This window comes from Microbispora sp. H10830 (genome assembly GCF_014161375.1).
GTDB classification, from domain to species: domain Bacteria; phylum Actinomycetota; class Actinomycetes; order Streptosporangiales; family Streptosporangiaceae; genus Microbispora; species Microbispora catharanthi.
The window spans coordinates 171,272-227,562 of sequence record NZ_JABBWX010000008.1; the positions used below are offsets into that span (position 1 = coordinate 171,272).

55 protein-coding genes (1 of these 55 cut by a window edge) are annotated in these 56,291 nt (G+C 69.7%); 30 read left to right on the plus strand and 25 right to left on the minus strand.

The annotated features are described in order from the left end of the window. Positions 1-83: 83 nt before the first annotated feature. Positions 84-224 (minus strand): hypothetical protein, encoded by a 141-nt coding sequence (locus HHX35_RS21430; protein ID WP_182900520.1) that lies wholly within the window; start codon positions 222-224, stop codon positions 84-86. A gap of 210 nt (positions 225-434) precedes the next feature. On the opposite strand from HHX35_RS21430, the gene HHX35_RS21435 reads away from it, so the two are divergent. The 3 genes from HHX35_RS21435 (at position 435) to HHX35_RS43630 (ending at position 2,645) form a co-directional block, all read left to right on the plus strand. After that, complete coding sequence (locus HHX35_RS21435) at positions 435-1,358, plus strand: HAMP domain-containing sensor histidine kinase (protein ID WP_182900521.1); 924 nt, start codon at positions 435-437, stop codon at positions 1,356-1,358. Positions 1,359-1,905: 547 nt separating this feature from the next. Continuing rightward, entirely contained in the window at positions 1,906-2,160 is a 255-nt protein-coding gene (locus tag HHX35_RS45155) for a DUF5994 family protein (protein ID WP_396780534.1), read from the plus strand. Positions 2,161-2,384: 224 nt separating this feature from the next. Then, on the plus strand, positions 2,385-2,645 hold the full coding sequence (locus tag HHX35_RS43630; RefSeq protein ID WP_259405258.1) for an STAS domain-containing protein: 261 nt from the start codon (positions 2,385-2,387) through the stop codon (positions 2,643-2,645). Between the two features lie 142 nt (positions 2,646-2,787). Here the strand turns inward: HHX35_RS43630 and HHX35_RS21445 are convergent, their stop codons facing one another. Beyond that, positions 2,788-3,039, minus strand: coding sequence for a hypothetical protein (locus HHX35_RS21445; RefSeq protein WP_182900523.1), 252 nt, complete (start codon positions 3,037-3,039; stop codon positions 2,788-2,790). Between the two features lie 282 nt (positions 3,040-3,321). Next, positions 3,322-4,035, minus strand: a complete 714-nt coding sequence (locus HHX35_RS21450; RefSeq protein WP_310739207.1) for a LysR family substrate-binding domain-containing protein — start codon at positions 4,033-4,035, stop codon at positions 3,322-3,324. A 54-nt stretch (positions 4,036-4,089) separates the two neighbouring features. Between HHX35_RS21450 and HHX35_RS21455 the strand changes: the two genes are divergently transcribed. Both HHX35_RS21455 and HHX35_RS21460 read left to right on the plus strand, forming a co-directional pair. After that, on the plus strand, positions 4,090-4,455 hold the full coding sequence (locus HHX35_RS21455; RefSeq protein WP_182900524.1) for a DUF5997 family protein: 366 nt from the start codon (positions 4,090-4,092) through the stop codon (positions 4,453-4,455). A gap of 812 nt (positions 4,456-5,267) precedes the next feature. Then, entirely contained in the window at positions 5,268-8,153 is a 2,886-nt protein-coding gene (locus HHX35_RS21460; RefSeq protein ID WP_182900525.1) for a ricin-type beta-trefoil lectin domain protein, read from the plus strand. Between the two features lie 487 nt (positions 8,154-8,640). Here the strand turns inward: HHX35_RS21460 and HHX35_RS21465 are convergent, their stop codons facing one another. Further along, the gene (locus HHX35_RS21465; protein WP_182900526.1) at positions 8,641-8,784 is read right to left on the minus strand and encodes a hypothetical protein; all 144 of its coding nucleotides are present in this window, start codon (positions 8,782-8,784) and stop codon (positions 8,641-8,643) included. Positions 8,785-8,959: 175 nt separating this feature from the next. Between HHX35_RS21465 and HHX35_RS21470 the strand changes: the two genes are divergently transcribed. The 7 genes from HHX35_RS21470 to sigJ all read left to right on the plus strand — a co-directional run bounded on the left by HHX35_RS21470 (position 8,960) and on the right by sigJ (position 14,846). Further along, a complete protein-coding gene (locus HHX35_RS21470; protein WP_259405259.1) occupies positions 8,960-10,186 on the plus strand; it encodes a sensor histidine kinase in 1,227 nt (408 codons plus the stop codon). Next, positions 10,177-10,818, plus strand: a complete 642-nt coding sequence (locus HHX35_RS21475) for a response regulator transcription factor (RefSeq protein ID WP_182900528.1) — start codon at positions 10,177-10,179, stop codon at positions 10,816-10,818. Before HHX35_RS21470 ends, HHX35_RS21475 begins: the two co-directional genes overlap by 10 nt. 23 nt (positions 10,819-10,841) lie before the next feature. Then, on the plus strand, positions 10,842-11,357 hold the full coding sequence (locus HHX35_RS21480; RefSeq protein WP_182900529.1) for a hypothetical protein: 516 nt from the start codon (positions 10,842-10,844) through the stop codon (positions 11,355-11,357). Between the two features lie 384 nt (positions 11,358-11,741). Next, positions 11,742-12,626 (plus strand): SDR family oxidoreductase, encoded by an 885-nt coding sequence (locus HHX35_RS21485; protein ID WP_182900530.1) that lies wholly within the window; start codon positions 11,742-11,744, stop codon positions 12,624-12,626. A gap of 19 nt (positions 12,627-12,645) precedes the next feature. After that, positions 12,646-13,506: an NAD(P)H-binding protein gene (locus tag HHX35_RS21490; RefSeq protein WP_182900531.1), complete on the plus strand. Its 861-nt coding sequence runs from the start codon at positions 12,646-12,648 to the stop codon at positions 13,504-13,506. Between the two features lie 7 nt (positions 13,507-13,513). Next, on the plus strand, positions 13,514-13,900 hold the full coding sequence (locus tag HHX35_RS21495; protein WP_182900532.1) for a DoxX family protein: 387 nt from the start codon (positions 13,514-13,516) through the stop codon (positions 13,898-13,900). Between the two features lie 28 nt (positions 13,901-13,928). Continuing rightward, complete coding sequence (sigJ, locus tag HHX35_RS21500; RefSeq protein WP_259405260.1) at positions 13,929-14,846, plus strand: RNA polymerase sigma factor SigJ; 918 nt, start codon at positions 13,929-13,931, stop codon at positions 14,844-14,846. Between the two features lie 62 nt (positions 14,847-14,908). On the opposite strand, the gene HHX35_RS21505 is transcribed toward sigJ, so the two are convergent. The 6 genes from HHX35_RS21505 to HHX35_RS21530 all read right to left on the minus strand — a co-directional run bounded on the left by HHX35_RS21505 (position 14,909) and on the right by HHX35_RS21530 (position 25,300). Continuing rightward, positions 14,909-17,956, minus strand: a complete 3,048-nt coding sequence (locus HHX35_RS21505; RefSeq protein ID WP_182900533.1) for a LamG-like jellyroll fold domain-containing protein — start codon at positions 17,954-17,956, stop codon at positions 14,909-14,911. Between the two features lie 288 nt (positions 17,957-18,244). Continuing rightward, on the minus strand, positions 18,245-19,066 hold the full coding sequence (locus tag HHX35_RS21510; RefSeq protein WP_182900534.1) for a carbohydrate ABC transporter permease: 822 nt from the start codon (positions 19,064-19,066) through the stop codon (positions 18,245-18,247). Further along, positions 19,063-20,043: a carbohydrate ABC transporter permease gene (locus HHX35_RS21515; RefSeq protein ID WP_182900535.1), complete on the minus strand. Its 981-nt coding sequence runs from the start codon at positions 20,041-20,043 to the stop codon at positions 19,063-19,065. The genes HHX35_RS21510 and HHX35_RS21515 overlap by 4 nt, the downstream gene beginning before the upstream one ends. A gap of 59 nt (positions 20,044-20,102) precedes the next feature. Beyond that, complete coding sequence (locus HHX35_RS21520; protein WP_182900536.1) at positions 20,103-21,383, minus strand: extracellular solute-binding protein; 1,281 nt, start codon at positions 21,381-21,383, stop codon at positions 20,103-20,105. Between the two features lie 103 nt (positions 21,384-21,486). Further along, positions 21,487-23,205 carry a hypothetical protein gene (locus HHX35_RS21525; RefSeq protein WP_220505710.1) on the minus strand — a complete coding sequence of 573 codons (1,719 nt, stop codon included), beginning with the start codon at positions 23,203-23,205 and terminating at the stop codon, positions 21,487-21,489. A gap of 136 nt (positions 23,206-23,341) precedes the next feature. Continuing rightward, positions 23,342-25,300: a glycoside hydrolase family 127 protein gene (locus HHX35_RS21530; RefSeq protein WP_182900537.1), complete on the minus strand. Its 1,959-nt coding sequence runs from the start codon at positions 25,298-25,300 to the stop codon at positions 23,342-23,344. Positions 25,301-25,640: 340 nt separating this feature from the next. On the opposite strand from HHX35_RS21530, the gene HHX35_RS21535 reads away from it, so the two are divergent. Further along, positions 25,641-26,657 (plus strand): LacI family DNA-binding transcriptional regulator, encoded by a 1,017-nt coding sequence (locus HHX35_RS21535; protein WP_285784118.1) that lies wholly within the window; start codon positions 25,641-25,643, stop codon positions 26,655-26,657. 81 nt (positions 26,658-26,738) lie between these two features. Here HHX35_RS21535 and HHX35_RS21540 read toward each other — a convergent pair whose 3' ends face one another. Beyond that, positions 26,739-28,568, minus strand: coding sequence for an ABC transporter ATP-binding protein (locus HHX35_RS21540; protein ID WP_182900538.1), 1,830 nt, complete (start codon positions 28,566-28,568; stop codon positions 26,739-26,741). A 101-nt stretch (positions 28,569-28,669) separates the two neighbouring features. Here HHX35_RS21540 and HHX35_RS21545 point away from each other — a divergent pair, with 101 nt between their 5' ends. Then, positions 28,670-28,855 carry a hypothetical protein gene (locus HHX35_RS21545; RefSeq protein ID WP_182900539.1) on the plus strand — a complete coding sequence of 62 codons (186 nt, stop codon included), beginning with the start codon at positions 28,670-28,672 and terminating at the stop codon, positions 28,853-28,855. Between the two features lie 15 nt (positions 28,856-28,870). Then, positions 28,871-29,749: a polysaccharide deacetylase gene (locus tag HHX35_RS21550; RefSeq protein ID WP_182900540.1), complete on the plus strand. Its 879-nt coding sequence runs from the start codon at positions 28,871-28,873 to the stop codon at positions 29,747-29,749. Between the two features lie 7 nt (positions 29,750-29,756). On the opposite strand, the gene HHX35_RS21555 is transcribed toward HHX35_RS21550, so the two are convergent. The 4 genes from HHX35_RS21555 to HHX35_RS21570 all read right to left on the minus strand — a co-directional run bounded on the left by HHX35_RS21555 (position 29,757) and on the right by HHX35_RS21570 (position 34,117). After that, a complete protein-coding gene (locus HHX35_RS21555; protein WP_182900541.1) occupies positions 29,757-30,626 on the minus strand; it encodes a carbohydrate ABC transporter permease in 870 nt (289 codons plus the stop codon). Between the two features lie 52 nt (positions 30,627-30,678). Further along, positions 30,679-31,626 (minus strand): sugar ABC transporter permease, encoded by a 948-nt coding sequence (locus tag HHX35_RS21560; RefSeq protein WP_310739209.1) that lies wholly within the window; start codon positions 31,624-31,626, stop codon positions 30,679-30,681. Position 31,627: 1 nt separating this feature from the next. Beyond that, on the minus strand, positions 31,628-32,881 hold the full coding sequence (locus HHX35_RS21565) for a sugar ABC transporter substrate-binding protein (protein ID WP_182900542.1): 1,254 nt from the start codon (positions 32,879-32,881) through the stop codon (positions 31,628-31,630). 108 nt (positions 32,882-32,989) lie between these two features. Next, the gene (locus HHX35_RS21570; RefSeq protein WP_182900543.1) at positions 32,990-34,117 is read right to left on the minus strand and encodes an ROK family transcriptional regulator; all 1,128 of its coding nucleotides are present in this window, start codon (positions 34,115-34,117) and stop codon (positions 32,990-32,992) included. Positions 34,118-34,191: 74 nt separating this feature from the next. On the opposite strand from HHX35_RS21570, the gene HHX35_RS21575 reads away from it, so the two are divergent. Next, on the plus strand, positions 34,192-35,457 hold the full coding sequence (locus HHX35_RS21575) for a Gfo/Idh/MocA family protein (protein WP_182900544.1): 1,266 nt from the start codon (positions 34,192-34,194) through the stop codon (positions 35,455-35,457). A 166-nt stretch (positions 35,458-35,623) separates the two neighbouring features. After that, on the plus strand, positions 35,624-36,433 hold the full coding sequence (locus tag HHX35_RS21580; RefSeq protein WP_220505711.1) for a collagen-like protein: 810 nt from the start codon (positions 35,624-35,626) through the stop codon (positions 36,431-36,433). Between the two features lie 136 nt (positions 36,434-36,569). Here HHX35_RS21580 and HHX35_RS21585 read toward each other — a convergent pair whose 3' ends face one another. After that, positions 36,570-37,334: an SDR family NAD(P)-dependent oxidoreductase gene (locus tag HHX35_RS21585; protein ID WP_182900546.1), complete on the minus strand. Its 765-nt coding sequence runs from the start codon at positions 37,332-37,334 to the stop codon at positions 36,570-36,572. A 34-nt stretch (positions 37,335-37,368) separates the two neighbouring features. Next, entirely contained in the window at positions 37,369-37,929 is a 561-nt protein-coding gene (locus HHX35_RS21590) for an NADPH-dependent FMN reductase (protein ID WP_182900547.1), read from the minus strand. A gap of 85 nt (positions 37,930-38,014) precedes the next feature. Between HHX35_RS21590 and HHX35_RS21595 the strand changes: the two genes are divergently transcribed. From HHX35_RS21595 to HHX35_RS21605, 3 genes are all read left to right on the plus strand, one after another. Beyond that, on the plus strand, positions 38,015-38,482 hold the full coding sequence (locus HHX35_RS21595; RefSeq protein ID WP_182900548.1) for a MarR family winged helix-turn-helix transcriptional regulator: 468 nt from the start codon (positions 38,015-38,017) through the stop codon (positions 38,480-38,482). A 44-nt stretch (positions 38,483-38,526) separates the two neighbouring features. Continuing rightward, positions 38,527-39,057 (plus strand): ATP-binding protein, encoded by a 531-nt coding sequence (locus tag HHX35_RS21600; protein WP_182900549.1) that lies wholly within the window; start codon positions 38,527-38,529, stop codon positions 39,055-39,057. A 72-nt stretch (positions 39,058-39,129) separates the two neighbouring features. Further along, positions 39,130-39,645 (plus strand): NUDIX domain-containing protein, encoded by a 516-nt coding sequence (locus HHX35_RS21605; protein ID WP_310739210.1) that lies wholly within the window; start codon positions 39,130-39,132, stop codon positions 39,643-39,645. Between the two features lie 33 nt (positions 39,646-39,678). Here the strand turns inward: HHX35_RS21605 and HHX35_RS21610 are convergent, their stop codons facing one another. Beyond that, the gene (locus HHX35_RS21610; RefSeq protein ID WP_182900551.1) at positions 39,679-40,146 is read right to left on the minus strand and encodes a MarR family winged helix-turn-helix transcriptional regulator; all 468 of its coding nucleotides are present in this window, start codon (positions 40,144-40,146) and stop codon (positions 39,679-39,681) included. Between the two features lie 80 nt (positions 40,147-40,226). Here HHX35_RS21610 and HHX35_RS21615 point away from each other — a divergent pair, with 80 nt between their 5' ends. Continuing rightward, complete coding sequence (locus HHX35_RS21615) at positions 40,227-40,406, plus strand: hypothetical protein (RefSeq protein ID WP_139577483.1); 180 nt, start codon at positions 40,227-40,229, stop codon at positions 40,404-40,406. A gap of 148 nt (positions 40,407-40,554) precedes the next feature. Here HHX35_RS21615 and HHX35_RS45160 read toward each other — a convergent pair whose 3' ends face one another. Further along, positions 40,555-41,088, minus strand: a complete 534-nt coding sequence (locus tag HHX35_RS45160; RefSeq protein ID WP_182900552.1) for a cellulose binding domain-containing protein — start codon at positions 41,086-41,088, stop codon at positions 40,555-40,557. Positions 41,089-41,094: 6 nt separating this feature from the next. Here HHX35_RS45160 and HHX35_RS21625 point away from each other — a divergent pair, with 6 nt between their 5' ends. Then, on the plus strand, positions 41,095-41,718 hold the full coding sequence (locus HHX35_RS21625) for a DUF6461 domain-containing protein (protein ID WP_182900553.1): 624 nt from the start codon (positions 41,095-41,097) through the stop codon (positions 41,716-41,718). Between the two features lie 133 nt (positions 41,719-41,851). Here the strand turns inward: HHX35_RS21625 and HHX35_RS21630 are convergent, their stop codons facing one another. Together HHX35_RS21630 and HHX35_RS21635 are read right to left on the minus strand one after the other, a co-directional pair. Further along, positions 41,852-42,721 (minus strand): hypothetical protein, encoded by an 870-nt coding sequence (locus HHX35_RS21630; protein ID WP_220505713.1) that lies wholly within the window; start codon positions 42,719-42,721, stop codon positions 41,852-41,854. Positions 42,722-43,050: 329 nt separating this feature from the next. Further along, complete coding sequence (locus tag HHX35_RS21635) at positions 43,051-43,284, minus strand: hypothetical protein (protein WP_182900554.1); 234 nt, start codon at positions 43,282-43,284, stop codon at positions 43,051-43,053. Positions 43,285-43,738: 454 nt separating this feature from the next. Between HHX35_RS21635 and HHX35_RS21640 the strand changes: the two genes are divergently transcribed. Continuing rightward, positions 43,739-45,559 carry an RICIN domain-containing protein gene (locus HHX35_RS21640; protein WP_182900555.1) on the plus strand — a complete coding sequence of 607 codons (1,821 nt, stop codon included), beginning with the start codon at positions 43,739-43,741 and terminating at the stop codon, positions 45,557-45,559. 57 nt (positions 45,560-45,616) lie between these two features. Here the strand turns inward: HHX35_RS21640 and HHX35_RS21645 are convergent, their stop codons facing one another. The 4 genes from HHX35_RS21645 to HHX35_RS21660 form a co-directional block, all read right to left on the minus strand. Beyond that, positions 45,617-46,504 (minus strand): class I SAM-dependent methyltransferase, encoded by an 888-nt coding sequence (locus tag HHX35_RS21645; protein WP_182900556.1) that lies wholly within the window; start codon positions 46,502-46,504, stop codon positions 45,617-45,619. 134 nt (positions 46,505-46,638) lie between these two features. Next, on the minus strand, positions 46,639-47,553 hold the full coding sequence (locus HHX35_RS21650) for a DUF72 domain-containing protein (protein ID WP_182900710.1): 915 nt from the start codon (positions 47,551-47,553) through the stop codon (positions 46,639-46,641). A 167-nt stretch (positions 47,554-47,720) separates the two neighbouring features. Continuing rightward, complete coding sequence (locus HHX35_RS21655; protein WP_225898822.1) at positions 47,721-48,401, minus strand: response regulator transcription factor; 681 nt, start codon at positions 48,399-48,401, stop codon at positions 47,721-47,723. Next, a complete protein-coding gene (locus HHX35_RS21660) occupies positions 48,398-50,431 on the minus strand; it encodes a sensor histidine kinase (protein ID WP_182900557.1) in 2,034 nt (677 codons plus the stop codon). The genes HHX35_RS21655 and HHX35_RS21660 overlap by 4 nt, the downstream gene beginning before the upstream one ends. A 212-nt stretch (positions 50,432-50,643) precedes the next feature. Here HHX35_RS21660 and HHX35_RS21665 point away from each other — a divergent pair, with 212 nt between their 5' ends. From HHX35_RS21665 to HHX35_RS21695, 7 genes are all read left to right on the plus strand, one after another. Next, a complete protein-coding gene (locus tag HHX35_RS21665) occupies positions 50,644-51,267 on the plus strand; it encodes a hypothetical protein (RefSeq protein ID WP_182900558.1) in 624 nt (207 codons plus the stop codon). Positions 51,268-51,346: 79 nt separating this feature from the next. Further along, on the plus strand, positions 51,347-51,634 hold the full coding sequence (gene tatA, locus HHX35_RS21670; RefSeq protein WP_182900559.1) for a Sec-independent protein translocase subunit TatA: 288 nt from the start codon (positions 51,347-51,349) through the stop codon (positions 51,632-51,634). Positions 51,635-51,799: 165 nt separating this feature from the next. Continuing rightward, entirely contained in the window at positions 51,800-52,315 is a 516-nt protein-coding gene (locus HHX35_RS21675) for a hypothetical protein (RefSeq protein ID WP_182900560.1), read from the plus strand. A 198-nt stretch (positions 52,316-52,513) separates the two neighbouring features. Continuing rightward, a complete protein-coding gene (locus HHX35_RS21680) occupies positions 52,514-53,833 on the plus strand; it encodes an MFS transporter (RefSeq protein ID WP_182900561.1) in 1,320 nt (439 codons plus the stop codon). Beyond that, the gene (locus HHX35_RS21685; protein WP_182900562.1) at positions 53,830-55,173 is read left to right on the plus strand and encodes a carotenoid oxygenase family protein; all 1,344 of its coding nucleotides are present in this window, start codon (positions 53,830-53,832) and stop codon (positions 55,171-55,173) included. The genes HHX35_RS21680 and HHX35_RS21685 overlap by 4 nt, the downstream gene beginning before the upstream one ends. Positions 55,174-55,209: 36 nt before the next feature. Further along, positions 55,210-55,650 (plus strand): SRPBCC family protein, encoded by a 441-nt coding sequence (locus HHX35_RS21690; protein ID WP_182900563.1) that lies wholly within the window; start codon positions 55,210-55,212, stop codon positions 55,648-55,650. Positions 55,651-55,720: 70 nt separating this feature from the next. Next, positions 55,721-56,291 carry the 5' portion of a TetR/AcrR family transcriptional regulator gene (locus HHX35_RS21695; RefSeq protein ID WP_220505715.1) on the plus strand. 122 nt of this gene lie beyond the right edge of the window, so only the first 571 of its 693 coding nucleotides appear in the window; the start codon lies at positions 55,721-55,723; its stop codon lies off the right edge, out of view.

Consider the following 56,291-nt stretch of genomic DNA (forward strand, 5'->3'; position numbering starts at 1 on the left):
GCGCCCTCACGGCCGTCACCCGCACCTGCCGCGCATCGCCGGTGCCGAGGCCGCCCAGGCGGGGCTCGCCAGGACGGGGTGCGCTACCTGCCGATCCGGATCGACGTCTCGGCCAGCAGGTGGTCGATGTAGGTCTCGACATGGGTGCCATCCGCGGCGACCGTGGTCCCCGTCTCCCCGTACCTTGACCACGTCCTCGGCGGCTCGCGCCGCCCGCCGCGCACCAGCCCGCTGTGCCCCAGCGCCCCCCAACGTCTCGTGCACCTCGAACAACTGGATCAGGCCGCGCGGGCGGCGGTCAGGTCGCGCGCCGAGCTCGACGTACGCGACGAGGTCGACGACGTATCGACCCGCTTGCCGGCGATCGATCGAGGTAAATGGTTGGTCGGAGGGTAGGGAACCTACGCGGCGGGATGGTTCTTGGGGAGTATCTGATGGGCAGATCAATCCTGAGCGAGCGGCTGGAGCGTGCAGGTCCAGGGCGAGACGCCGATTCTCACAAGCGGTGGTGGAATCTCGTCATGGTACTGGCCGCCGTGGTTGCGGGCCGGATGCTGGTCCGCCGGCTGCTGCGACGCGTGCGTGCTATCTCCGGTGACCTCGCCGAGATCAACGTCAGCGACGAACACGCCCAGATCGCTCAGCAGCATGACCCGCAGGAGGTGACGCAGCTGGTCGACAACATCAACGCGAGTTTGGACATGCTGGATCGTGAGCGGCAGTTCGCCTCCAACATCGCCCACGAGATCCGCTCCCCATTGGCCGGGATACGCGTCACGGTGGAAGAAGCGACTACCCGTCCTAGCGAAGCGGACTACCCCCGCGTCCTGGAGGCGGTGCTACGTGGAGTGGATCGACTGGATGCGCTGGCCACCGCACTTCTTCTGGTCGCCCGTTCCCGCGCTGTCAAAGCCGACTGGGAACGGCTCGACCTGTGCGAACTGGTCAGGCAGGAGGTCGCCGATCGGAACGACCCCATCCCGATCGAAATCATCTGCACTCCCGGTGTCGAGGTCACAGCCATGCGCACGCGGATCTGCCAGATCATCGCCAATCTGCTGGACAACGCTCAGCACCACGCCACCCACCAGGTGCAGGTCCACGTCAGCCGCAGCGACGGCAATGCCCGACTGGCGGTATCCGACGATGGCCCCGGCGTGCCGGAGAAGGACAGGGAACGCATATTCGACCGGATGTACCAGCTCAAAACCATTTCCCAGCGGGGCGGGCCCGGCGCCGGCCTCGGCTTGGCCATCACCCGCGATATAGCGAAAGCCCACCACGGAACCGTCTGGGTTGAGCCCTCCCCGCTCGGCGGCGCCTGCTTCATCCTCCAATTGCCCATCACCGCCCCCTAAGCCACCACCGGTCTCCGCTTCTCGGCTGTACGCGCACGCGACTACGGCATAGGTATCGATTGCGGCAGCCTAATCAGAAAAGTGGCTACTTCCGGCATTCATTTGGTGCAGCCACAACGTCCCGAACACCATCGGCGGGTACGCGCGTAAAGGGCAATGGCATCCAAACTGGAAACTGTTCTGATCCATCGACCTCGGACCGAACGTCTGACGTCACGGCTACGCGAGGAGTTGAGACTCGGCCCGAAAATCGCTGGCCGCTGAACATATGAGCGGTCTCGGACAGGCGGGGTGCCGGACAGCGGCCCGATTCACATGAAATTCCGGACGCGACAGCGGTCCCCGCCCCACGCACCCGCGCCTGTGTGTCTCTGAGAATCGGGGACATATTACTTCCGGAACGGCGCCATTCCTGAAACCAGGAGGTAGTGTTTAGGCACCGAGGACTTTTCGTGCGTTGGCACTCAGGTCGGCGTCGCCCGCGGCGATATATCAGGACGCGGTCCTTCCAAGGGCCAAGACAGGCCAGGCGATCATGACACCAACGATGCTCTCTCTTTCCACACCGTCCGGCGCCCCTGCCGGCACAGCCCCCGTCATCGGCTCCGAGGTTCGGCTGCGGTTGGCTCCCGTCCTTGGGCCGCGGGGCACCGTGGACGGGGCGTGGTGGCCCCATTTCCGTGATGCCACGGTGGAGCTGCCGGGTCTCATCGCCGCCATCGACCAGCGGCTGGGCCTGCCGGGGCTGCGCTCATGCTCGCCAGTGAGGGCACGGTCGACCTGCTCCCAGGCGACCTCCTGACCACCGCAGCCCACCAAGCCAAAGCGGACGGGGAGAACGAGGGAGTGCACGTCAGCACGCTACCGGCGGACCTGCTCGACGGGTGCCGACATCGCCGATCGCACGCCAGTCTGCCCAGCCTGCCGCCAGAGACCCCGCCTCGTTGCCGACCGGAGCATTCCGCTTCCATCCGTGACACCGCGCCACTTGGCAAAGCCGACCCGTCGGCCCCGACTACCATCCGGTTGTCCGGTGAGATCGACATTTTCACCAGTCCCGCCCTGCGCGAGGATCTGCTCGGCGTCCTGCGCTACAGCAGAAGCCTGCTCATTCTCGACCTGTCGGGTGTGGCGGCATGCAACGCCTGCGGGCTGGGAGTCCTGGTCGGCGTCCAGCGCCGCGCCAAGACGATGGGAATCACTGTCGTCCTGACAGCACCCCGCCCGTACATGTCTCGGCTCCTGCACAGCACCGGCCTGGACCGCAGCATCTCGATGATGGCCTAGCCAAAGACCCAGATCCTGCCCCACGACGCTGGCATCAAGCTCTCGCCTGGGAAAGGCGGGGGCTGCGAGCGATCCGACGGCCAGCAGGCACGGGCGAAGACCCACGGACGGGTCGTGGCCGTACATGGCCCTTCGCGATGGCTCAGAAGCTGCTGATCCGTGTCGTGGTGTACGGGGCGAGCCGAGCCGCCACCACATGCCTGAAGTTGACCACGTAGGTGAATGGGCTCGGCTCTCCCTCGTGGGAAATTTGGAGGGACACCACAGTGCCCTGTTGCATCCAGCTGACGAGTTTCTCGGCTGTGGGCATCGTGCCGTGCACGCGGAGGATCAATTCCTTTTCCTTGCCAACGCTGAGTAAGTAGAGCAGCCCCGAGGGGGCGTCCGTGGCCATACAGTTCTCCTTGACTCAGGGACGGCGGCCCGGTCCACATCGGTATCCCCGCGATCCTCGGGCGTAGCCGCATCTCAGCGGTGATGTCTACGGCGGGAATCCGCCTCGCCGCTCCCGAGGCTTTTGGAGCCGTGCCGTCACAGGTTCGGGCACCGGGACCCGGCCTTCTGGACGTCGCCGCTGCTTCCCGAGGACTACTTCGGGTTGATCAATGCCAGTACCGCCGCATCAGGTCGGTCCACAGGTCAAGCACCCTACGACGATTTTCAACGGGTGCACGGTTCAGCGGGGACGGTGGCCCTTCCTGCTCCGGCCGGTTTGCGCGCCCCGGCGACCCGACCCGCCAGGAGCGGGACTCCGCGGCTGCTTCCGCGCCTTCTCCGGGGCAGGCGCGGGGGTACGGCCCCGCGAGCTGTTCACCGTACGCCCACGGACGATGCCGATGAAGTCCTCCACCAGTTCGGTCGTCGCCTTCGTGGGCCAGGCCAGCGCGATCTGCGACTGCGGCGTCTCCACGACTGGCCGGTAGGTCAGATCCTTGCGGTGATACAGGCGCGCCAGCGACTGCGGGACCAGCAGCAGCCCGGCCCCCGCCGCCACCAGCTGGATCGCCTCCGCCGTCGTGTCCGGGCGCGTGAAAGCCGGCAGCCCCGGCAGGGCCGTCCACTCAAGGGTGTCGTCCATCGGATGGAACACCTCGTCGTCGGCGAGATCGGCGACAGTCACCTCGTCGGCGGCGGCCACCAGGTGATCCTTCGGCACCACGACCACGGTGGTCTCGACATAGAGAGGAATCACGCTGAGCCCATCACGGTCCACGGGCAACCGCACGAACGCGGCGTCGGCGCCGCCGTCGTGCAGGAACTTCACCGCCTCGGCGGCGGCAACGGACACCAGGGTGAGTGGCACGTCGGGCACGCGCTCGGCCCAGACGTTGACCCATTTGGCGGGCGTCACCCCAGGCACATAAGCCAGCCGGAACTCCCTGTCGGTCACCTCCTCAGGGTACCGATGTCAGGGGAAGCGGCTTCGCGCCATACCCTTGACACCATGACCAAGCTCAAGGCCACTCAGACGATGAAGCCCGCGACCGCGGCCAAGAAGCTGGGTGTGCTCCTCTCGGCCACTCCCGCCGAGTTCCAGGAGGGAGTCGTCTCCAGGGATGAGCTGAACGCGCTGCAGGCCAATCCGCCGGCATGGCTGGCCGATCTGCGGCGCAACGGGCCGCACCCCAGGCAGGTCGTCGCCGTGAAGCTGGGCATCTCCAACTCGGGCCTGGCCAGGGGCGGCATCACCGGGCCGCTCACCACCGCCGAGATCGACGCCCTCAAGGCCGAGGAGCCCGAGTGGCTGAAGCGCGAGCGGTCGGTTCAGGCCGAGGTGCGCAAGGAAGCGCAGCGCCTCAAGCAGCGCTAGCCAGCCGATGGGAGTGGCGGTCTGGTCCGGTTCGGTCCGCCGCCGTCTACGACTTCGGCGACCATGCTGTCAAGGTCGCCTGAACCGTCCCCGGACATGGAAGGCTTCCGTGGGCCGGCAGCAGGTATCCCCTTCAGCGCTCTTCGGGTGGGGCACCGTTCAGTTCACGCGCGTCGACGCGGCCTGACCCTTCGGCTGCTTGTCCCCTGCGTCGGCGGGCCCTCGTTCACCTCAAACTCGCTCTGAGTGAGACCTCCCAGCGCCCTTTCGAGCTTGTCGAGTGCGCACGATCGTGCTGTGGTGCCTGAGGTCATGCATCCGTACCCGCCGGATGCCTGCCGCGTCGCAGACGGCCCGGAAGTGCCGGTAGAGGGCCGCCGGACCTGATCACGTCGGCGTCACGATGGCTTGCGGCGTCCGGCTAGGCCACCAACCGGTGCGTCCTGCCTTCAGACCGACTGTCGGCTGAAACTTTCCGCCTGTTCACCCAATGTTTTCTGCCTGCCGACGCGCTATCGGCGCCTTGTATTCAACCGCGACCTCGGGATTCAGCTGTAGGTTTCGGTATTTGCGCAGTGGCGATGGCAGAGCCTTCACAGGTACATAGATCGGGTCTATTGACGAAGATGGCCGCGCTGGTTAGCTTCCCGATCAGGAAACGATCTGCCTCGACATCGGTAACGTTCCGAAAGCCGGGGTGAGCGCCTGAGACGGGGCCCACCCCGGAGCTCGAATGTTAACGCTCACATAATTCGAGGCGACGACGCCGCTCGGCCGTCCCCGCGGTCAAGCTCGCACCCCCAGGAGGATCGTTGCATTCCCCCCCGCACTCACGCAGGAAGGCATGGCTCGCCGCGATGGCCGCCGCGCTGGTGACGGTGCCGGCGGCGGCGCTGGCATGGGCGGCACCAGCGGCAGCGGCGGCGTCGTCGTTGGTCAGCGCCGCCTCGGGCCGGTGTCTGGATGTGGCGGGAAACACCGACGCACCAGGCACCGCCCTGCAGATCTGGGACTGCAACGGGCAGGCCAACCAGGCGTTCGAGTTCACCTCGGCCGGTGAGCTGCGGACGTTGAACGGCACGCGGTGCGTGGACGCCTACGGCGGAGGGACCTCGCCGGGCACGAAGGTCATCATCTGGTCGTGCAACGGGCAGAACAACCAGAAGTGGCGGCAGAACGCCGACGGGTCGGTCACCGGCGTGCAGTCGGGTCTGTGCCTGGACGTGAACGGCAACGGCACGGCCAACGGGACCGCGGTCATCCTGTGGACCTGCAGCGGCCAGGTCAACCAGAAGTGGAGCACCGCCGGAGGCAGCCCCAGCCCGACGCCCACACCGACGCCGAGCCCGTCGCCATCGTCGGTGTCACCCAGCCCCTCGCCATCAAGCAGCCCGCCGACCGGCTCGAGCTCACGGCAGAAGGTCAACTTCGACCGGGGGTGGAAATTCATCCGTTCGGATGTGACGGGGGCCCAGAACGCCGACTTCGACGACTCGAAATGGGTCCCCGTGGCGTTGCCCCACGATTTCGACGCCCCCTACAACGTGGGCGGCTCCACCGGCGGGCAGAACTTCTATGTGGGTGCGGGCTGGTATCGCAAGCACTTCACCGTTCCCTCGTCCTGGAACGGCAAGCACGTCGAACTCGAGTCCGAGGGCGCATTCTCGGTCACCGATGTGTGGGTCAACGGAACCAAGATAGGCACGCATCGGGGCGGCTATACGGGATTCACCTTCGACATCACCAAGTCGATCCGAACCGGTGACAACGAGATATCGGTACGCGTGGACAACCGCTGGCAGCCGGACCTCGCCCCTCGGACGGGCGACCACCAGTTCAGCGGCGGCCTCTACCGCGACGTCTACCTGAACGTCACCGACAACGTCCACGTCACCTGGTACGGCACCTTCGTCACCACCCCCGCGCTCACGAACCCGGCCTGGGACACGAGCAACCCCGCGTACTACAGGAACATCGACCTGTCGCAGTATCCGAGCGACACCGACCTGCGCGCGAACGTCGCCGCCCGCCGTTCCAACGTGAGAGCGCAGACGGAGGTCCGCAACGACGGTTCCTCCGCGGTCGACGTCTACGCACGCCAGGAGGTGCGCAAGCAGGGATCGACCAGCGTGCTGGCGACGTTCGACTCGCCCGTGCGGACGCTCGGCGCCGCGGCCACGACGACGCTCGACGCGCTGAGCGGATCCCTGTCGAACACCTCCGCCATGCTGCAGGGTCTCGACCTCTGGGCGCCGAACAACCCCGCGCTCTACACCGTGACCACCTCTCTTGTGGTCGACCACACTCCCGACGGGGCCGTCGACGACGGCGTCATCGTCGACAGCTACGACACCACGTTCGGCTTCCGCAGCGCGCAGTGGAAGGTGGACGGCTTCTATCTCAACGGTGTCAGGACGCTGCTCGTCGGGGCGGACGTGCACCAGGACCACGGCGGCTGGAGCAACGCCGTCACCAACTCGGGATTCGACCGCGACGTCCGCTACATCCGTGAGGCCGGCATGAACTTCATCCGGGGCTCGCACTATCCCCACGACCCGTCCTTCGCGGACTCCACGGACAGGCTCGGCGTCATGTTCTGGTCGGAGGCCACCTTCTGGGCGACCGCGACCGCCGGCAAGGAGCCCACGCCGACCGGCACCGTCAACGACTACCAGGCGGACGGCTATCCGCAGAAGACGGCCGACCAGGCGGCCTTCGAACAGAGCGCCATGGACGGCCTCCGCGACATGATCCGGATCAACCGCAACCACCCCTCGGTCATCAACTGGTCCATGGGCAACGAGGTGTTCTTCACGTCCTCGACCACCCTGGGCAACGCCAAGGCGCTGGTGAGCAAGATGCGCGACTACTCACACCAGCTCGATCCGACGCGCAAGGCAGGGCTGGGTGGCGTGCAACGCAGCTCGCTCGACCAGCTCTCGGTCTCTGACGTCGCCGGATACAACGGCGACGGCGGGAAGATCACCAACACGTGGATGCCGAACGTCGTCTCGGAGTACGGGTCGTACACCTCCGACCGGCCCGGCACGTACGGCCCGACGTACGGCGACGTCGCGGATCCGTCCGACGGCACCAAGTTCACGCTCACGACCGGAAGCGCCGGACTGGCCATCTGGGCGGGCTTCGACCATGGCACGATCATGAGCGCCGCCTTCGCCCGGATGGGCATGATCGACTACTACCGGCTGCCGAAGGACCAGTGGTACTGGTACCGGGCCAACAAGTCGAGGTGGACGGGCATCACCAATGTCGCCGACCCCACGTCCGTGGCCCGCGAACAGGCCACGAGCGGGACAGCGACCCGGATGACGCTGGAGGCCGGGAAGTACTCGCCGACAACGATCACTGACGACGGCACCACGGACACCCAGCTGGTGGTGACGATGCGGAACTCGTCGGGTGCCTGGGTCAACGACACCCGCGCGGTCACGCTGACCGTCACCAGCGGCCCGGGAGTCCTGCCCGGCGGCAAGTCGTACACCTTCACCCCGGGTGTCCAGGGCTTCAACGGGAAGATGGCGATCGAGTTCCGTTCCTACTACGCCGGCACGACCACCATCACGGCGAAGTCGGCGGGCCTGCCCGACGCCACCATCACGATCACGACCACCGACACGGTCGGAGCAGCGGGCGAGACCGAACCCGCCAACTTCGCCAACGCAGCCCTCTGGGGCTGACGCGCCGCTTACCCGGTCGATTCCTGGCGCGGAAACCCGCCAGGAATCGACCGGCTCCCGCCGTCGACTGATGTCGTGGAACGGCCTCACGGCGGTTCCGCCGAGGCGGCTCAAATCCTGTCGCCCATGCCGAGTGATCGGCCTACTCTGGCCGTATGGCCCAGGGAAAGACCTCCTTCGTCTGCTTGCCGTGCCGAGCCTCGTACAAGCAGCCGTTTCCAGGCCTGGGCCTCGACGAGCGGCTCTGCCCTCGATGCGCCCAGCCGCTTGTCCATGTCGGCTCCGCCTTCGCGGCGCCGCGCCGTAGGGACAGGGCCGGCTGGCGGACGCTCTCGGTGCTGCTGCACGCGGGTGTCCGCTTTCACAAGAGTTGTTGTGGCGGCCCTGGTTACCGCCCACGCTCGCTCAGCGAGGTGCGCGCACGGATGACGTACGCCCGGAGAACCGGAGAAGCCTTCTCCACAGCTCTGGTGCGCCGCGAACTGCCCTAGCCGAGACCTCGTAGCGCCTTTTCGACCTTGTCGAGTGCGGTCGCCTGGTGCTCCGGCAGCACGCGAGCGCAGGTGCTCATCGTCAGCACGATCGTGCTGTGCCCGAGGATTTCCTTGATCGTCCGGGAGACGGATCCCACGACGAGAACGCCGCGTCTTCAGCGGCACCCGGCAGCAGATGATGCTGCCTTCAGGGCCTTCAGGGCCTTCACGGAAGTCGGAGCGGTTCAGACGTGCGGAGGTGGGGCTTACCTCACCTTTTTCTGGGATATGCAGGTCATGTCGTCGAGCCCTGCCGCTCTCTACGGTTGGCGCATGACCACTCCCTGGGACCGAATTCACGGCCACTGGTCGTCGCGGACCTGGCTGCGTACCATCCATGTGGCGACGGGCGTCCCGATCGCGCTCATCTCGATGGCAGCGATCTTGGGGCTGGGCGCGCTGTCGATAGCACTGGCGTGGACGGTCTTCGTCCCCCTGGTCGCGCTGCTGATCCTCACCCGGATGGTGCCGCTGCTCACCTGGCTGCAGCGCTCCCGGTTCGCCGCCTTCCTCGACCTGGACATCCCCCCTGTCCCGCCTCTCCCCCGGGACGGGAGCCCGCTCAGACGGCTTCTCCTGCAGGCGCGGTCGGGCAGCGTGTGGCGGCAGATCGCCTATCACCTGGTGATCGGGCCCCTGATCGGCGCGGTGGGCTTCCTGAGCGGGGTCGCGGCGTGGTCGGCGTGCCTGGTCGCGGCCATCATCACCGTGCAACTCCTGATCGCCGGAGGCGGCTGGACCACCGCGCTGCCCGCAGCGGCCGCGCTCGCGCTGTTCGTGGTGGTGCCCTGGCTGCTTCGAGGGATCACCGCTCTCGACACGGTCGCGGCGCGGGCACTGCTCGGTGCCAGCCTCAACGACGACCTGGCCCGGCGAGTGGAGATCCTGCGGGAAAGCCGGGCCGAGGTCGTCGAGGCCGCCGACGCGGAACGCCGCCGGATCGAACGCGACCTGCACGACGGCACGCAGCAGCGGCTCGTGTCCCTCGCCCTGAACCTCGGCATGGCCCGCACCGCCTTCACCGATCTGCCCGAGCCCGCTCGTCAGGTGATCGTGCGCTCTCATGAGGAAGCCAAGCAAGCGTTGAAGGAACTGCGCGACGTCGTTCGGGGGCTGCACCCGGCCGTACTCAACGACCAGGGCCTGGACGCGGCGCTGTCCGGCCTCGCCGCGCGCGCCCCCTTCCCCGTGCGGCTCAGCGTCGACGTGCCGGAACGCGCCTCTGCCGTGATCGAGGCGGTGGCGTTCTTCGTCGTCTCCGAAGCGCTGACCAACGTCGCCAAGCACGCACGAGCCTCCGAGGCCGACGTCACCGTGCGCCGCGACGGCGACGTGCTCCGCCTCCTTGTACGCGACAACGGCCAAGGGGGCGCCGAGCCCGCCAGGGGGTCGGGCCTGCGCGGCCTCGCGCAGCGTGCTGGATCGGTGGACGGGACCCTGCGCATCGACAGCCCGAGCGGTGGCCCGACGACGATAGAGGTGGAGCTACCGTGCGCGTAGTGCTCGCCGAGGACTCCGTCCTCCTCAGGGAGGGCCTCGTCTGGGTCCTCGGATCCGCCGGCGTCGAGGTCGTGGCCGCGGTGTCCGACGCCGAGGGGCTGCTACGGGCGGTGGACGACCACGAGCCCGATCTCGTCGTCACGGACGTGCGAATGCCGCCGACGCACACCGACGAGGGTCTGCGCGCGGCGCTGCTGCTGCGGCACCGGCGGCCGAAGCTGCCCATCCTCGTGCTCTCGCAGTACGTCGAGGAACGCTACGCGACCCGGTTGCTGTCCACGGCGACGACCGGCATCGGATATCTGCTCAAGGACCGGGTGGCCGACGTCGCCGAGTTCCTGGACTCGCTGCGGCGGGTTGCCGCGGGCGGCACGGCCCTGGACCCCGAGGTGGTCGCCCAGCTTCTGGTACGCCGACATAGCGATCCGCTGGACCTGCTGACCCGCAGGGAGAAGGAGGTGCTCGCGCTGATCGCGGAGGGACGGTCCAATGCCGGGATCGCCGAGGCCCTCGTGGTCTCCGAAAGTGCGGTCGGCAAGCACATCAACAACATCTTCGCCAAGCTCGGGCTCTCCGGCGCCGAGAAGGATCACCGGCGGGTGCTGGCCGTACTGCGATTCCTGAGGATTTGAGAGGCTACATGATGCGAAGAGCGGTGCGGACCAGATGGATCACCGCCGGCGCGGTGCTGACCGTGTCGGCGGTGGTGGCGATGGCGTTGGCGGCGTGGACGGAGATCCGCGTTCCCCACAGCTACGACTTCTCCTTCCCCGGCTCCTTCGAGTCGTCGGTCCTCGATGAGAGGTCGACCGAGACGAGGACCGTGACGTACGCCGTCACCACGCCCCAGATCATCGTGGACCTGCGGGGTAGGGTCGACGTGCGGGTCGCTCCCGGCGTCCCCGGACGCGTCACCGTCAAACGGGAGACCACCTGGCGCGGCGGGGGACCGCCCTCGATGAGCGAGACATGGGAGTCGGGGAAGACGCTGCGTGTCGAGGTGACCTGCTCGGGGGGCCCAGGACGGGTGAACCCTGACTGCCACACCGTCTACACCTTGAGCGTGCCATCCGTCATCGGCGTGCTCGTGACGACCCCCGACTGGACCATGCCGTGCTCGCCAACCCCGGCGGAGGTGCTCTGCGGCCCCGCTTCACACGATCCGTCATAGGAGGGCATGGGTGAGATCCCGCCTGTGTGGCCCGAGGCCGTCGCTGTAGAGCACGAGGGTGCTTTTCCAAGCCTGGGCCTCGACGACCGGCTCTGCCCTCGATGTGCCCAGCCGGCTTGTCCATGTCGGCTCCGCCTTCGCAGCGCCGCACCGTAGGGACAGGGCAGGCCGGCGGACGCTCACGTGGCGCTCGCCAACGTGATCGAGACGCTAACGGGCCCCGTTGCGCGATCGGGTGGTCGAGAACACGCGGACATCTGAGCGTGGTCGCCGCCCGCGACGTCACACTTCGCTCCCCGCCGGTCCTCTAAGGAGGCGTGACCGTACCCGTACGCGCACAGCGGGCGGGACGGCGTGATCCACGGCGACAAGGAGCACCTCGGCATGACCGTTCTCGTCACCGGAGCCACCGGCACCGTCGGCCGGCAGGTCGTCCGCCATCTACTGGAGCAGGGCCGGAAGGTGCGGGCGCTGACCCGCGACCCGGGCCGGGCCGTCCTTCCGTACGGCGTGGAGGTGGCGGCGGGTGACCTCACCGACGCCACCGGCCTGGAGGCGGCCTTCGACGGCGTCACCGCCGTCCATCTGATCAATTTCGGCGTCGGCTACCGGCCTCTTGCCAACGGACGCGACATCGTCGCTCTCGCGGAACGGGCCGGGGTCGGCAGGGCCACCGTCCTGGGCGGCTGGCAGGAGGGCACGCTGGAGCCGGCCGTCAGGGCGAGCGACCTGGAGTGGACCTTCCTGCGGCCGCTGCAGTTCATGGCCAACTTCCTGAACGACTGGGGCGAGTCGCTGCGGACCACCGGGCGGGTGCGTGAGCCGTACGGCGATCGCCAGAGCCCGCCGGTCGACGAGTACGACATCGGCGCCGTCGCGGCGGCCGTGCTGACGCAGGACGGTCACGGCGGCAGGTCCTACCACCTCACCGGTCCCGAGGTGCTCACGGCACGGCGGATGGTCGCGATCATCGCCGAGGCGACCGGCCGTGACCTGCGGTTCGAGGAGCTCACCCCTGACCGGGTGCGCCGCGAGTGGAGCGTGCCGGGCCGGCGTCCGCCGTTGTCCCTCTTCCGCGCGTTCGCCGAGGCCGCGGGAGCCGACGAGGCGGACCTGGTGGAGAGCCTGCTGCGGATGTACGGCACGCCCAACGAGCACGCCACCACGCTGACCGACCACGTGGAGCAGGTCGTCGGCCGTCCGCCGCGCACGTTCGCCCAGTGGGCCGCCGAGCACGCCCGTCACTTCCTGCCCACCAACCCGCGCTGACCGGACGAAGGCGACAACCATGATCCTCATAACCGGCGCGACCGGCGCCGTCGGGCGTCTCGTCGTTCAGCGACTCGTCGCAGAAGGCGCCCGCGTACGCGCCGTGAGCCGCTCCCCGCGCGACGCGGCCCTGCCGCACGGCGTGGAGGTCGTCCAGGGCGACCCGGCCCGGCCCGGCACGACGGCCGGGCACTTCGCCGGCGTCGAGGCGGTCTTCCTGCACTCGCGCACCTTCGGCGACTCCGCCGACCGGCTCCTCGCGCTGGCCGCCGAGCGGGGCGTGCGCAAAGTGGTGGCCCTGTCGGCGATGAACATCGACGACCCGTTCGACCTGCAGCCGTCCCGCCATCGGGGAGACCGGAACAAGGAGGCCGAGGAGGCGGCCGTCGCCAGCGGCCTGACCTGGACCAGCCTGCGCGCCAGCGCCTTGGCCGGCAACACCCTGCAGGCGTGGGGCGCCCAGATCCGCGCCGGAGACGTCGTGCGCTACGTGCACGCGGGCTTCCGGGAGTCCGTGCTCGACGAGCGGGATCTGGCCGAGGTGGCGGCCCGCGCGCTGCTCACGGACACACTGGCGGGCCGCCGGCTGGAGCTCACCGGGCCGGAGTCGCTGTCGCACGAGGAGATGGTGGCCGTGATCGCCGCCGCGCTCGGCAGGCCCCTGCGCTTCGAGGAGGTCCCGTCACGGGCCGTCGCCGCGCACCTGATCGGCATGGGGCTGCCCGAACCGTTCGTGCGTGCCTTGATGGCCAGGTACGACCACTACGCCGGCCGCGACCAGCATCCCCCGACGGGTGAGATGGACAAGGTCCTGGGCCGTCCCGCACGGACGTACGCCGACTGGGTGGCCGACCACGTCGCCGCCTTCCGGAACGGATGAGCCTGCGATGCCGACCGCCTACGTCGTCACCGCTCTGGTGACCATCGCCTTCAACACGTTCTCCGGATTCGCGGCCATGACCCGGTTCGCGCCGATCATGCGTACCCTCGGCCCCGCGCTCGCCCGCGCCGGCGTGCCGGAGTCGTGGCTGGTCTGGCCGATCGGCGCGCTGAAGGCCCTGGGCGCGCTGGGACTCGCGCTCGGGCTGCTCGGCGTGCCCCTCGTCGGCACGGCCGCCGCCGCGGGCCTCGTCCTCTATTTCGTCTGCGCCCTGTACACCCATCTGCGCGTCGGCGACTTCTCGCCCCAGTTCTACCTGGCGATCGTGTTCCTCGGCCTGGCGGCCGCCACGCTGGCGCTCGATCCCGCCCTGGTGCTGCACGCGACGCGCTGATCCGGTATCCGTAGCGGTAAGGAGTCCCATGATGCGTGAAATCCCCGCGGCCAACGCTTCCGAGGTGTTCGCCGGCCACCGCGAGTTGCTGTTCTCCATCGTCTACAACATGCTCGGCACGATCGGCGACACCGAGGACGTGCTTCAGGAGACCTGGCTGGCGTGGGCGGCACGGGATGTGGCCGGCATCGACAACCCCCGCGCCTACCTGGTGCGTGTCGCGGTCAACCAGGCCCTCACTCACCAGAGCGCGTTGCGCAGGCGCAAGGAGACCTACCTGGGCCCGTGGCTGCCGGAACCGCTGATCACCGGTCCCGACGCCGCCGAGCCCGCCGTACGCGCGGAGTCGGTGTCGATCGCGCTGCTGGTGATCCTCGAGACGCTCACCCCGCTGGAGCGGGCCGTGTTCGTCCTGCACGAGGTGTTCGCCTACCAGCACACCGAGATCGCCGCCATGCTGGACCGCAGCCCGACCGCGATCCGGCAGCTCGCCCACCGGGCCCGCGAGCACGTGCAGGCGCGGCGTCCACGCGCCCGGGTCGACCGGCGTACGCACCGGGAGGTGACCGAGCGCTTCGTCGAGGCGGCGTTCGGCGGCGACCTGCCCGCGCTGATGGAGATGCTCGCGCCCGACGTCGTCCTGTGGCCCGACGGCGGAGGCAAGTCGGCGGTGGGCGGGCCGCGTCCGATCCGCGGCCGCGACAAGGTCGCCCGGGTGGTCGTGGCCAACGCGCGCGGCGGCGTGGACGTCCGGCACCGCCAGGTCAACGGCGACCCCTCCGTGGTCGTCTTCGCGGAGGACGCGCCCCTCGCGGTGATGGTGCTCGACCTCGACGCGGGCGGAGAGCAGGTGCGCGACATCTACGTGGTCAGCAACCCCGACAAGCTCGGATCCGTCTCCGACCACACCGCCGACCGAGGTTCGCAAACCCCCGAAACGAGTTGATGTGCCGCATGTCGAAGGGCCGGGCGCCCGGAGGACGCCCGGCCCGGCAACATCGGCCGGGTCTATTCGACGTGCTTCCAGGGACCGTTCGGGTCGCCTGGCTTCTGGTTGCGGGTCCACCACTTCGCCTGGTAGACGACGCCCTGGTAGTCCGCCCGGTCGCCGGCGACGAAGATCCGTGACGGGGTCCAGACAGCGGTGCCGTCCGCCGTGGTCACGATCTCCTGCCACGGGCCGTACGGATCGCCGGGGGTCTGGTTCTTCGTCCACCACGAGGCGCGCCAGACCGATCCGTGGTAGGACACCTGGTCACCGGTGTCGTAGACGGTGGTGGCGGCCCAGGCGGGCGGGTTGCCGATGACGATGGAGACGGTCTGCTCGGTGGTCAGCCCGTTCGTGCCGACCGCGTCGATCTTGAGCTGGTAGGTGCCGTTCGGGTAGGCGGTGGTGTCGACGACGAGGTTGGGGTGGAGCCCGTCGTTGTGGCTGCCGGGTGCCTTGGTGTTGTCGGTCAGCCAGACGCCGCCGCGGTTGAGCTCGATGTAGGTGTAGGACACGTCGGACGCCATGCCGCCCAGGTCGACGGTGAAGGTCGGCGTGCCGGAGACGGTGGCGCCGTCGGCCACCGAGACGCCCTTGATCGTCAGGTAGGGCGCGAGGGTCCAGAAATGGTCGGGGACGGCGGCGTCGCCTGTCGCGGGCGCCGGGCTGGCGACGACCGTCGCGTTGCGTCCGTTGCCCGACGAGTCCGCGACGGCCGTTCCCGTGCTCTCGTCGAACGTGTAGCGCAGGACGTCGCCCGCGCCGGCCTGACCGGTCGCGAGGGTGGACACCTCGGACGCGTTCAGCGCGCGGCTGTAGACGTTGAAGTCGTCGACCGCGGCGGCCAGGTAGGGGTCCCCCGAGTACTGCGAGCGGCCGATCCAGTTCTGGGTGGTGGTGCCGAGGCTGGAGGGGTGCAGAGTCAGGTTGGTGTTGGTGCCCGCGACCTGGTCGTTGACGTAGAGGGTGCCGGTGGTGCCGGACACGGTCACCGTCACCAGCGACCAGGTGTTGAGCGGAAGCGTCGTGGTGGAGCTGATCTGCTGCTCCCCGCCGGCGCCGCTGGTCGTGATGGCGAAGCGGAGCCCGGTGTTCTTGTTGAGCGTCAGGAACATGTAGTTCGACGCGCCGGTGCCGAAGTCGAAGACGCGCGACCACGTGGTGTTCTTGGCCGGGTTGACCCACGTCGAGACCGTGAAGTCGCCCGTGACGCCGCTCACCGCGCCTCGCGGCACGTTGACGTACTGGTTGGCTCCGGACAGCGCGACGGCCTTCCCGAGCTTGCCGGCCACCCGGGTGCCGCCGATGCCGGAGGACGTGACGGTGGTGTCACTCCACTGCACGACCTGGGCGCCCGAGTCCTTGCTCATGCCGTCGACGGCGAGCACCAGACCCGTGTCGTAGTTCACGAGCTGGTTGTGGCCCTTCCCGTCGGGAACGACCTGCCAGAGCTGGGTGTTGCCGCCCGTGTCGGTCTCCACGACAGCGGACGCGCCGTTGCCGGACGAGGCGTCCTTCACCCCGAGCACCAGGCCACTGGCCGCGTTGACCACCTTGTGCAGGCCGGAGCCGGTGGCGACCAGCTTCCACTTCTGCGTGGCGCCGCCCGCGACGGTGGCCTGGTTCACGAGGGTCCCGGCCGACGTCCCCGCATCGTGGGTGTCGAGCGCGAGCCCGCTGTTGAGATTGGTGATCCGATAGGTGCTCTCGAGGTCGGTCGCCGTACCGGCGCCGCTGATCACCAGGTGGTAGGCGTCGGCGGAGCTCATCGCCACCGGCACGGTGATGGAGCCGTCGGTCACCTGGTAGACGGTGTCGGAGATGGTGATCGGGCCGGCGACGGGGTTGGTGCGCCCGTACGACGGGGTGTACTCGAGCGTGGCGTGGACGGTGCCGCCCAGGTCGAGCTTGTCCAGCCCGTCGACCTTGACGGCGGTGGCGCCGCTGCCGCCGCCGAAGACCACGCTGACCTGCTTCTTGTCGCTCGGCACTGCGGCGGCGCCGTCGAGGCCGGTCGTGGCGTTGGGCGGGGTGGTGGTGACCATGTCCCCGCTCATGTCGGCGTACCACTTGTAGAGCCAGTAGGCGCCGTTCGGGCTTCCGCCGGTGCCGGTCAGCAAATCGCCGAGCGCGCCGTAGCCGTTCCAGAACGCGAGCTCGGCGTCGTGGATGCCGTATCGCTCGAACTTCGCGATGTACCCCACCAGGGAGCCCGGGATGCCGACCTCGGAGGGCGCCGCGTACTCCTCGATCGCGATCGGGCGCGGGCTGATGCCGAGGTCCTTCATGATGGCGTTGACCTTGGCGAGGTCACTCACGATCTTGCCCGAGTTGATCAGTTCGTGCCAGGCGAGGATGTCGGGAACCGTGTCGGTCTCGACCGCGTTCCTCAGGAACTTCTCCATGTCGGTGATGTTGTCGGAGAAGCTCGGGCCCTGGATCGGCGTGGTCGGGTCGAGCGATCGCACCTGACGGAAGGTCTTCGTCCAGAATTCCTCGTAGGTGCCGTTGGACGCGAGCCAGGTGTTGTCCGACTCGTTCCACAGCTCCCACGCCGCCATGTTCGTCGCTCCGGACGCCTGGACGGCCTTGACCTGCTGCTCCACCACGCCCGGCCAGGTGTCCCAGCTGAACTTGTACGGCCAGCCCGCGTAGTAGTCCGACAGGCGGTTCACGACCTTCGCACCCGCTCTGGCCGCCTTGTCGGCGACCACCAGCACGTCGCCCTTGGCCTGCTGCTTGCCGCCCACGGCCATCTGGACGAAGGTGTTCGGCTTGATGGCCTTGACCAGGGCGTCGGAGGGCGTCGCGTCGTCGGCGAGGCCGTACAGGGACCCCGTCGCGACATGCGTGACCGGACGGAAAGGCTGGTCGGCCTTCACCACGAGCGTGGCCGCGGGGACCGGCGCCGCGGCCGCGGACGCGGGCGTGGCGGACAGGGCGGCTCCCGCGGCCGCACTCGCGAGCGCGGCCACCAGGGCCCCCACGCGGCGGGATGCGCCCCGGACCCGGTCGCGGCCACGGCGCGGGGATAAAGCACCTCCCGGGGAGAATGCCGTTCGAGACATGGGTGCTACTCCTTTGCGTTGCGTGAACGAGGGGGCGTTCACATCCGTTGTGCGTCGTCTCGAAGGGCTCCCGGGCCGGTGCTCCGACACGGAATGTTAGCGCTAACATTCAGGAGCGCCGCAGATCACGGCGTTCTTGGGGATGCGGGGCGCTTCCTCCGAGGGGCGGGACGGCAGGGGCCGGCCCGGGATCCCCTGACGTGTGGTGCGTACAGAGGCGACGGACGATCCGTGGCCCCTGTCAGCGCTCCTGTGGTGCGAGCGGGATCCATACCCGCACCAGAGTCCTCAGTCCTTGACGGCGCCGGCGGTGACGCCCGCGGCGACGTAACGCTGGGCGATGACGAGCAGCACGGTGGCCGGGATGGACGCGACCACGGCGGTGGCCATGATGGCGTTCCACTCCTGGTTGTTGTTGCCGATGTAGTGGTAGATCCCCAGCGTGATCGGCTGGTGGCCGCCGCCCTGGTCGAGGGTGGAGGCGAAGACGAAGTCCGACCAGGCCCACAGGAACGCGAACAGCGACACCGTGATGACCGAGTTGCGGCTGACCGGCAGCACGACCGACCAGAACGTGCGCAGCGCGCCCGCGCCGTCCACCCGGGCCGCCTGCATCAGCTCCTCGGGAATGCCGGACATGAACGCGGTGAAGATCAGCACCGCGAACGGCACCGCGAGGGTGGAGTCGGCCACGATCAGCCCCGGCACGGTGTTCAGCACTCCGGTGCTCAGATAGATCGCGTAGAACCCCATCGCCATGATCACACCGGGGATCATCTGCGCGATCAGCAGCACGAAGCTCAGCACCCCGCCGCCGCGCGGGCGCAGCTTGGCCAGCGAGTAGGCCGCGGGCGCCGCGATCACCAGCGTCAGGGCCACGGTGCCCAGCCCCACCACGAGGCTGGTGGCGAGGTAGGGCCCCTGCTGCTCCAGCACCGCGCGGTACCCCTCCAGCGTCCCGTGGACGGGGAACCAGTACGGCGGCGACTTGCGCATGTCCTGGTCGCGGGTGAACGACACGTTGATCATCCAGTAGACCGGGAACAGCATGAGCGCGGTGAACACCACGCCCAGGCCGGTCCGCCACCATGCGCGCCGGGTCTTCGTCATGCCGCCCCCTGCCGTCGCTGCACGCGGATGTAGACGAGGCCGAAGACCAGCGCGATCACGATCAGCAGGTTGCCGACCGCCGCGCCGGGCCCGAAGGAGGGCAGCAGGTTGCCGAAGCCCAGCCGGTAGGACCAGGTGGCCAGCGTCGTGGACGCGTCGCTCGGCCCGCCCTTCGTCATGATCCAGATGATGTCGAACACCTTCAGCGTGTAGACCAGCCCGAGCAGCAGCGTGATCGCCGAGACCGGCCGCAGCAGCGGGAACGTCACCCGCCAGAACCGCTGCCAGCCGGTCGCCCCGTCGAGGGCCGCCGCCTCGTGGATGTGGGACGGGATCGCCTGCAGGCCGCTGTACAGCACGACGAGGTTGAACGGGATCCCGATCCAGATGTTGGCGATGGTCACCGACCACAGCGACCAGTCCGGGGACGTCAGCCAGTTGACCGGGTCGATCCCCACCGCCGCGAGCACCGCGTTGACCACGCCCGACTCGCTGTTGAGCATCCACGACCAGGTCGAGGACGACACGATCAGCGGCAGCAGCCACGGCACCAGGAACAGCGCGCGCAGGGTCGCCGACAGCCGGAAGTTCCGGGTGAAGAACACGGCCAGGGCGAGCCCGATGGTGAACTGGAAGGCCAGCGACACCGCGGTGAACACCACCGTGTGCCACAGGGCCGGCCCGAAGGTGGCGTCGCGGACGACCTTCGCGTAGTTGGCGAGCCCCGTGAACGGCGCGTCCCCCTGCACGAACGACCGCACCGTGTAGTTCCGCAGGCTCAGGTCGACGTTGCGGTACAGCGGATAGACGTAGAACGCGAGCAGGTAGACCACCACCGGCGCGAGGAACGCCCACGCCGCCCACTGACCCGATCGCCGTGCGGGTGCGCGGCGGCCGCCTCCGGCCCGTGACGCCGGGGCCCGCTCCCGCCGGCCCGCCGCGGTCGGCGGGGCCGGCGTCTGTGTTGCGTGTTTCATGCTTTCCTTCATCTGGACGACCAGAGGCGGGCCCGGAGACGACGCCCCGGGCCCGGACGCTACTGGACGGCGCTCGCCGCCGTGGCCTGGGCTGCCGTCAAGGCCTCCTGCGGCGGCTGCGACCCGCTCAGCGCGGCCTGCATCGCCTTCCACATGGGCTCGGAGATCTTCGGGTACTTCGTGCCGAGGTTGTCGCTGGTGCGGCCCTTGGCGGCCTTGACCGCCTCCACCCACACCTTCAGCTCGGCGTTCTGCTCGACCTGCTTGGTCTGCACCTCCTCCGTTGGCGCGATGTACGACAGCGTGGTGTCGGTGGTGTAGGAGTTGCCGGTGCTGGCCAGGCACGTCACCAGCTTCTGGGAGGCGACGTAGCGGGCGGCGTCCTTCTGCACGGGAAGGGTGACGAACTCGCCGCCGGTCGGGGCGGGGGCGGTGCCGCCGTCCTTGGCGGGGATCGGGATGATGCCGTAGTCGAAGCCGGTCTTCTTGGCGTTGGCCAGCTGCCAGGTGCCGTTCTCGGCGAAGGCGAAGTCCCCGGTCGCGAACTCCTGCCAGCTCGTGGTCTGGGTGTTGTTGATGACGGAGGTGGGGGCGTAGCCCTTCTTCACCCAGTCGGTCCACAGCGACAGCGCCGCCACGCCCTCCGGGGAGTCGAGCTTCGTGAGGTTCGCGCCGGATCCCCAGAACCAGGGCAGGAACTGGAAGCTGCCCTCCTCGGTGCCGATCGCCGAGAACGTGATGCCCTTCTTGCCCGCCGCCTTGACCTTCTCCAGCGCCGCGGTCAGCGACGCCCAGTCCTTCACCGCGGCCGCGTCCACGCCGGCCTTCTTCAACACCCCCTTGTTGTAGTAGAGGGCGAGGGTGTTGGCCCCGATCGGGACCCCGTACGTCTTGCCGCCGAGCTGGCCCGCCGCGAGCAGGTTCGGCGAGACGGTCGAGGTGTCGATCTTCGTCTCGTCGGTCGAGGTCAGCACGCCGGCCTCGGCCAGCGTCGAGACGACCGGGTTGTCCACGATCAGCACGTCCGGCGAGTTGCCCTGCTGGGCCGCCAGCAGCGCCTTGTTGGTCAGGTCGGTGGTGTCGTAGCCGGTCCGCTTGACGGTCACCCCGGCCTGCGTCCCGCACTGCGTGAGCAGCTTCACCCAGTCGGAGGAGTCGTCGAACTGCGGGTAGGGGTCCCAGATCGTGTAGGTCCCGCCCCCGGCGGCCTGGCTCGCGCCCGCCGAGGAGGTGCCGGCGTCGTCGCCGGACGACCCGGAGCACGCGGTGAGACCGCCCGCGACGGCGAGGACCACCAGGCCCAGGCCGGCGGCGCGCCGGCCCCTGTCGAGGCTTTTCATATCGTTCTTCCTTTCGACGGCCGGCGTCCGGCCGCTGTCATCTCGTTCACCGGCGCGGGTCCACACGGTCAGGGCGCGAACCCGCGCGGCGGCTCAGGTCGGTTCAGGTGAGCTGGATGTAGTCCAGCTCGGCATAGCCGGTCCCGCCGCCGAAGGAGGGGGACCCCTTGGCCAGGCGGATCATGTTGTAGCCCGCCCGCAGGTTCACCGTGGTGCTGACCGTGGCGCCGAACTGGCCCCAGGCGGCGGTGGGCGGATAGCTGACCGTCGTCCAGGCGCCGCCGTTGTACGCCAGCCCCTGCGTGGCGGTCGCCCCGGTGGCGTTGGCGTAGCCGATGGTCATCGTGTACGCCCGGGCGGTGGGCACGTTCACCACGAAGTCGACGTAGCTGTCCGTGTTGTGATCACCGTTGTTGTTGTCGATGCGCCCGACGTAGCCGCCCTCGGACGCGCTGGAACTGGCCAGCCGCTGGGCGCGGAAGACGGCCGCGTTCTCCGCCTCGTAGCGCTGCTGGTAGGACGGCACACCGCTGACCGGCTGGACCACCAGGTTGTAGGCGCTGGTCGCCGACATGTTCGGCACCGACACGCTGATCTGCCCGTTACTCACGGCGTACGTGCTCGTGGAGATGGTCGTGGGCGCGGTCACGGCGGTGAACCGGCCGTTCGCGGGGGTCGACTGCAGGGTGACCCGGACCGAGGAGCCCAGCGCGCCGATGCCGGTGACGCGGACCGTGTTGGTGCCCGACTCATTGCCGAAGACCACGTTGACGATCTTCCGGGTGGAGTCGTAGGAGGCGAAACCGTCCAGCCCGGTCTGGGTGGCCGGGGTGGTGGTAACCATGCGGCCGGCCATGTCGCCGTACCACTTGTACAGCCACCAGGTGCCGGTGGGCTGGCTGTTGTTGACGACAAGCCCGTTCATGGTGCCGTATTCGTACCAGAACGCCCTGTGCGCCATCTCGACGCCGGCGCGCTCGAACTTGGCCACGTAGCTGGCGATGCGGCCGGGGACGTCCACCTCACTGGTTGCGGCGTACTCGTTGATCGCGATGCGCCGGGGGCTGATGCCGAGCGAGCCCTCCAGGGAGCGGTAGTCGGCGATGTGCGCGGCGATGGCGGTGGGGTCGCCCAGCTCGTGCCAGCAGATGACGTCGGGCAGCGTGCCCGCGGCCTTGGCACTGCTCAGGAACGACGACAACCAGGAGCGGTTGTAATAGGAGATGCTCGGGCCGACGATCGGCGTCGTGGCGTCCAGCGCCCGCACGGCCCGATAGGTGCGCGTCCACCCGTCGTTGAACGACCCGGCTGCGGAGGTGTTCCACGTCCAGTCGGGCTCGTTCCACAGCTCCCAGCCGATGACGTTGGTCACCGAGGTCGCGTTGCGACGGGCCGTGACCATCGTGTTCACCTTGGCCAGCCAGTCGTCCCAGCTCACCCACTGATAGGGGAAGTTCGGATAGATGTCCGGCATCCGGACGAACTCCCCGGCCCCGACGCGGATGGCCTGCGGCGCCACGAGCAGCGAGTCGCCTCCGGGCGGCTGGCCGTTGGGCCTCTGGCCCACACCCGGGGCGGGCTGCGTCAGCGAGTTGACCTTCAGCGGCAGCAGCGCGGAGTCGGCCGGGCGGCTGTTTTCCGCCAGGCCGTACAGACCGCCGGCCGCGACGTGGGTGACGGGCCGGAAGGGCTGCGCCACGTTCACCGTCAGGGTGGCGCCCGCCGCCTCGGCGGGCGCCAGCGGGACGAGCGCCCCGGTCAGTGACACGGCCAGTGACACGGCCAGCGCGGACAACAGGGTCGCGCGTCGGGGTCTGCGCATCTACTTACCTCGCTCTTTCTGTGCTCAGGTGGGGGGTGGAGAGGAGGTGAAGCCGGGACCGCCCGCCCCGAATTCGGCGGCGCGCGCCGCGAGCGGTCCCTCTGTCGCCGCGGGCCGTACGCTGCGGCCCGCGAGGTCATTCCGTGGCGGCGACCGGGATCCAGACCCGCATCGGGCCCTCGCTCCGGTTGCCCCACAGGAAGTACGGCACCGCCGTGAGCGTGAACGATGTGCCCGGCCGCTCCCGCCTGATCCCGGTGGCGTACAGCGAGTCGCCGGTGCGGGCGACCAGCCCGCCCGCGGTGATCACGACCGGGATGTCCGGCAGGTCCTCCCGGTGACCTGATGTGATCGGAGCGGTGGCGACCGCAGGGACGGCAGGGTCGAGCCGCACGTCCTCCAGGACCGTGCCGGGCGGCAGGTCGGCCTGCTCCAGGCAGTACACGAGCGGGCCGCGTGCCAGGGCGACGCAGCCCCGCACCGCGTCCACTCGCGGATGCGCGCTCACCTGCCGGACCGGCATCTCCAGGTCGAGGACGACCGTCGTGCCCGGCGCCCAGGCCCGGGTGAGCCGGATGTAGCCGTCCCGTGCGGGGGCCATCACCGGGCCACCGTCGATACGGACCGTGTACGCGTCGCACCAGGCCGGCACGCGCAGCGCGAGCGTCCAGGTGGCGGCGGTCTCGGAGGTCACGGTCAGCTCGATCCGGCCCTGCCAGGGGTATTCGGTGCGCACGTCCACCCGTACGGCGGCGCCCGCGACCTCGGCGTTCAGGCTGCCCGAGGCGTACAGGTGGATCTGCAGGCCGTCGTCGTGGGCGGTGGCCAGATAGCCGTGCAGCGAGGCCATCAGCCGGGCGATGTTGGGCGGGCAGCAGGCGCACGAATACCAGGGCAGCCGGCGCGACGCCGCCTCCTCACCCGCGCTCGCGTGTCCCGTGCGCAGCTGCAGGGGGTTGGAGTAGAAGAAGTGCCTGCCGTCGGACGACACGGCGGCGGCGACCGCGTTGTACAGCGCCCGCTCCATCTCGTCGGCGTAGCGGGCCCGGCCGGTGGCCAGCAGCAGCCGCCAGTTCGCGTGGACGCTCGCGATCGCCGCACAGGTCTCGGCGTAGGCCCGGTCGGGCGGCAGCTCGTACGGGTCGCCGTACGCCTCCTCGCGGTGGCGCGAGCCGTGCGCGCCGGTCACGTAGGAGCGCCGGTGGACGGCGTCCTCCCACAGTCGCTCGGCCGCGTCCAGCAGCACATGGTCGCCCGTCTCCACGCCCACGTCGACCATCCCGGCCAGCAGGTAGAGCTGGCGTACGGCGTGGCCGGTGACCTCGCGGGCTTCCCGTACGGGCACGTGGTCCTGATAGTAGGCGGGCCCGAACCGCCCGTGCCCGAGCAGCCCCCGTCCGCGCAGGTCGAGGAACCGGCGCGCCAGGTCCAGATAGGGCCGGTGGCCGGTCAGCCGGTACAGCTCGGCGAGCGCGGTCTCGATCTCCGGATGCCCGCAGACCTCCTCGACACCGCCCGGACCGAACCGCTCCACCAGCAGGTCCGCGAACCGCCGGGCCACGGCCACCAGCGCGGGGCTCACGCCGGTGCGGGCCGCAGCCACCGCCGCCTGGAAGAGATGGCCGGCGCAGTACAGCTCGTGGCTCCAGTCCGGCTTGCGCCACCGCTCGTCCGGCGCGACGACGGTGAAGTAGGAGTTGAGGTAGCCGTCCGCCTGCTGGGCGCGGGCGAGCAACGCGACCGTGTCCTCCACGAACGACCGCAGCGCCTCGTCGCCGGACGAGGTGCCCAGCTCCCAGGCCGCGGCCTCCAACGTCTTGTGGACGTCGGAGTCGGCGAACCACATGCCGGCGAACGCCTCATCCGACTCGCCCGCGGCGGCTCGGAGGTTGCCGATGTTCCCGGCGTGGTGCAGGTTGTCCACGCAGTGCGGCAGCGTGTCCTCGGCGTTGCGCCGCTGCCACCGCCCCAGCAGGCCTCCCGTGTCGAGACGGGCCTGGTCCGGGTTCAGCGGCCACAGCGCGGCGACCGCCCCGGGCCCCGGAGCGACCGGCCCCGCGGAATCGCGAAGGTCGGACGGGGCCGGCGCCCGCATCGTCCCGACGCTGGGAGCGGCAGAGGTGTCTGACAACTTCTGCTCTGTCATGCCTCATCTTTCGTGGAGCAGCGGACGTCCTTCACACCGCCGAGGAGTTTCCTGCTCACGGCGAGGGACGCGGGAAGTCCGCCGAGGCGGACCGCCCTGGTGACTGCGGAGCGAGAAGCCAGGGGCACGTCGCCCGCAGTAGGAAACTAGGAAAACGATTGCCGTCACGGTATCCAACCGGCTTCCAGACCGTCAATAGCCCGTTTCCGCCTTGTTACAGGGGCTTCGGAGTCGCACGTACGGCCTATAGAGTGGGGCTCAGGCAACCCCCTAGGAAAGTGGAGGAAACGTGGGAAAGCTGGAGCGTCATGCCACGATCGCCGACGTCGCGGCGCTGGCCGGGGTGTCGGTGGGCACGGCCTCCAAGGCGCTCAACGGACGCGGATCGCTGCGGGAGGAGACCCGCATGCGCGTCCGGGAGGCGGCCCGGCAGCTCAGTTTCGAGGCGAACGCGGGTGCCCGGAGCCTGCACTCGGGCCGCACCTACACGGTCGGCATGATCACGACGGACACGATCGGGCGGTTCAGCATCCCCGTGCTGATGGGCGCGGAGGACGCGCTGGGCGCCGGGGAGATGTCGGTCTTCCTCTGTGACGGCCGCGACGATCCCATCCGCGAGCAGTACTACGTCAAGACCCTCCTCAGCCGCCGGGTCGACGGCGTGATCGTGACCGGCCGGCGCACCGAGGCACGGGCGCCCATCGGCGCCAACCTGCCCGTGCCCGTGGTCTACGCCTTCATCAGCTCGGCCGACCCCGGCGACTGCTCGGTGGTCCCGGACGAGGCGGGCGGCGCCCGCAAGGCGGTCGAGCACCTCCTGGCCGTCGGGCGCACCCGGATCGCCCACATCACGGGACCCGAGCACCACAACTCCGCCCGGGTACGCGCGGCCGCGGCCACCGAACGGCTCACCGAGGACGGGCTGTCCCTGGTCGCTCCGCCCCTGTTCGGCGGATGGAGTGAGGTGTGGGGCCGTCAAGCCGTCGGCATCCTCCTGGCCGGCCGGACCGAGTTCGACGCCGTCTTCTGCGGCAGCGACCAGATCGCCCGGGGCGTCTGCGACGCGCTGCGGGCCGCCGGCCGCCGGGTCCCCCAGGACGTCGCCCTCATCGGCTTCGACAACTGGGACGTCATGACCGAAGCCTGCCAGCCGCCGCTGACCAGCATCGATCTGAACCTCGAGGGGCTCGGCCGATCGGCGGCGGAGATGCTCCTGGCCGCCATCAACGGCTCCCCCTCCCCCGGCCGCCACGCCCACCCCTGCCGGCTCGTGGTCCGGGAGTCGACCACCGTACCGCTCCCGTGACCGGTTAGGCCGCTCCGCCGTACGGCGCGCCGCGCGACCCCGCGGGGGCGTGGAATCCGCGCTGCCGGCTCCCGGCCCCGGTCAACGGTGGAGTGCGTCCGGGGCGTCGTCCTCGATGAGGAAGCCCCCGGACTGGTGGTGCCAGAGCCTGGCGTAGGGGCCTTCGGCCTGCAGCAACTCGCCGTGGGTGCCCTGCTCCACGATGTGTCCCCGGTTGAGCACGACAAGCCGATCCATGCGGACGACGGTGCTCAGGCGGTGCGCGACCACGAGTGCGGTCCGGTCCTGCATCAGGCGCCACAAGGCTTCCTGGACGAGGATCTCGCTTTCGGAGTCCAGCGCGCTGGTCGCCTCGTCCAGCAGCAGGAGGGGAGCGTCGCGCAGGATGGCGCGCGCGAGCGCGATGCGTTGCCGCTGGCCGCCGGAGAGCTTGACGCCGCGCTCGCCGACCAGGGTGTCGAACCCGTCCGGCAGGGCCTCGACGAACTCCGTGACGTGCGCCGCCCGCGCCGCGCGGAGGATCTCGGCGTCGGTGGCGCCCGGCCGGGCGAACGCGAGGTTGTCGCGCACGGACCGGTGGAACATGGCGGGTTCCTGCGGGACGTAGGCGATGAGGCCGCGCAGGTCGGCCTGACGCAGCCGGGCGATGTCCTGGCCGCCGATCAGGATCCTGCCGCCGTCCACGTCCATGAGCCGCAGCAACAGCCGGGTGAGCGTGCTCTTGCCACCGCCGGACTGGCCGACCAGCCCGATCTTGGCGCCGCTGGGGATGTCCAGGTCCAGGTGGTCGAACAGGGGCGGGCCACCGGCGTACCCGAACCTCACCCGCTCGAAGCGGACGCTCGCGTCGGCCGGGCGCAGGGGCTGCGGATCGACCGGATCCACCACGGTCGGCGGCACGAGGAGCAGCTCGGTGAACTGGGCCGCTTCGGTGAGCACGCTCTCGATGCGCCGGTAGATCTGGTTGAACTCGAACATGATGTTGATCGTGTTCGTGTAGTAGGTGAACGTCACCACGATGGCCTCCACACCGAGGCCGCCGCGGAGCGCCACGGCGAGGAGCAGGCCCGCGGCGCTGGTGAGCACCGACAGCGGGGCCACGACGGTGTCCACCCGGAGGTTGCCGTAATCCCAGGAGCGGAGGGACAACCTGCGCTGCTCGGCGATCCTCACCCGATATTCGGCGGCTTCGCGGTCCTCGGCGGCGAACGCGCGGACCGTCTCCATGTTGGTCAGCACGTCGGCGACGTGGCCCGACACCAGCACTCTGGCGGCCTCGCGTTCGTCGACCAGCGCCTGGCGGCGGCGGATGAGCGGGGCGACGAGAACGCCGGTGACGATGATGAGACCCACGAGAACGAGGACCAGCAGCGGGTGATATCGCCACAGCACCACCGAGGCGAAGGCCAGGGGCATCAGCTTGGCCATGATCGAGAATGTGAGCGTGTCGGCGAATTCCTCGAACCTGGAGGAGAAGCCGATCACCCGCTTGGTGAGCGAGCCGGCGAAGTTGTCGTGGAAGAACGCGGTGTCCTTGGCCAGCAGCTCGTCCATGCCCACCACGCCGAGCCGCTCGATGCCCCGGGCGTCGGTGCGGTTCAGGAAGTGCAGCCCCACCCGCCACAGCGCCTCGCCCGTCAGCAGCATCGCGGCGAAGCCGAGCACGTACGGCAGCAGCGCGTCGACGGTGCCGTCCCCGCCACCGGCCAGGTGCCCCACGAGCCCGGCCACCGCCAGCGGCGCCAGGTAGAACAGGCAGATGTTCCCCAAGGCCGGCAACGTCAGCGCGGGCACCGCGACCCGCCATTGGCGCCTCAGCTCGCCGCAGTAATAGCGCAGCGCCAGCAGAACCGCCGATTTTCGTACGGATGGGCCGTTTCCAGCGCCATCGACCGCCCCGAGCACAGCCATCAGCCCTCCCCGAACGCCGACATCGCCGTGGACATGCTGCCGCAGGGCGTTACCGGAGAGCGAGCGATTTTCCGCCACCCCGGCTACGGAGAGTAACGAGCGTGTCCGCTCGCCCCGGCGCGATCACCGCAGCGTCGAGCGGGATCGGCGTCGGCAATGCCGACCACGCCCTGCTGGAGTGGATTACCGAGACGGTGTCCGCGGGAACGGTCGTAGGGCTGTCCACGCGGGTGGCCGAGGGGCCGGTCGTGCCCACGTACGGGAACGGCGGCGGGGTGGACCTCTAGAAGAGAGGACGTGCTGTGGCCAAGGAAATCTTCGTGGCGTTCGGGATCGACGTCGACGCGGTCGGCGGCTGGCTCGGCTCGTACGGCGGTGAGGACTCCCCGGACGACATCTCGCGTGGTCTGTTCGCCGGCGAGGTGGGCGTGCCGCGGCTCAACGCCCTGATGAAGAAGTACGACCTGCCGTCGACCTGGTTCTGGCCGGGTCACTCCATCGAGACCTTTCCCGAGCAGTTCGACCAGGTCGTGGCCGCCGGACACGAGATCGGCGTGCACGGGTACAGCCACGAGAACCCGATCGCGATGAGCCGCGAGCAGGAGTCCACCGTTCTCGACTACTGCATCGACCTCATCGAGACGCGCACCGGCCGGCGCCCGACGGGGTACGACGCGCCGTGGTGGGAGTTCTCGCCGGTCACCAACGAGCTGCTGCTCGAACGCGGCATCAAGTACGACCACTCGCTCATGCACCGCGACTTCGAGCCGTACTACGTGCGCGTGGGCGACACCTGGCCGAAGATCGACTACGACAAGGACGCCCGCGAGTGGATGAAGCCGCTCGTGCGCGGGCAGGAGACCGGCCTCGTCGAGATCCCGGCGAGCTGGTACCTCGACGACCTGCCGCCGATGATGTTCATCAAGACCAGCCCGAACAGTCACGGCTTCGTCAGCCCTCGCGACATCGAGGAGATGTGGCGCGACCAGTTCGACTGGGTCCACCGCGAGTCGGAGTACGCCGTCTTCACCATGACGATCCACCCGGACGTCTCGGGCCGCCCGCAGGTTCTGCTCATGCTGGAGCGCCTCATCGAGCACATCAACAAGCACGAGGGCGTCCGGTGGTCCACGTTCGACGCCATCGCGGACGACTTCACGGCCCGCCGGCCCCGGGCGTAGCCATGGGTCAGCCCTTGCTGCCGGTGTGGGCGATGCCCTGGATGAACTGTCGCTGCAGGAACACGAAGACGGCGATCACGGGAAGCGAGGCGATCAGGGAGCCGGCCATGAGGACGGGGTAATCGGTCTGATACTGGCCCTGCAGCGAGGCCAGCCCCGCCGACAGCGTCATCCTCTCCGGATCGGTGTTGACCACCAGCGGCCAGAACAGGTCGTTCCACGCCCACAGGAGCACGAGCACGGACAGCGCCACCAGCCCCGGTCTGGCCAGCGGCAACATGATCGACCAGTAGATCCGGACCGGGCCTGCGCCGTCGAGCCGGGCCGCCTCCTCCAGCTCGCGCGGCAGCCCGAGGAAGAACTGCCGCAGCAGGAACACCCCGAACGCGCTGAACAAGCCGGGCACGATGATCGCCTGGAGGCTGTTGAGCCACCCGAGCGAGGACATGATCTGATACTGCGGGATCACGAAAAGCTGCGGCGGCACCATGAGGACCGACAGGAACACCCCGAAGAGCACGTTCCTGCCGGGGAAGCGCAGCCGGGCGAAGGCGTAGGCGGCCATCGAGCAGAACAGCACCTGCCCGGTGACCCGCCCCGCCGCCATGACGACCGTGTTGACGAACTGGTCGCCGAACGGCAGCAGGTCGAAGACCTTGGCGTAGTTGTCCCAGCGGCCTTCCGGCAGGAACGTCGGCGGCACCCGGGTGGCGCTGCTGAGCGTCTTGAGCGAGGTGATGACCTGCCACACGAACGGCGCCACCATCGCCAGCGACGCGGCGACGAGCACAGCGTGCACGCCGAAAGCACCGCGCACGCCGAAAGCACCGCGCACGCCGAAAGCACCGCGCACGCCGAAGGCCCGGCGCTCAGACATGCGGGGGTCAGACACGCGGTGGTCAGACACGCGGTGGTCAGACACGCGGTGGTCAGACATAGTGCACCCACCTCCGCTGGAGCCGGAACTGCAGGATCGTCAGCCCCGCGATGAGCACGAGCAGCGCGATCACGATGGCGGCCGCGTAGCCGCGGTCGTTGGTGACGAAGGCCCGCTCGTAGAAGAGCTGCACCACGGTCTGGAGCCGCCCGTACGCCGGGTTGGCCCGCGCCGACTGGCCCGACCCGGTCATCACGAAGACGAGGTCGAACAGCTGCAGCGAGCCGATCACCGAGACGATCGAGACGAAGAACGCGGTCGGCGACAACATCGGCAGCGTGATCGAGAAGAACTGCCTGACCCGCCCCGCCCCGTCGAGGGAGGCCGCCTCGTACAGCTCCTTCGGGATGGCCTGCATGCCGGCCAGGAAGATGATCAGGTTGTAGCCGATGCTGCTCCAGACGCCCACGACGACCAGGGCGTACATCGCCGTGGCCGGATCGGCGATCCAGTTGGGCCCGTCGATGCCGACCGTCGCGAGCACCTGGTTGACCAGGCCGTAGTCGCCGTTGTAGAGCCAGCGCCAGAGCATCGCGACCGCGACCGGCATGGTGACCACGGGCAGGAAGAACGCGGTGCGATAAACGCTCACGCCCCGCAGTCCCGGCCGGTTGAGCAGCGCCGCGAACACGATCGCGAGCGGGATCCCGATCAGGCCGAGGGCGGTGTACGCGAGCGTGTTGAGCATCGCCCGCCCCACCTCGGGGTCGCCGAGGAGCCGGCTGTAGTTGTCGAGCCCTGTCCAGGTGTGCCCGCCGAACGCCCCCCACTCCGTGAAGGAGAAGTAGGCGGTCTGCAGGACGGGCCACAGGTAGAAGACGGCCAGGCCGAGGCCTGTGGGGGCGATGAACGCATACCCCCACAGCGCCTCGGCGCGGGGCCGCCGCGCCTTCTCCACCCGGGCCGCCCGTACGGCCCGCGATCCGGCGGTGGTGGTCACGTCACTCCTTGGCCAGCAGGTCGTTCATGCCGGCCGCCAGGTCCGCGGCCGCCTTCTCGATCGGCACCTCGCCGGTCCACGCCTTGGTGAGGTTGGTGAGCTCCGCCTCCTGCCAGGCCGCGGTGTTCTTGGAGACGGGGTAGGGCACCGCGTACGCGACGGCGTCGAGGAAGACCTGCAACTTCAGCTCGGGATGGGCGCCCACCCAGGCGCTCTGGGTGCCGTTGTAGGCCGGGATCGGGCCCTTCCTGCCGAGGATGTCGGCGGCCGGCTTGGAGCCGAGGAACCTGACGAACTCCCACGCCTGCGCCGGGTGCTCGGTCTTGGCCGACATCACGTTGGCGACGCCGTGGATGATCGTGGCCTGCTTCTCCCCCTTCGGCAGCGGGGCGACGTCCACCTTGTCCTTGGTGTAGTCGTTCTTGGTGAACTCGGCCACGTCCCAGGAGCCGCCCCAGTACATCGCCAGTTTGCCGGCCTCGAAGAGCTGGAGCGGAGCGGTGTCGGTCATGGTCTTGAGGTCCGGCGACTGCTTGGCGGCGATCAGGTCCGTCCAGAACTTCAGGCCCTCGATGGTCTTGGGGTCGTCGTAGCCGGACTTCCCGCCGTCCGGAGAGATCACATATCCGCCGGCCTGGTAGATGGTGTTGTACTGGTATTCCTGGAAACTCGTGAGCTCGGCTCCGATGGCGTAGACGCCCTTGTCCGGGTCGGTGAGCTTGGCGGCCGCCTCCTTGAAGTCGGCCCAGGTCCAGCCGTCGGCCGGGTATTTCACCTTGGCGGCGTCGAAGAGCGTCTTGTTGTACCAGACGCCGACCGTGTCCATGTCCTTCGGCAGGCCGTACAGCTTGCCGTCGTACGTGTAGAGGTCGACCAGCGCCTTGGGGTAGACCGACGTGTCGACCTGCTCCTCGATCGGCTTGATCACGCCGTTGGAGGCGTAGAGCTGGAAGTTGGGGCCGTTCATCCAGAAGACGTCGGGCGCCGCCCCGCCGCTCGCCGCGGCCTTGAGCTTGGTCCAGTAGTCGGCCCACGGCGTGAGCTGGACGTCGACGGCGATGTTCGGATGCGTCCTGGTGAACTCCGCCGCCAGCTCCTGCATCGCGCTCTGCTGGGTCGCGTCCCAGACTCCGTAGGACAGCGTCACCTTCTCCTGCGACTGCGCGCCGGAGCCGGCCTGCTCACCGCCCCCGCACGCGGAGGCGAGCAGCGCCGCGCAGAGGAGCGCAGCACCGCGTCGTGCCGACTTCCACATCTCCCGGTCCTCTCCTAGAACGTGGGAGTAATCATGGAGTCCTGTGAAATTTTGTTCAAGGGTGGCTGTGTTACAGATGGCTCACGAGGCTGGGCGTGGCTCACGAGCTCACGGTTGACTCAGGAGCGGGGTGCGGCCGTCGAGCACGCGGTCCTCGACGTCGTCGAGGGCCAGCCGTACGGCGCCGAGCACCACGCCCTCCTCGCCGAGCACCGACATGCGCACCTCGGGGGTGCGGATGCACCAGCGGTCGAGCTCGCGCCTGAGCGGATCGATGAGCACGTCGGCCGAGCGCGAGAAGCCGCCGCCGACCACGACCATCTGCGGGTCGAGCGCCAGGACCAGCGCGGACGTGCCGAGCGCCAGGTCCCTGACGTAGCGGCGCACGGCCGCGGCCGCGGCCCTGTCGCCGGCCCTGGCCGCGGCGAACACGTCGCCCGCCTCGCCGCTGGCGCCGCTCAGGTGCTCCTGCGCGCGGATCCAGCCGAGCACCGGCAGCGCGCCGATCTCGCCCGAGGCGTTGGCGAACCCCTTGTGCAGCTTGCCGTCGATGACCAGGCCCGCGCCCGTACGCAGGCCGGCCAGCAGGAACACCATGTCCTTGGCGTAGCGCGCCACGCCGCGCCAGCACTCGGCCAGCGCGGCGAGCCTGCTGTCGTTCTCGACGAGCACCGGGGCGGGGGCGAGCCGGCGCACGTGGGCGGCCAGATCGACTCCGGTCCACTCGGGCAGCGCCTCCGAGAGCACCACCCTGCCGACGCCGTCCACCAGGCCGGTGGTGCCGACGCCCGAGGCCCACACGTCGCCGCCGGTCAGGCCCGCCGTTTCCAGGCACTCGGTCACCGCGCGGTCGACCGCCTCCAGGCGCTCGGCCCGGCCCATCTCGGGCGTGACGGGGACGCGGGCGGTGTTCTGCACGGCGCCGTCCAGGTCGGCGACGACCGCGCGGACGTTGTGCCCGCCGATGTCGATGCCGAGCACCCGCCCCGCCTCCGCCCTGAACCGGTAGCGCCTGGCCGGGCGGCCCACGCCGCCCGCGGTGGGTTCCGCCTCGGTCAGCCAGCCCTTCTGCAGCAGCTCGCGGACCACGTCCTCGGTGGAGGCCCGCGACAGCCCGGTGTGCTTGGCCACCTCGGTGAGCGTGAGCGACGTCCCGCCCTGCAACGCCTTGATCACGGCAAGCGAGTTGAGCTGCCTGAGCCGTGACAGGTCACCGCCGCTCGGCTCCCCAGCCATCGAGCCCCCCTTGCCGTCGACTTTTCCGGGACGAATAATGATGGTCTCCATGATATTGATTCGGGGAAGGTTCCATGACTGAGGTGACTTTAGCCGTCGTCGGCGGAGGCCTGCGAGGGCTGACCTACGCGCGCCGCGCGCACCACACGGGCGCCGGCCGCGTGGTGGCGGTGGCCGATCCCGATCCCCTCCGGCGTGCCATCTTCGTGGAGGAGTTCGGTATCGCGCCGGATCGGGCGCACGCCGGCTGGGAGGACCTGGCGGCGGGCGGCCGGGTCGCCGACGCGGTGGTCGTCGCCACGCACGACCGGTTGCACACCGAACCGGCGGTGGCGCTGGCGGACCTCGGTTACCACATTCTCCTGGAGAAGCCGATGTCCACGACCGAGCAGGAGGCGACCAGGATCGCCGACGCGGCCAGGCGCAACGGCATCATGCTCGCGGTCTGCCACGTGCTGCGATACACGTCCTACACGCGGGCGATGCGCGGGCTGCTGGAGGACGGGCGGATCGGGCGGCTCGTCAACGTCCAGCACCTGGAGCCCGTGGGGTGGTGGCACCAGGCGCACTCGTTCGTCCGCGGGCACTGGCGGCGGCAGGACACCTCCGCTCCGATGCTGCTGGCCAAGGCGTGCCACGACATCGACTGGCTCGTCCACCTCTTCGGCCGGCCGCCCGCCCGCGTCTCGTCGTTCGGCTCCCTCTCGCACTTCCGTCCCGAGGACCGGCCCGCCGGGGCCGCCGACAGGTGCCTCGACTGCCCGATCGAGCCGTCGTGCCCCTACTCGGCGCCGCGGCTCTACCTGGGGTGCCTCGGGGATCCGTCGAGCGAGTTCTGGCCGCTGTCGGCCGTCACGCCCGGGCGCACCGAGGCGGACGTGCGGGAAGCGCTGCGCACGGGGCCGTACGGGCGGTGCGTGTACGCGTGCGACAACGACGTCGTGGATCATCAGGAGGTCCTGATGGAGTTCGACGACGGCGCGACGTGCTCGTTCACGATGAGCGCGTTCAGTCCGATGGAGCACCGGCGGACGCGGTTGTTCGGGACGCACGGCTACGTGGACGGCGACGGCCGCACGTTGCGCCTGGTCGACTTCCGCACCGGCGCCGAGGAGACGATCACCGTGGACGCCGATGAGGCCACGTCCGAGGTGCAGGGTCCGTCGGCGGCCGACGGGCACGGGGGCGGCGACGAGGGCCTCACGGACGCCTTCCTCGCCGCAGTGGCCTCGGGCGACGCCGGCCTGCTGCGGTCGGACGCGGACGAGAGCCTGATGACCCATCGTGTGGTGTGGGCCGCCGAACAGGCCCGTCTCACCGGCACCGTCGTGACCCTGTGAATCCCGCGCCGCAAGGGGTTCGGGTGATTTCTGACCAAGGTGGCTGACATGGAGCGGTGATGCGCATACGTGATCTACGGGAGGACAACCGCCGCTTCCGCTCGGACGTGTATCACTCGCGCCTCTTGCGCGTCAGCTGCCCCTTATGCCTCAGAGAGGGAAGTCCGTGGCTATCAAGTTGCCGGGCGGGCGGAGCATCGGCCTCGTGACGGCCGGTGCCCTGGTCGGGTCGTTCCTGGTCCTCGGTGGCGCGGCCACCGCTTCGTCGGCGAGTGACGCGCCGCTGTACGCGTGTGTGAACAAGAGCACGCGGTACATGCGCCTGGTGAACGCCACGACGACGTGCAAGCCGGCCGAGACCAAGGTGTCGTGGAACAGGACCGGTCCGCAGGGTCCGGTGGGCATCGGCGGCACCGGCCCGCAGGGTCCTGCCGGTCCGCAGGGGCTGCGCGGCCCCCAGGGCATGCGCGGCCCGCAGGGCCCGAAGGGCGACACCGGCGCCACAGGTCCCAAGGGCACCGACGGCAAGGACGGCGAGCGCGGCCCCGCCGGTCCGCAGGGCCCCAAGGGGGACAAGGGCGAGACCGGCGCCCAGGGTCCGAAGGGCGACAGGGGCGAGCGCGGCCTCGCGGGTCCCCAGGGCCCTAAGGGGGACAAGGGCGAGACGGGCGCGCGTGGTCCCGCGGGTCCGGCGGGTCCGGCGGGACCGGCGGGCCCCGCGGGCTCCGGGGGTGGATCTGTCAATGTCATCACCAAAGCGGACTCCCTCTACCTGCCGGCCAACGGCGGCAGCGACGAGATCATGTGCCCGGACGACATGGTCGCCACGGGCGGCGGCTTCATCGCCGGCGGCGGTGCGAGCGTGCCCAACATCACCACGAACGCGCCGTACCTCGTCAACGGGAAGGCGGTCGGCTGGAGGCTCTACGGCAAGAGCGTCGGCGGCACCATCTACGTGATCTGTATGGGGAGCTAGCGGCACCTCAGGGCTGTGCGGTGCACGCGTGAACCGCCACCGCGCAGTCACGTGCCCGAACTTCTGACATCTCCTGCCGCTCATGCCTCTGCCGCCCGGCGGCCGGGCGGCCGGGCGGCAGAGCGATTCGGTGGCACTACCAGGCGGTCGCGCCGCCGTCAGCCGCGTAGTTGGCGCCCGTGATGTACGCCGCCCGGTCGGAGGCGAGGAAGGCCGCCAGCTCGACGATCTCCTCTGGCCGGGCGAAGCGCTTGAGGAGCGTCTTGCGGGTTATCGCGTCCCTGGCCGCCTGGTCGTCGCCGAGATCGCGGTCACTGGCCGGGGTAAGGACCGGCCCGGGGCTGATCGCCACCGCGCGGATCCCGTGGCGCGCGCCTTCGAGCGCGAATTGCCGGGTCATGCCGATGACCCCGGCGTTCGCCGCGCTGTGCGCGACCATCGGGGGGACCTCACCGGCGATCATGCCGGCCATGGACGCGACGTTGATGATGACGCCGCCACCCCGCCGGACCAGGTGAGGCCATGCGAACTTCGACACGAAGAAAGGAATGTCGAGTTCGCCGGCGATGGTCACCCGCCAGTCCTCGACCGAGAAATCGGGCATTGGCCCGAAGCGGGGCATGGCCGCGTTGTTGTAGACGACGTCGAGCCCGCCGTAGGCCGCCACTGCGTCCTCGACCAACTGCCGCGCCTGTTCCGGGTCGGTGAGGTCGATGGGCGCGATGCCCGTCATGTCACCTCCGGCGCGACGGACGAGTTCCACCGTCTCGTTGTTGGCATCGACCTGGATGTCGCACCCGACGACCTTCGCGCCTTCTCGCGCGAAGACCAGCGACGCGACCCGGCCCTGACCTCCGGCGGTGCCGGTGATCAGCACCACCTTGCCGTCAAGCGTTCCCATGGAGTTCCTCCCGATCCTTGTGTTTCGCGCGAACTCAGCGGGCGCGCATCGGCGCGAGTGCCGTGCTCCACGCCACGACCTGGTCCAACATCGCGGTGAGCGACTCGACCTGGAATTCGTTGGGCGTGAACACGCTGAACTCCCTGAAGTCGGTGAAGAGCGACAGCGCCACCTGGGCCCGCACGTCGGCCATCTGGAGCTCACCAGCGATCAGGCGCAGGTGTTCCACCGCACGGGTGCCGCCGACCGAGCCGTAGCTGACGAAACCGACGGCTTTGTTGTTCCACTCGCCGTACAGGAAGTCGATGGCGTTCTTCAGCGCGCCCGAGGTCGAGTGGTTGTATTCCGGCGTCACCATGACGAACCCGTCGAACGAGGCGATCTTGTCGGCCCACGCCTTGGTGTGCGGCTGCGTGTACTGGCCCAGCGACGGCGGCAGCGCCTCATCGAGGTGAGGGAGTTTGTAGTCGAGCAGGTCGACGAGCTCGAACTCCGCGTCGGTCCGCTGGGCGGCGATCTGGTGCACCCAGCGGGCGACGGCCTCCCCGTTGCGTCCGGGCCGGGTGCTGCCGAGGATGATCCCGATTCTGGTCATGACGATCTCCAGTCCTGCGAGGAAATGATTGCTTCGCGAAGAAAGAGTATTGATACTTCGTTCGTGAAGCAAGTAGAATGTGGCCATGACCACATCGCAGCCGGTGCCGCCGGCGCAGCCGCTGACCGCCGACGAGGAGGCGTTGATCCGCGCGCTGCCTCGCCTGATCTACGCGCTGCCCCGCGCGATCGACGCCGACATGGTGCGCGAACAACAGTTGCCGCTCATCGAGTGGACCGCCCTGATGCGGTTGTCTGAGGCGCCGCAGCGGCGGATGAGGATGGGCGAACTCGCGGTCGCCTGCGAGCTCTCCCTGAGCGGGATGACCCGCATCGTCACCGTCCTGGAGCGGCAGGGCCTGGTCGAACGGGTCAGGTGCGACGACGACGCCCGCGGGTTGAACGCCGTCCTCACCGACGCCGGCCTCGCCCGCCTGGAACAGGCGTGGCCGAGCAACCTGGCCAGCGTGCGCCGGCACTTTCTCGACCACCTCGAAGGCGTCGATCTTGCCCGCCTCGCCCGTGCGATCCAGAACGTCGCGGGCAACGCCTGACGCGGCGGGGCGGCAGGCCGAGCCCGGCGCCGTACGGTCGGGACATGGCCGGCATTCCTGACGACCTTGGATCACCTCGGCTGCAGGACGAGACGGAGCGGCGCGTCGTGATGATGTGCGGCATCGCGGGTTCGGGCAAGACGACCTACGCGCAGGAGCTGGAGCAGCGCGGCTACATCCGGCTGTCCATCGACGAGGCCGTCTGGGCACTGCTCGGGCGCGACGGCGGCCATCTCGACCCGAAGGAGTACGAGGACCATCAGGCCCGTGCCGAGGAGGCCCTACGGCAGGAGCTTGTGCGCCTGATGCGGGCAGGCCGGAGGGTGGTCCTGGACTACAGCTTCTGGCGGCGCGCGACGCGCGACCGGTACAAGTCTCTGATCGAGAGTCACGGGTATCGGTGGGAGCTCGTCTACCTGAAAGCGAACCCGGAGACTCTGCGCCGGCGGCTCTCGGCGCGCAACGCCCTGCGTGGGCCGAACCGCGTCACGGTCTCTGAGGATCTTCTCCGGTCATACCTGGCGGGCTTCGAGGAGCCCGTGGGTGAAGGAGAGCGGGTCATACCTCAGGAGTGAGCCCGAGCAATGATCGAAACCTGTGGATCTTCCCGGAAGGGGGCACCTTCCCGGATCATCCGATGTGGTCGCGTGGTCGCCCTCGTCCGTGCCGGAGCGGTCCTCACCAATGGGAAACTCCACGAACGCCCCGACGACCTGGCCGCCCTGACCCATCCCTCCGCCGCCGACTACAGGAGCACCCCGGTGAACAACACCATCGACAAGATCGCCTGGATCCATCTGGACAACGGGAAGATCCTCAGCACCCGATCACGGGGCAAGAACGCCTACTACATCCCCGGCGGCAAACGGGAGCCCGGCGAAACCGACCTCGACACCCTGATCCGCGAGATCGACGAGGAACTGTCCATCACGATCATCCCCGCCACCGCCACCCACGTGGGCACCTACCAGGCCCAGGCGCACGGCCACGCCGACGGCGTCATCGTGCGGATGACCTGCTACACCGCCGACCACCTTGGAGTGCCGACACCCAGCAGCGAGATCGAAGAAATCACCTGGCTGACCTACGCCGACCGCGGCCGCGTGTCCCCGGTCGACCAGATCATCTTCGATCACCTGCGCCAGACCGGACGACTGCACTGATTCGGCAACACCCACTGCCCCGAGGTGCGGGTTCTATCGCTGTCCGGCGAGGTGCGCGCCGTTGGCCGCGCCGATCACCCGGGTCAGCGCCTGGTGCAGACTCTGCAGCTCGGCCAGCTCCATCCCCAGCCGCTCGACGATCGCCACGGGCACCTTCTCGGCCTGCTGACGCAGCGCGCGTCCCTCGCCGGTCAGCACGATCGCCAGGGAACGCTCGTCGTCGCTGGCGCGGCGGCGCTCGACGAGGCCGGCGGTCTCCAGGCGCTTGAGCAACGGCGACAGCGTCGCCGGCTCCAACTGCAGCAGCCGGCTGAGGTCCTTGACCGACAACGGCGCGTACTGCCACAGGGCCAGCATCACCAGATATTGCGGGTGGGTCAGGCCCATCGGTTCGAGCAGGGGCCGATAGAGGCCGATGACCGACCGTGAGGCGACCGCCAGGGCGAAGCAGACCTGGTTCTCCAGGGCCAGCGGGTCGACGATGTCGCCAACGTCACTCATGTGCACCTCCACTGCCATGCTAATCGATTAGTACACTAACTGTTAGTGCACTAAGCAGCGCCGAGAACACAGGAAGTGTCATGGCCCGTAGGAAGAGTCTCGAAGAGCGCATCGCCGACCGCGTCGCCCAGCGCCCGCCGATGAAGGAGAGCAAGCACTTCGAGCACGGCCCCGCCAAGTGGATATTCGCCAGCGTCCTGGTGTTCGCGGTGCTCATCCACTTCGTCATCGTCGGCATCGTCATGATTTTCGGTCACTGACCGAAGCGGCGCCCGCTGCGGGGAGTCAGCCGACTCCGGCGGCGACGATCCGGCGGTATCACGAGCCGTCGTGCCCGGCGCGTACATGCCGAGGGCCTGCGGCGCGGCCGCCGCGGGCCCCGGTCATCAGGGTCCGATCACCCGTGGGTCACGGACTGGTGCAGGTGGCCGCCGGGGTGGCCGAGGACCCTCCGGCGATGAAGCCGAAGGTCGTGCTCCCGTTCGGTGCGACCGAGCCGTTCCACGACTCGTTGCGCACCGTGACGTTCGAGCCGGAGCCCGACCGTACGCCTCCCCATATCTGGCTGATGGTCTGCGAACCGGGCCAGGTCCAGTTCACGGTCCAGCCGTTGACGGCGGAGTTCCCCGCGCGCACCGTGACCTCGCCCTGCCAGCCGCCGGACCAGGAATTTACAACCCGGAACGTCGCCGAGCACGCGCCGCTCACCCCGCCGGACGGCGAGGGGCTCGGGCTCACCGGCGGGCTCGGCGAGGAGCTCGGGCTCGGAGACGGGCTGGAGTCGGTCAGGACCGGGGTCGTCCAGTGAGCTCTTTCCATCGTTAAGGCACCGGTCAGGATGGGTCCGCGGAAAGCGGTGGCGGATGAGAGGAGGCTCCCGATACGGGCAGCCGCTACCCAGGATGAAACTGCTCTTATCGTGTCGGTGGGTGCTGCGAGCATGACGGAATGATCGCGACTCCTGACGACTACTCCTGGTTCTCCCGTGAGCGCTTCCCCGGCCTGGCGGATGCCTACTGCTTCACCTACGTCCGCGGCCTGACGCCCGAGGAACTGGTGACCCGGCTCGGCGTGCGGGTTGAAGACTGCTCTCGCGTGACGCTTGATGAGCTGATCCGGTGGCAAACCTTCGGTGCCGTCGCCGTTGGAGACTGGGTACTCCTCGTCGAGGCCAACGGCGGGCTTGGCGTCACCGAAGAGATCATCATGCCGCTGTCGGCGGGCACCCGTCTCGTCTCCCACTTCTACCTCGACGTCGACGGCATGGACTACTTCTACTGGATCGACGACGGAAAGATCCGGTTCGAGTTCGCGTACCAGGAAGGCTATTCCCACTGGATCGAAGACGGGAAGATCCAGTTCATGTTCAGACACCATGAAAGCTACTCAGAGGAGATGCCGGACGAACTCGCAGAGACCATGGAGCGGATCGACTCCGTCTACCCACCGCTCACCGATCCCCGCGAAGGGCCGGCGTTCCTCATGGCCGAGCGCCTCACAGGGATCACGCTGACGCCGCAACTGCTGGAGGAGCCGACCTACCTATGCGCAGTCGTTCCCGGATCGAGGTGAGCAGAACCGACCGTCCACGGCCCCTGCGGGTTGGCCGCAGAGGGTGGATCACTTCGCTGCACGCTCCTGCAGGCTCCATGGGGGCACTGTTCTCCGCGGGCCTGCCGTACCAGGCCACCAGGATGAAAAAGCCTCAGTCTCTCCACTGCGACAGGTTGCCGGACTTATTGGACGAGACCCGGAACACGGCGGGGGCGTTGCCCGTCTTCAACAGGAACTTCTGGATGTTCGGCTGCAGCGGGGTGCGCCATTCGGACCGGGTGGCGCAGTGGGTGCCGTCCTGTACGTCGGACCAGTAGCTGATGTCGTCTCCCGCGCCGAGCGCCTTGTAGATCTCGGCTCCGGCCGGCGCGGCCACGCTGCCCGACTGGGCGCCCAGCCAGTCGACGTGCGGGTTCTCCATGATGAACAGGCCGCGCGGGGCGACCATGCCCACCATCTCGTGGGTGTCCACCGGCAGTTGGCCGGGGTTGCCGGTGAAGGAGCCGAACGCGTCTCCCAGCCACGGCTGCTCGGAGTAGGCGCTGCTCAGCGGCTGCGCGCCGGACTCCTGGGCGATGCCGCGGATGACGGGGACGCCGGCGCTGCCCGACTCGATCGGCATGGTCAACGCGATGCGCTGGTCGAACACTCCGGCCGTGAAGGCGCCCTTCCCGAACCGGGAGCAGCCCGTGACGCCGGTCGCATCCGCCTTGAGGATGCTGCCACCCGACTGCTCGATGACGTCGATGATGCGGCTCACGCCCCAGGCCCAGGCGGCGAGCAGTCCGGTGCTGCTCGAAGAGCCGTAGATGCTGTAGTAGGCACCCTGCTTGTTGTTGCGGGCCGTGCCCTCCTTGCCGACCGCATAGGGGTCGTAGCTGATGACGGCGGCACCGCTCGCCTTGATGGTGGCCGTGTCGGCGCCGAATCCTCCGTAGACGATGACGGCCGGGAACGGCTCGGTGCCACTCGGCAGGTCCACGCTCGCCGAGAAGCTCGCGCTCCTGCCGCCGTCCGACACGTTGACCGTGATGCCGGTTCTCGAGACCGTCCCGGTGACGCCGGCCGGCTTGCCGTGCTTCTCACCGTAGACATACCGTTCGGCCAGTTTCTTGATCTCTTCGCGGCGGCACCGCCACTCCGACTTGGAGGTGACGCGCTGCCCGTTGATCTTCTTGAAGGGATCGGAAAGCCTGGAGTTGGTGGACGCCCGGGGCGCGGCTCCCGCCGCCGGAAGCGACGTCGCCGGTCATCGTCCGCCCCCGCGGGAGGGCCGACCGGCATCGATGGAGCGTGCGGGCCCGGCCTGCGCCGGGTTCGCCAGTGTTGCCGCCGAGACCTTGAGACCTTTCACGGCAGTGCGTCCTTCCTCCTGAGGGGTTCCGGACCTGGCCCGGGCCGTCGCCACTCCCGCATCAGGCCGCGTGCGAGGTGCTGGAAGAGCAGCGCGCCGAAGGTGAAGAACCCGACGCGTACCAAGACGGGCCCGTCGTCGAACAGCCCCCGGATCATCGCGCCGAAGCCGGCGAGAAGTCCCAGTCCCGTTCCCACCAATGCGAGAGCCCGTCCGGCGGCTGTATTCATGGCCCGAGTATCCCAGATTCTCCGGATTCGTCACCGCCGGTTCGCCTACGAGCCCGTCTCGCCATTGGCCGGTGTCTCGCTTTTGGCCTGGCCGAAATATAGTCGGTGGAGCTGTAAATTCGACAGTTCGGGACGGGACTCCCCGGCTTCCCGCGCATCCGAAAGTTCTCCGGCAGTTCCAGAGGCCGACACCGGCCGTCCTCATCGGCCCTGAATGCGCTCTTCGGCCACGCCACTTCTTCTCTCCCGGCACGAAAGTCTCCGGAAATCCTTCCGCCAACCGCGCCGACGCAGCGGAAATGGCGCAACCGAACCGTCCGGTTGGTGAATTGACAAGGCTTGTCAATATTATGAGAGAAATCTTACAAAGATCGAAAAGTCCGTCCTCCTGATGTGATCATTTCGGTGAATCGCCCCTATGAGGGCGTATCCGTACCGATGGGAGTTCATCGGAATGCAGCTCAGGCGAACCCTCTCCCTGGCGGCAATGTGGGCGCTCGCGGCCGTCCTGATCGTCTTACCCTCGCAGGCGTCGGCCGCCGCGCCACCGGACGACGGCCCCTCCCGCGTCGCGTCCGACGTCTTCCCCGGCGCCAAGGTCGGCCATCGGGCCGGCCCGGCCGCGCTTCCGTCCGCCTCGGCGGCCGAGGCGCAGGCGACCCCGCAACTGGTGGCCTGTGACGGCGACGGCACCAGCGGCAAGCGGGTGGAGGTGCTGTACGTACGCGAGTCGTCGATGCCCGACCGCTACGCGCAACTGCTGCCCATGTTCCGGGCCTGGCTGGCCGACGCGGACGACCAGTTCAACGACGGCGCGGCGACCTCCAGCCGCAGCCGGCACATCCGCTACGTGACCACATCGGTGTCCGGCGGTTGCGCTCCCGTCGTGCGCAACCTCGTGGTCCCGGCCGGTTCACTGACCGATTTCGACTCCAGCATCAACGCCGTGAAGGCCCTCGGCTACACGAGCACCGACCGGCACTACCTCATGCTCACCGAGGCCACCGTGATCTGCGGCGTGGGCGAGATCAAGGGCGACGACCTGACGACCGGGGCCGCCAACCTCAACAACGGCCTGGCCTACGCCAGGGTTGACGCCATCCCCGGCTGTTTCGGCGCCAACGCCATCGCCCACGAACTCGGGCACACCTTCGGCGCCGTACAGATGAGCGCCGCGCACTCCGACGGCAGCTGGCACTGCCTGGACCAGTGGGACCTCATGTGCTACGGCGGCACCCCGTCGTGGAACTGCCTCCAGTGGAACGACTACCGTCTGCCCGACTGCAACCGGGACGACTACTACAACGCCGCCCCTGCCGCCGGCAGCTACCTGGCCACGCACTGGAACACCGCCGACAGCGCCTATCTCATCGCCGGGAGCACGGCCGACAGCGACCCCCATCCCAAGGTCGGCAACACCTACGTCGTCACCAACGTGGCCACGGGAGGGGCGCTGGAGCCCATCGGCGCGTCCACCGGGGCGCTGACCGAGCTGAGCCAGCGCGCCCGCGTCGACACCCCCAGCCAGAAGTGGCTGATGGGCTACACGACCGGGCTGCAGTTCATCAACGCCGGCAGCCGCCTGTGCGCCGACAGCTCCTACAGCGGCACCACCCCCGGCACGACGCTGCTGCAGTACATCTGCAACGGCCAGGACGGCATGCGCTTCGCCTACCTGCCGGTCGGCACCAACACGTACGCCATCTTCGACTGGCTGTCGGGCCTGGCGCTGACCGCGACCGGCTCCTATCCCTCGCCCGTCACCCAGCAGACCTACACCGGCGCCACCAACCAGCAGTGGGTGTTCAACCAGGTCACCGGCATCGCCCCGGTCAACAACAGCGTCTACTACCTGCAGGGTCGCGGCAGCCGCGACAACGCCGAGCCGGTCGGCGGCTCGACCGCCTCCGGCACGCTGGTCACCCACAACGTGCCGTCTGGGGCGACCAGCCAGCAGTGGCGGCTGCAGGCCACCGGGTCGTACTGGAACCTGGTGAACGTCAACAGCGCCAAGTGCCTGGACCTGGTTTCGGCCGGCACCGCGAACGGCGTGCAGATCAGGCAGGCGACCTGCGGCACCGCGACCAGCCAGCAATGGACGTTGCGGCGGGTCGCCGACGGCACGTTCTATCTGGTCAACCGCTTCAGCGGCAAGGTGCTCGACAGCCCGCCGGGCAGCGGCACCACCCTGGAGCAGCAGACGATCACCGGCAACACCGACGGCGGCCTCGGCATCGTCGCCGGTGACCAGATCTGGTATCTGAATCCGGCCTGACGCTCCTCGCGGGCCGTCCGGAACCGTCCGGGCGGCCCGCATCGGGCCCTGTCAGCGTTATCCGGGAAGCTGGAAGTGCCAGACGACCATCGTCGGCACGTCGCCGTTGGCGGCTTCCGCCGCCTCGGGCACCAGGTCGGTGAGGCACCAGGGCCAGAGATTCCACATGCCCACCGCCTCTCCCGTGGGCGGCACCCCGCTCCGCCGGGGACGCTCCGCTTCGGGTTCCTCGCAGCGTCGCACCTGCAATCCGGCCGACAGCGCGGCGCGCAGGTAATCGCCGATCGAGTGCTGGTAGGTGGAGATCCGCCCCGGATTGCCGTCTGCTCGCCGTACGGGCGGGACGAAGCCTCGTCTGACTCCTTCGGGGTGCATGTCGGAAATAACCAGGTGCCCGCCCGGACGCAGGACTCTGGCGAACTCCATCGTCACCGGCCCCAGTGCGGGGACATGGGTCAGTGCCAGAGAACACACCACGAGGTCCACGGCGTCGTCCGGCACCGGCAGGTGATGCAGATCCCCGAGCAGGAACCGGCCGAGCGGCGCCCGGGCACGGGCGCGTGCCAGCATGTCGGGGGACCTGTCCACGCCCAGCACCCGATGACCCCGTTGGGCCAGCAGCGCCGCGACCCGGCCGGTTCCGCAGGCGGCGTCCAGGGCGACGCCCTCGGGCAGCGCGTCGACGATCCCGGCCATGAGGGGCTCGTCGATGTCGAACAAGCCGTTGGGGCCGTCATAGGAGCCTGACCAGATGCGGTAGCCCTCCGTCGTGTCCACGCGCGCGACCTCCACGGCCGCCTCCGCCAGTGCCTCGTCGTCGAGCAACCTGCGGATCTCGGCGATGCGCGAGTCCACGAAGCCGCGGTCGAACTGGCCGGTGAAGGATCGCAACAAGGCGACACCCTCGAGACCGAGCAGGTACGCCAGGGGGTGCTCGTAAATCACCGGGTGAGACTAACGAGACGCGTTTCCGCAGTGCCATCGAAATAGCGGTGCCATCGAAAGAAGCGCCACCCTCCGCTCCCTCGGCCGTGTTCCGTCACCGCTGACCGCGCGGGCCACTGGGCTCCAGCCGCGTCTCACGGTGCTCCGGCGGACGGCCTGGCGACGTCGGCGCCCCGCTCCTCGAGCAGTTCGACCAGGCGTGCGGCGTTGCGCTGGGAGTTGTCGGCGCAGCAGTTGTTGGTCAGCACGTGCGTGGTCGCCGTACGGGCGGCCAGGTCCGCGATCCGGCCGGCCCAGTGCCGGAGCTCCTCCTCCGAGTAGAGGTAGCCGAACCGCTCCTCGATGACGCGGCTCGTCCACTTCTCCGAGTGACCGTGCAGGCGGACGACGGCGAGGTCGGAGGTGGCCGCGAGCACCGGCGGGACCGACGAGGGATGCCCCTGCGGCATGTCCACTCCGACGTACGGCACGTCGTTGGCGACCAGGAAGTCGAGGGTGTCCCCCCGGGTGGCCTCGTCCATCCAGGCCGCGTTGCGGAACTCGACGCACACGCGCATCGGCAGGCAGCGGTCGCGGCATTCGAGGATGTAGCGGCGGTTCGCACCACCCGGCGGGAACCACTGCGGAAACTGGAACAGCACCGCGCCGAGTTTCCCCGACTCCTGCAACGGCTCCAGCGCGCCGAGGAACCGGCGCCACACTTCCTCGACGACCTCAGGCGGAAGGTCGCGCCGATAGAGCGTCCGTCTGGGCTCCCCCAGCACGGCCCGCAGGTCCCTGTAGAGCGCGGCCGGCCGGGTCGGATGCCCGGTGAGCAGGGAGAACGCCTTCACATTGAAGGTGAAGTCCTTCGGCGTACGGTCACGCCACAGCTCGGCCGTACGCCGGGCCGGCGGGTTGTAGTAGGTGGCGTCCACCTCCACCAGGGGAAACCGGCCCGCGTAGTAGCCGAGCCTGGCCTCGGGTGTGGACGCCTCGGGCGGATACCAGCCCGAGGCGAGCAGCGACTTGTCCGTCCAGGAGGCCGTACCGACCAGGATCTTGCCCATCACCGTCGCACGGTGCCCCCCGCAGTCACATGCCCACCACAGTCGCACGCCCATCACAGTCAGGGGCTCATGACAGTCGCAGGGAACCGACTGTTTCAGCGGGCGGGGGATTCCGCGCTTCCTCCCTTCATGATCCCCAGTGCCCCAAGTGACGAACGTGACGCGGATCAGCGGCCGAAACCGGCCTCACGGGCTCGTACGATCGCCTGCGCCCGATCGGCGACCTGCAGCTTCGCGAAGACGTTGGACACGTTGTTGCGCACCGTCTTGGGCGACAGCGACAGGCGCTCGGCGATGCGGGTGTTGGACAGGCCGGCCGCGATGAGATCGAGGATCTCCCGCTCCCGGGCGGTGAGCTGCGGAAACGGGTCCTGCTCCCGCGGCCGGACGGCGGCGAGCCTGCTGAAGTAGCGGGTCACCCGCCCGGCCAGCGCGGGCCCGAAGATGACCTCGCCGCCGGCGACGGCGGCGACGGCCCGCAGGATCTCCGTCTGGTCGGCGCCCTTGAGCAGGTAACCACGGGCTCCGGCCAGCATGGCCGCGAAGACGCTCTCGTCGTCCTCGTGCATGGTCAGCACGAGCACGTGGGTCTCCGGGCAGGTCTCCACGATGCGCTGGGTGGCCTGGACGCCGTCGAGCCGCGGCATCTGCAGGTCCATGACCACGACGCGCGGGCGGAGCGTCATCGCCTGGGCGACGGCCTCCTCGCCGTCGGCCGCGGTGCCGACCACCTCGACCTCACCCGTGGAGGCGAGCATCATCCGCAGGCCGTTGCGGTAGACGGGATGGTCGTCGGCGAGCAGCACGGTGGGCATACCGGCGCCATCGGGGGACGGGCCGGCGGTCATCGCGTCGCCTCCGCGGGAAGAACGGCGTGGACGCGGGTGCCGCCGCCGTCGCGGGAGGTGACGGAGCAGCTCCCGCCGAGCTCTTCCGCCCGCTCCCGCATGCCGAGCAGGCCCACGCCGACCAGGGCTCCCGGCCGCACCCCACTCCCGTCGTCGAGCACCTCGACCTCCAGTTCGCTTCCGGTCGCCGTCAGGCGGACCTCGCAGGTGCCGGCGTCCGCGTGCCGCGCGACGTTGACCAGAGCCTCGCAGACGATCCGGTAGGCCGCCACCTCGGTCGCGGCCGGCAGTCCGGTCAGGTCGCCCGCCGCGTCCACGCGTACGGTCAGCCCGCCCTCCCGGAACCGGGTGGCCTCCTGCCGCAGCGCTCCCGCCAGGCCGAACTGGTCCAGGGCCGGCGGGCGCAGGTTGTGGACGAGCCGGCGTACGTCGCCGAGCACGGACGACAGGTCGGCCCGCACCTCGTGCAGCGCCTCGTGGGCGGCGCCGAGGTCCCGGGTCACCAGGTTGCCCGCGGCCTCGACCTTCAGCGCGGCGGCGGCGAGCGTGGGCCCCAGCCCGTCGTGGAGGTCTCTGCGCAGCCTGCGGCGTTCCTCCTCGACGCCCGTCACCAGGCGTTCCCTGCTGTGCTGGAGCTCCTCGGCCAGGGCCGTGGCCCGTACGGCCGCCGCGGCCTGCCGTACGACGTCGGCGAGCAGCCGCTGGTCGGCGTCGGCGAGCGGCGCGCCCGCGCGCGGGACGAGGACGAGGCGGCCGATCGGAGCCGCGCGGTAGGCGAAGGGAAGGACGAGGACGTCGTCGCGCCGGGCGCCGTGCTCGACCACGAGCGTGCGGCCGTCGGCGCGGTCGAGTTCCACCCGCACGTACGGCGAGCGCAGCGCCGTGGACACCGCCCCGGCCACGGTGAGCAGCAGTTCCTCCGGGCTCACCGACTCCTCAAGCCGCCGGGCCAGGGCCGAGACGACGTCGTACGGCTCCGCCCGCCCGGCGAGGACGCGGTCCACCCAGCGGCGGACCCGCTCGCGCAGCGGCGCGTAGACGACGGCGACCGCGGCGGCGGCGAGCACGGCCGCGACCGGCTCGTCGATGAGCGCGCCCAGCCCCACGAAGACGGGGACGTCGATCGCGACGACGGCCACCGCCAGGCCGCCGTAGAGGAGGGTCCAGCCGAGCACGGGGTCGATGTCGTACAGCCGGTATCGGCCGACGGCCACCAGGACGGCGACGGCGATCGCCACCAGGGAGACGACGAACGTGAGGTCCTGCGGCGCCCCCTCCACCACGGCGGGCACGAAGATCAGCACGCCGTTGAGCAGGGCCGCCAGCAACATCCAGCGCAACTGTGCGCGGCGCGCGCCGGACGACCCCCGGAAGCGCCGGACGAAGGCCGCGAGCGACACCAGGAGGCTCAGCACCAGCGCCACCGGGGTGAGGGCCATCGCGATCCGCCAGAAGGCGTCCGGCACAGGCGGCATCGGCAGGTCGAGCCCGGGGCCCCGCCACGGCTCCCCCGGCGACTGCACCCGCCACGGAACGGTGAGGAAGACGAGCACGGCGAGGCCGGTGGCGCCGAGCGACAGCGACGCGGCCCACCGCCAGCGCGGCGACGGCAGCCTGCCGTCGGGGAAGAGCAGCAGCACGAGCAGCGGCACCAGGTTGAGCAGCGGCCCGAGTCTCGCCCCCGCGTACACGGCGACTCCGGTCAGCGGCAGCGTGCCGCCGTGCCGGGTGAGGGACAGCACGGCGTAGCCGCCGGCGAGGCCGTTGAGGCAGGACACCGCGCCGCCGCCGATCAGCAGCCAGGTCATCGGGTGCGCGGGCAGGCGGGCGGCCAGCACCCCGCCGGCGACGGCGAGGGCCACGCCCGGAACGGTGGACGACCACACGGCCCAGTCGAGCGGCTCGGGCCGGATCACCGGTCCGGTCGCGATCTCGATCCAGGTGGCGGACGCGGCGGCGACGACGGACAGGGCCGCGAGCACCGTCGCGGCGGCCCCGAGACGGCGAGAGGCGTCAGAAGGGCCGGGCACGCGGTCCAGCGTGCCACAGGGCCGCCCTTCCCGGCATGGGACCGGTGTCCCGTTTCCGCCCGGGACGCGTGCCCCGGACCGGTGCGGGCGCGGTGGTGGCCCCGCTCTCTGTCGGCCCGGGACGCGGCGCGGAGACCGTGGTCACGGCACCACCGGTCGCGGCACGGCCGGAGGGTCGCGCGACGAAGGCTTCCGCCAGGAGGGGGACGATCATGTCCGTTCACATCACGCCCAGCAACGTCAATCCACAGGAACCGGCCGCGGCGGCGGCTCCGGCCGTGGCGGCGCCGCCCTGGACCCGGATGGCCGGAGTGCTGCTGGCCGCCGGAGCGGCGGCCTGGGCGGCCGGCACGGTCATCGTCGGCGACGACATCCAGAAGGGCATCCAGACGCTCGACACCGTGACCGGGATGCTGTTCGTGGCCGGGGTGTTCGGCTTCGTCGCGCTCGTGCTGGCCACCCGGGCCACGGGCGCCAGGTGGGGCCGGATCATCCCGGCGGGCCTGCTCGTGTCGCTTCCCGGCGCGTTCCTGCTGAACGCGCTCTCGTTCGGCTACGCCACCCACGACGACTTCCCGCTGTCGCTGATGATCCTCGACGCCTGCTGGCCGCTCAGCATGCTCGGCATGCTGGTCCTCGGCATCGCCGTGGCGGTCACCGGCCGTTACCGCGGCGCGCTGCGCTGGCTGCCGCTGCTCGCCGGGCTGTGGTTCCCGGTCACGATGGTGGCGCAGATCTTCGCCGGGTCCACCGCCTCGGTGTGGGTGAGCGCCGCCTGGCTGCTGGCCACCCACGCCCACATCGGCGTCCGGCTCGCGCTGCGCCCCGCCGTCTGACCGAACGCCCCACGCCGGCCCTCACCCCGATGAAATAGCCTGTGAGCAGGCAAAACGACGACCAGAGGAGAACCCCGCCATGGGTTCGCTCAGCCCTGTTCACTGGATGATCGTGTTCGTGGTGCTCGTGCTGCTCTTCGGCGCGAAGAGGCTGCCGGACACCGCGAAGGCCGTCGGGCAGTCGCTGCGGATCCTCAAGAGGGAGACCGGCAAGCTCGGCGACGAGGACGACGCCCCGGCCGCCCGGGCGCGTACGGCACCCGTCTCCGCGGACGCTCAGGAGCGGCTGCGCGCGCTCGAAGAGGAGAACGCCCGGCTCAGGGCCGCGGCGGACACCGCGCGGCGGGACGAGCACGAGGCCCGCTGAGGCGTTCTCCGCGCCCTGCCGGTGGCGCCGCATGCCGGGAGCGAGCACCGCACTCGGCGTCCCGTGGCGATCGAGACGCGACGTCGTGGGGGCCGGGCATGGTCGCTTACGGAAATCCGCCCGGTTCGCGCGAACCTTTCCGCGGGGCCCGGACTCCAACAGAGCATGAAGCTCACCCTGCTCCGCGTCGTTCTCCCCGCCGCCGCGGCCGCCGCGTTGCTCTCCGCGGCGGCGCTCCCTGCCGACGCCGCCGCCGTGCCGAAGTTCGCCACGCCCAAGCCTTACGGCACGTCGTTCCAGAGCGACCCCCACCATGACTTCACCAAGCACATTTCGCCGCGACACGACGGCATCCTGCGGGGCTGGGTCACGCACTACCGGTCCGGGGTGGCGGAATACGAGCCGATCAGGTGGGTGAAGGACAGCCACACCGAGGGGTACTTCGAGGGCCCGCCCGAGGGTGACGTCACGGCCTACGCCTCTCCCGTGGCGAAGAACGTGGTGTTCTACAGCGCCACCGGGTGCAAGGGCACCACGGTGACCGTGAAGAACGGCGGCCTGGGGGCGAAGCGGTGCTCCCGGAGTGAGCTGGTCTCCCGGATGAAGTCCATGCATCATCCGGCGCTCATCACCGTCTATCGCGGCGCGATCGTCAAGGTGCAGGAGATCTACACCCCCTGAGTCACCGAAGGACCGCCGGTCACCCGGCACCGCTCCGCGCAGGGCCGGACTTCCCATTCCCCGGAAGTCCGGCCCTTTTTCGTGCCCGGGGCCTTTCGCGCACGGGCCTCACGCGCACGCGGACGGCGCCGGCTTGACGTCAATCGAGTTAGGATCACATACTCTGGTTATAGCCCTTAACCAACGGAACGAGGTGTCATGCTCGTGTCGGTCCGCGCCCGCGGTGCCTCGCTCGCGCTGCTGGCGTCGTCGCAGTTCCTGGTGGTGCTGAACACCTCGATCGTCAACGTGGCACTGCCCGCCGTCGGCGACGACCTGAGCCTGTCGGCCGCCGCGTTGTCGTGGGTGGTCAACGCGTACCTGATCGCCTTCGGGGCGCTGCTGCCCGCGGGCGGCAGGATCGCCGACCTGTACGGCGGGCGGCGGGCCCTCTCCGCGGGGATGGCTCTGTTCACGGCCGGCTCGGCCGGGGCCGCGCTCTCCCCGGGAGCCGGGATGCTGATCGCGGCGCGGGCCGTCCAGGGCGTCGGGGCCGCCGTGCTCTCCCCGGCCGCGCTGGCCATCCTGCTCGCGTTGTATCCGACCGGCGCCGCACGCGGCCGGGCGCTCGGCGTGTGGGGTTCGGTCTCGGCGGCGGGCGGCGCGGCCGGGGTCCTGCTGGGCGGGCTGCTGACCGACGCGCTCGGATGGTGGTCGGTCTTCGCCGTCGGCGTGCCCGTCGCGGCGTTCGTCCTGGCCGCCGTGCCGCGCCTGGTCCCGGGCGACGACGGGCCGCCGCGCGGCGGCGGCCTGCCGGGAACGCTGTCGGTGACGCTGGGCCTGCTCGGCATCGCCTACGGCCTGGGCGGCGGCGGATGGGCGCCGATCGCCGCGGGCGTGGCCCTGCTCGGCGTGTTCGCCCTGTGGGAGCGGCGGGTGGAGCGACAGGCGGCAGCGCCGCTGATCCCGCCGAGCCTGCTGCGCACGGCCGACGTGGGCATCGGGAACGTGCTCATGCTGCTGCTCGGGATGGTCTGGGTCGGCACGTTCTTCTTCCTGCCGCTCTACCAGCAGCGGGTGCTCGGCTACTCGCCCTTGGAGGCGGGGCTCACCCAGCTCCCCCTCGCGCTGACGCTCGTCCTGGCGCCGCTCGCGGCGGGCCGGCTGCGCCGCACACTCGTTCCCGGCCTGCTGACGCTGGCCGCCGGGCTGGCCTGGCTGGCGCGGGCGCCGGAGGACGGGACCTTCCTCGTCGACCTGCTGGGACCGACGGTCCTGGTGGGCGCGGGACTGGGGTTGGCGTTCGTGCCGCTGACCGCGCTCGGCGTCGCCGGGGTGCCCGGCGAGCGGGCGGGCGCCGCGAGCGGCCTCATCACCACCACACGGCAGGTCGGCGGCGCGCTCGGCCTCGCCGTCCTCACCTCGGTCGCGGGCCTCGCCCCGGGCGGTGTCACCGGCTACCGCCACGCGTTCCTGGCGGCGGCGGCCATCTCCCTCATCGCGGCGACCGCCGCTCTCGTGAAAGGACGCATCCGATGAACAAGCCCTACCTGACCGGTCACTTCACCCCGCACATGGACGAGGTGACCGCCCGCGACCTGGTGGTGGAGGGCACGCTGCCCGCCGAGCTGACCGGCCGGCTGGTGCGCAACAGCCACAACCCCCTTCCGGGCGTCACGCCCACCCACTGGTGGAAGGGCAGCGGCATGGTCCACGGCATCCGGCTGCGGGACGGCCGGGCCGAGTGGTATCGCAACCGCTGGGTGCGCACCCCCGCCCTCGACGGCGCGCCGTACATGACGGAGAACGGGCCCGACCTGACCGCCAGCACCGCGGGGACCCACGTGATCGAGCACGCCGGCAGGCTGCTGGCGCTGTGCGAGGCCAACCACCCCTTCGAGCTGACCCCCGAGTTGGAGACGGTCGGGGCGTACGACTTCGGCGGGAAGCTCACGACGATGATGACCGCCCACCCCAAGAGCGACCCGGTCACCGGTGAGCTGCACTTCTTCGGCTCCTCGCCGTTCCCGCCCCACCTCGTCTATCACGTGGCCTCCCAGACGGGCGAGATCGAGCTCAGCGAGAAGGTGCCGGGCGCGACCGCCTCGCTCAAGCACGACTTCGCGATCACCGAGCACTTCGTCGTGTTCGTGGAGGGCTCGGTGACCTTCGACCACACCGAGACCTCCGGCATCCCGTACTCCTGGAGCGACGACCAGGTCACCCGCATCGGCGTGATGCCGCGCGGCCGGGGCGGCGCGGCGAGGATCCGGTGGTTCGCCATCGAGCCCGGCAGCCTGCTGCACGTCGCCAACGCGTACGAGGACGCCGAAGGCCGGATCGTCCTCGAAGGGCCGGCCATGGGCCGCGACGGGTTCCGGCACTCGTGGAAGTGGTGGGCGGGGCTGCCCGGGCACGGCGCCGTGCCGAACTCGCGTTCCTTCACCCGGCGGTGGGTCGTCGACATGCGGGCGGACAAGGTCGCCGAGGACCTCGTGGACGACCTGGTGGTCGAGTTCCCCACGATCAACGACGACCTGCTCGGGCGCGAGCACCGCTACCAGTACGCGATCTCCTTCCCTGACGACCGGGGCGTGGGCGGCTACGGCGTGGTCAAGTACGACCGGGTCTCCGGAGGCAGGCAGGTGCTGCCGGTCGGCGACGGGCGGCTGCCGAGCGAGGCCGTCTTCGTGCCCGACGCCGGCGCGGTCAACGAGGACGACGGCTACCTGCTGACGGTCGTGAGCGACCTGCACGCCGACGCCTCCCAGCTGCTGGTCCTGGACGCCGCCGACCTGGGCCGGCCCCCGGTCGCGACCGTGCACCTGCCCCGCCGGGTCGTGGCCGGCATCCACGGCTCGTGGATCTCCGACAACTGACATCCCCCTTAAGAGGAAGAACTGAGAGGAAGAACGATGGACATCGACAGCAACGCCCCCGTCATCGTCGAGCTGGAGACCACCGTGCACGCCCCGATCGAGAAGATCTGGCGGCTGCAGACCGACATCGACGCCTGGCCGAGCTGGAACCCCGGCGTCTCCTCCGCGCGCCTGCGCGGCGACCTCGCCGTCGGCGCCACCTTCGACTGGCAGACACACGGGCTGGTCATCGCCTCGACGGTCGCCGAACTCGTCCCCGGCCGCCGCGTCGTCTGGGGCGGCCCGGCGCACGGCATCGAGGGCGTGCACGTATGGACCTTCGAGGAGATCGACGGAGGGGTGCTCGTACGGACCCGGGAGTCGTGGGCGGGCCCGCCCGTCGAGGCCGACCCCGAGGGGATGCGGGCGGCGCTGGAGGGCTCGCTCCGGTCCTGGCTCGCCGCACTCGAGCAGACGGCGCTCAAGCAGACAAGTTGATGATCCCTCTGACCCGGCAGTCGCGATGAGGCGGGAGACGCCGATGAGAGGCACTCACCATAATGAGAGGATGTCAACGCCGCGACAGCGCTATCGAGACCAGGTCCGTTCGGAGATCAAGCAGCTCGCCCTCGTGCAGATCGGCGAGGGCGGGGCGGCGGCGCTGAGCCTGAACGCGGTGGCGAAACAGCTCGGCGTCACGGGCCCGGCGCTTTACAAATACTTCCGCAGCCGCGACGACCTGCTGACCGAGCTGATCCTGGAGGGCTTCGACGAGGTCGCGGCGGCCGTACGGGCCGCCGCCGGCGAGGGCGCGCCGCGGAAGCGGCTGCACGCGCTGGCCCAGGCCTTCCACGGATGGGCGGTGGCCAATCCGCACCTGTTCCAGTTGCTGGCCGGCACGCCCTCTCCCGGCTACCAGGCTCCCCCGGAGAGCGTGCTGCGGGCCCGGAACGTGCTCGGGCCCTTCCTTCCGGTGTTCGCCGGGGGGCACTGCCGACCGGGGACCGAACCGCTGCGGGAGCAGATGCGGCGGTGGGTGGAGGAGACCCCGGCGGTCGCCGAGTGGGTGCGCGCGTTCGCCCCGGAAGGAGATCCGGCGACCGCTCTCACCGGAACCGTGATGGCCTGGTCCCAGCTCC

Coding starts and splice junctions, on each gene's coding strand:
- HHX35_RS21435 (WP_182900521.1), top strand. CDS start 435: ATGGGCAGATCAATCCTGAGCGAGCGGCTGGAGCGTGCAGGTCCAGGG.
- HHX35_RS45155 (WP_396780534.1), top strand. CDS start 1,906: ATGCTCTCTCTTTCCACACCGTCCGGCGCCCCTGCCGGCACAGCCCCC.
- HHX35_RS21445 (WP_182900523.1), bottom strand. CDS start 3,039: ATGGCCACGGACGCCCCCTCGGGGCTGCTCTACTTACTCAGCGTTGGC.
- HHX35_RS21455 (WP_182900524.1), top strand. CDS start 4,090: ATGACCAAGCTCAAGGCCACTCAGACGATGAAGCCCGCGACCGCGGCC.
- HHX35_RS21470 (WP_259405259.1), top strand. CDS start 8,960: ATGACCACTCCCTGGGACCGAATTCACGGCCACTGGTCGTCGCGGACC.
- HHX35_RS21485 (WP_182900530.1), top strand. CDS start 11,742: ATGACCGTTCTCGTCACCGGAGCCACCGGCACCGTCGGCCGGCAGGTC.
- HHX35_RS21490 (WP_182900531.1), top strand. CDS start 12,646: ATGATCCTCATAACCGGCGCGACCGGCGCCGTCGGGCGTCTCGTCGTT.
- HHX35_RS21495 (WP_182900532.1), top strand. CDS start 13,514: ATGCCGACCGCCTACGTCGTCACCGCTCTGGTGACCATCGCCTTCAAC.
- sigJ (WP_259405260.1), top strand. CDS start 13,929: ATGATGCGTGAAATCCCCGCGGCCAACGCTTCCGAGGTGTTCGCCGGC.
- HHX35_RS21505 (WP_182900533.1), bottom strand. CDS start 17,956: ATGTCTCGAACGGCATTCTCCCCGGGAGGTGCTTTATCCCCGCGCCGT.
- HHX35_RS21510 (WP_182900534.1), bottom strand. CDS start 19,066: ATGACGAAGACCCGGCGCGCATGGTGGCGGACCGGCCTGGGCGTGGTG.
- HHX35_RS21515 (WP_182900535.1), bottom strand. CDS start 20,043: ATGAAACACGCAACACAGACGCCGGCCCCGCCGACCGCGGCGGGCCGG.
- HHX35_RS21520 (WP_182900536.1), bottom strand. CDS start 21,383: ATGAAAAGCCTCGACAGGGGCCGGCGCGCCGCCGGCCTGGGCCTGGTG.
- HHX35_RS21525 (WP_220505710.1), bottom strand. CDS start 23,205: ATGCGCAGACCCCGACGCGCGACCCTGTTGTCCGCGCTGGCCGTGTCA.
- HHX35_RS21530 (WP_182900537.1), bottom strand. CDS start 25,300: ATGCGGGCGCCGGCCCCGTCCGACCTTCGCGATTCCGCGGGGCCGGTC.
- HHX35_RS21540 (WP_182900538.1), bottom strand. CDS start 28,568: ATGGCTGTGCTCGGGGCGGTCGATGGCGCTGGAAACGGCCCATCCGTA.
- HHX35_RS21555 (WP_182900541.1), bottom strand. CDS start 30,626: ATGTCTGAGCGCCGGGCCTTCGGCGTGCGCGGTGCTTTCGGCGTGCGC.
- HHX35_RS21565 (WP_182900542.1), bottom strand. CDS start 32,881: ATGTGGAAGTCGGCACGACGCGGTGCTGCGCTCCTCTGCGCGGCGCTG.
- HHX35_RS21570 (WP_182900543.1), bottom strand. CDS start 34,117: ATGGCTGGGGAGCCGAGCGGCGGTGACCTGTCACGGCTCAGGCAGCTC.
- HHX35_RS21575 (WP_182900544.1), top strand. CDS start 34,192: ATGACTGAGGTGACTTTAGCCGTCGTCGGCGGAGGCCTGCGAGGGCTG.
- HHX35_RS21585 (WP_182900546.1), bottom strand. CDS start 37,334: ATGGGAACGCTTGACGGCAAGGTGGTGCTGATCACCGGCACCGCCGGA.
- HHX35_RS21590 (WP_182900547.1), bottom strand. CDS start 37,929: ATGACCAGAATCGGGATCATCCTCGGCAGCACCCGGCCCGGACGCAAC.
- HHX35_RS21595 (WP_182900548.1), top strand. CDS start 38,015: ATGACCACATCGCAGCCGGTGCCGCCGGCGCAGCCGCTGACCGCCGAC.
- HHX35_RS21600 (WP_182900549.1), top strand. CDS start 38,527: ATGGCCGGCATTCCTGACGACCTTGGATCACCTCGGCTGCAGGACGAG.
- HHX35_RS21610 (WP_182900551.1), bottom strand. CDS start 40,146: ATGAGTGACGTTGGCGACATCGTCGACCCGCTGGCCCTGGAGAACCAG.
- HHX35_RS21615 (WP_139577483.1), top strand. CDS start 40,227: ATGGCCCGTAGGAAGAGTCTCGAAGAGCGCATCGCCGACCGCGTCGCC.
- HHX35_RS45160 (WP_182900552.1), bottom strand. CDS start 41,088: ATGCTCGCAGCACCCACCGACACGATAAGAGCAGTTTCATCCTGGGTA.
- HHX35_RS21625 (WP_182900553.1), top strand. CDS start 41,095: ATGATCGCGACTCCTGACGACTACTCCTGGTTCTCCCGTGAGCGCTTC.
- HHX35_RS21635 (WP_182900554.1), bottom strand. CDS start 43,284: ATGAATACAGCCGCCGGACGGGCTCTCGCATTGGTGGGAACGGGACTG.
- HHX35_RS21640 (WP_182900555.1), top strand. CDS start 43,739: ATGCAGCTCAGGCGAACCCTCTCCCTGGCGGCAATGTGGGCGCTCGCG.
- HHX35_RS21650 (WP_182900710.1), bottom strand. CDS start 47,553: ATGGGCAAGATCCTGGTCGGTACGGCCTCCTGGACGGACAAGTCGCTG.
- HHX35_RS21655 (WP_225898822.1), bottom strand. CDS start 48,401: ATGACCGCCGGCCCGTCCCCCGATGGCGCCGGTATGCCCACCGTGCTG.
- HHX35_RS21665 (WP_182900558.1), top strand. CDS start 50,644: ATGTCCGTTCACATCACGCCCAGCAACGTCAATCCACAGGAACCGGCC.
- tatA (WP_182900559.1), top strand. CDS start 51,347: ATGGGTTCGCTCAGCCCTGTTCACTGGATGATCGTGTTCGTGGTGCTC.
- HHX35_RS21675 (WP_182900560.1), top strand. CDS start 51,800: ATGAAGCTCACCCTGCTCCGCGTCGTTCTCCCCGCCGCCGCGGCCGCC.
- HHX35_RS21680 (WP_182900561.1), top strand. CDS start 52,514: ATGCTCGTGTCGGTCCGCGCCCGCGGTGCCTCGCTCGCGCTGCTGGCG.
- HHX35_RS21685 (WP_182900562.1), top strand. CDS start 53,830: ATGAACAAGCCCTACCTGACCGGTCACTTCACCCCGCACATGGACGAG.
- HHX35_RS21690 (WP_182900563.1), top strand. CDS start 55,210: ATGGACATCGACAGCAACGCCCCCGTCATCGTCGAGCTGGAGACCACC.